The organism is Curvivirga sp. (genome assembly GCF_965219885.1).
Lineage (GTDB): Bacteria > Pseudomonadota > Alphaproteobacteria > UBA8366 > Aestuariispiraceae > Curvivirga.
Window position 1 is genome coordinate 2,503,357 of sequence record NZ_CBDCOT010000009.1, and the last position, 57,671, is coordinate 2,561,027.

A 57,671-nucleotide genomic window follows, 5' to 3' on the forward strand; every position below is an offset into this window, starting at 1 on the left:
AAGAATGGTGGCAATCCATCCCGGCAGATGTGCGTCCAAGTAAAGACCAGCCGTTCTACCATCTATTTGCGGTACAATCTGATAATAGCAATCCTTATATCGCCTATGTGTCGGAACAAAATTTGATTGCCGCTAATCCTGAAGACCCAATTGATCATCCGGGAATTGGTGAGTATTTCGCAGGCCAACAAGGGAATGGACAATATATACCTAATAATTCTGTTGTGAATTAAATCATTTATCCTTAGCCGTTTAGTTGGCTATAAAAATCCACAGATATTAAGAATACAGACAGAGGAGCAGTTCTTATGCTTTCCAAAGAAGATAATTATGATCTGCTTTATGATAAGTTTAACTGGGATATTCCAGAGTTTTATAATATCGGCGCGGATATCTGTGATCGTCAAAACCCGGAAGACACAGCCCTAATTTTTGATAAGGGCGAGGCGGGTATTGATTATTACAGCTTTGGTGATTTTAAAAAACTTTCAAATAAACTAGCTAATGCCTTGGCCGCACAAGGTATTGAAGCAGAGGATCGAATTGGCATTCTTTTGCCACAGCGCCCTGAAACGGTCGTTACGCATATTGCCACATATAAAAGTGGCTGTATTGCTGTGCCGTTATTTGTCTTATTTGGGCCTGAAGCAATTGAATATCGCGCTAAAGCTGGCGGGTTGAAAGTTATCGTTACTGATAAAGTTGGGTTAGGGAAACTCAATGAAATTCGTGAAAGCTTACCGGATCTTAAACTGGTGATCTCTGTGGATGGACCCGCAGAGGGGGCTGAGGACTGGAAGAGCTTTACTGAGAATGAAAGTGATAGTTTCACGCCTGTAAACACGAAAGCCGATGATCCAGCTTTGATCATCTTTACCTCTGGTACAACAGGTCAGCCCAAAGGTGCTTTGCATGCGCATCGTACATTATTGGGACATTTACCTTGCGTTGAATCCGCACATAGCTTCTTTCCCCAAGAAGGGGATGTGTCTTGGACCCCTGCAGATTGGGCATGGATTGGTGGTTTGTTAGATGTTTTGCTGCCAAGTCTTCATCATGGCGTGCCTGTAGTGGCATATCGGGCCAAAAAATTTGATCCGGAAGATACATTTGCTTTGTTAGCGCGTCACAAAATTCGCAATGTTTTCTTTCCACCAACAGCATTGAAATTGATGCGTAATGTGGAAGACCCTCAATCCCGCCATGATTATTCCGTGCGTTCCATCATCAGTGGTGGGGAATCTATGGGCGCTGAATTACTAAAATGGGGGCGTGATACATTTGGTCTGACAATCGCTGAGATTTATGGGCAAACGGAATGTAATCTTGTGGTCAGCGGAAATAGTCACGCATTACCTGTAAATCCGGGTTTTATTGGCAAGCCTGTACCTGGTCATCAAGTTGAAATCATTGATGATAATGGCAATGTTTTACCCCCTGAAACGGAAGGGAATATTGCGGTAAAGAGTCCTGATCCGGTCATGTTTCTTGGTTATTGGAATAATCCGGAGGCAACCAAAGGTAAGTTTATTGGTGAATGGCTGATTACCGGCGATACCGGATTTAAGGATAAGCAAGGATATGTGAAATTTATAGGACGTGATGATGATGTGATTACCACATCGGGTTATCGCGTTGGGCCGGGCGAAATTGAAGACTGTCTCTTGAAGCATCCATCTGTAAAAATGGCCGGTGTTGTTGGCATTCCAGATCCCATCCGAACAGAACGAATTAAAGCTTTTATTATTTTGCAAGATCAAGTCGATGGTAATGATGATCTTAAGGAAGAGATAAATCAATTTGTACGCCAACGATTAGCTACACATGAATCACCGCGCGAAATTGCTTTTGTGGAAGAATTACCAATGACGACAACGGGTAAAATTATGCGTCGAGAATTACGCGCGATAGGATAGGTAATCAGCGAAAGTAGATCTGCAAATATCCTCGTGAAAATAACTACGTCTTTTACGCTTTTCCTATCGAGGAAAATGGATATAGTTCCCCTATGCAGAATACGAAAAACTTACTTACAGATCAGGATGGTGCCGCGGTTCATTTAGTTAATGAGAAAGGCGCCGCATCTTTGATTATTACCTGTGATCATGCCAGTAATGATGTGCCTAAATCACTTGATAACCTAGGGTTAGATCAATCGATTTTGAATCAGCATATGGGATATGATATTGGTGCAGCACCGATTGCGAAAATCCTGTCGGAAGCTTTTGATGCGCCAGCGATTTTTTCAGGTTATTCCCGGTTGGTTATAGATATCAATCGACCCGTAGATGATTTTACAAGCATTCGCGCCATAAGTGATGGCGTCATTATTCCTAAAAATAGACGTGTCACTTGTGAAGATAAAACCGCGCGTCATGAAGAATTATATTGGCCGTATCACGATCGATTATCAGAGATTGTCGAAGCGAAAACCGCAAATGATCAAATGCCAATTATGATTTCAGTACATAGTTGTACAGATGAAATGCATGGGCAAAAACGTCCTTGGCATATAGGTGTTTTAACCAATCATGATCGTCGTGTTGGTGAAGCTTTAATCGCTGTGCTTGAAGAACAAAATCCGGATTTAATGATTGGTGATAATAAACCATATTCTGGCTGGGATCCTTATGGGTATACAGTCGAAAATCATGCGGTCCCTCGTGGGATGCCGAATGTATTACTAGAAGTGCGACAAGATTTGATTGCTGATGAGGTCGGGCAGACAAAATATGCGGAAATTCTGCGTAAAGCGTTTGCCGTCGTTTTAGAAGACAAAGATCTTTATACCGCTTTCTAGGGAAGGGGATGTGAAATGATTGAAGATACGTCACCAATTACATTAGGTATCGAAGAAGAATATCTTTTGGTTGATCCAGTCACCCGAAACTTGACCGAAGATGCCAAGGTACAAGAAGCGGTCATTGAGGAAGTTCAAGCGAATGTTTCTGATGATGTTGGCTTTGCGACACCTGAGTTTTTAAAAGCTCAAGTGGAAATCGGTACATCTGTTTGTCATTCTGCAGCAGAAGCACGCGAGAAACTTGTTGTGATGCGAAAGGCTGTGGCGCAGGCGGCCTCTAATCATGGACTTGCACCAATCGCCGCCTCTACACATCCGATGGCAAATTGGCAATCTGTGCAACATACGGATAAGGAAAGATACAAGGCGCTGGCAGCGGATTTGCAGTCTGTCGGCCAACGCTTGGTGATCTGTGGTATGCATGTCCATGTTGGTATCGAAAAAGATGAACATCGCATCGATTTGATGAATCAAATCAGTTATTTCTTACCTCACTTATTGGCGCTTAGTGGGTCTTCTCCGTTTTGGCGGGGGCGGAATACCGGGCTTTCCAGCTATCGTATTGCAGTTTTTGATGAATTACCGCGAACCGGGCTGCCGGAAAAGTTTGAAAGTTGGGCTGAATACCAAAATCATTTAAATGTGTTGATTGATGCGGGCGTCATTGAAGATGGCTCTAAACTTTGGTGGGATATTCGCCCTCATTGTCGTTTCCCAACGTTGGAAATGCGATTGGCTGATATTTGTACCCGCCTTGATGATGGTGTGGCGATTGCGGCACTTTATGCATCTCTTATTTCCATGTTGCAGCGTCTTCGCAAGAATAATCAGCGGTGGCGTATCTATAACAAAATGCTGGTGAACGAAAATAGATGGCGCGCACAAAGATATGGCCATGTAAAAGGACTTATTGATTTTGGCCGCGGAGAGATTATCTCTTACTCAGAACTTTTGGAAGAAATGATCGATCTGACAAAAGAAGATCAGGAGCGTCTTGGTTGTGTAGCGGAAGTTGCACATGCAAGAACCATCCTTGAACGTGGCACAAGTGCACAAAACCAAGTACGTGTTTATGACAAGGCAATTACATCTGGCGCTTCAGAAGAACAGGCGTTACATGCCGTTGTAGATTGGTTAATTAAAGAAACAGTGACAGATTTATAACTGTCCGATTTAAAAGAAAATGGATTTATAATTTTCTGACTTTTTATGGAGCAAGATTATGGATGAACAAACAAAATTGGAATTAGAAGCAGCAGCTTTCCGCCGCATGGTGGCACATTTTCAGGAACGTACTGATGTGCAAAATATCGATGTTATGAATTTAGCAGGATTTTGCCGTAACTGTTTATCCAAATGGTATTTGGCAGCTGCGGAAGATAAAGGCGTTGAGATGGATTATGATCAAGCCCGTGAAGTTGTTTATGGTATGCCATATGATGACTGGAAAGCTAAGTATCAAAAGAAGGCAACTCAAGAGCAGCTTGATAAGTTTAAAGAAAGTCACCCAGGTCACTAAGATGAAAGAGTATTCTCAGGCTGTTTAAACGGCCTGAGAATGTTTTCCTTTGCCTGTTTCCAAATATTCATCAAAGAGAGCGGCAACAACTCTGACAAAAGGCTTGCCTTCTTCTGTTACTTTGATTGTTTTCCCATTCCGGGAAATTAAACCATCAGCCTCAAATTCAGCCAATCGTGGCCCAAGTGTTTGTGAGAGAGTATCGACCTCTCCATATTGATCGGCAATGTCATCCAATTTAACTTCATAACGACACATCACATGTTGAATTGCAGTGCGTCTCATCCGATCATTACTTGTTGTTGCTATGCCTTTAGCTACTGGCAGTTTATTGTCGTCTATTGCACGTACATAGCTTCGCATATCAGGAAAATTCTGAATGTAACCCGCATCGCTCACACCAATTGAGGAAACGCCCATACCAATCAATGTTTCTGCTTCGTCGTCTGTATAGCCTTGAAAGTTGCGTGTAAGGCGATTTTCTTCAACTGCCAAAGACAGCGGATCATCAGGTAAGGCGAAATGATCAAGACCGATTGCCCGATAACCTGCTTCACATAAAAGTTCTGTGGCAAGTTGTTGTTGTTCCATGCGTTCTTCTGAAGAAGGAAGAGCATCTTCCGGGATCATCTTCATATGAGTTTTCATCCAGGGCACATGGGCATATCCAAATAAGGCTAATCTTGTTGGCTTCAAAGCTTTCACTGCGTCAACATTTGCGCGGATGCAGTCTAAATCTTGATGTGGTAATCCGTAGATCAAGTCGAAATTGATGTCGGTAATACCCTCAGATTTAAGCAATTCGACAACGGCTTTGGTTTCATCATAGGGTTGAATACGGTTAATAGCCTTTTGGACTTTCTCCGTCATATCCTGAATACCAAGGCTCGCACGGGTGACACCGGCATCAGCAAGTGCGCGAACAGCTTCCATTGTCATGCCACGTGGGTCAATCTCCACAGCAAATTCAGCATCTGACATAACAGCAAAATTTTCAAAGATATGATTTGCCAATTTTAAAATATCGGACGGTTCCAGAATCGTCGGGCTGCCCCCCCCCCAATGAATATGTTTCACTGGTTGCCTTTTATCACCGTGACTTTCCTTGAACTTTTGCGCCACAAGCTCAATCTCACGGAATAGATATTTCAGATATTTTTGTACCGGTTCATAACGACGCGTGATCTTTGTATGACAACCACAAAACCAGCATAATGTGTCACAAAATGGAATGTGGAAATAGAGTGATAATCCTTCATCGGAAGGAATAGTCGCGATCCAGTTTTCATACACCTCGCTTGTCACGTCATTGTTGAAATGAGGTGAGGTTGGGTAACTTGTATAGCGTGGTACCGGTGCAGAATATTTTTTGAGTAATTCGTTATTTGTTAGCATGAGAAGTATATTGATGACTTTTTTGATGAATTTCATTGATGTTGATCAATCAAAAACACAGTTTTTCAACTTTCTTCTTAAAAGCGTTGAAAGCTCCGTTGCATCCCATTATCTTGTGCGGCAGAATTTTTCTAAGAGTGATAAATAAGATTTCATTAAATTGAGAGAAGGAATTTTCATGTCTGATATGGATGATGAAATGGAAATGGATGCCGAAATGGAAGCAGAAGTATCTGAACCAGTAGCGGCGCCAATGCAAGGTATTCCGGCTGATACAGGTTCTGTAGATTATGCTGCGGCAATTTCAACGGAGCAAACACATCATGACCGCGGTCCAGGTGGTGCGACAGGCGCACGCTTGCGCAGCTTTATTGAGCGTATCGAACGCCTTGAAGAAGAGAAAAAAGGCATTATGGACGATATGAAAGAAGTTTTTGCGGAAGCTAAATCTGATGGTTTTGATGTGAAAATTATGCGCCAGATTTTGAAAATCCGCAAAATGGATGATGCGGATCGTGCTGAACAAGAAGCATTGCTTGAAACATACATGTCTGCGATTGGTATGTAAGCTGATTTAAAATTAATATAGCAAGTAAAAAGCCCGCCATTTCGGCGGGCTTTTGTTTTTATTCAGCTGCCATTGCAGGAGAAGGATTTTTGAACTGTGCTAGCAACACCTGTTTATTAGCCTCCACATCTGCCAAATGTTTGTCTTTGACATGGCCATATCCACGAATATGTTCAGGTAATGTGGCCAAAGCAACAGCGGTTGCGTGATTGTCTTTGTTTAGGTTATTTACAATCATATCAAGCATATCTTGATATTCTTTGATCAAGCGACGTTCGATTTTACGTTCTTCATTTCGACCAAATGGATCAAGTTTAGTGCCGCGTAAGCCTTTGAATAAAGGTAATACTTTCATTAAGTTTAGCATCCAAGGTCCATATTCGCTTTTTTTAGGCTTGCCTGTATTTGGGTCAACTTCTGCAGTTGAAGGTGGTGCCAAATGAACCTTAACTTTAAAGTCACCTTCGAATGCTTCGTTGAGCTGTTTCATGAAACGTCCATCTGTATATAAACGTGCGACTTCATATTCGTCTTTATAGGCCATTAACTTATATAGATATTTCGCAGAGGCCGCAGTTAGTTCTTCCGTAATATTGCCCATAACAGCTTTTTCGGCTTTTTGTATATTACGAACAAAGCCTTCATACATATTCGCGTATTTACTGTTTTGATATGCAGTTAGGTCTGTCATACGATGTGCGATAATTTCTTCAGCTGTTTGAGGGAAAGCTTTTTGTGTCGCTTTCGGGTCCGCTTTGCGTTCACCAATGATCTTCTTGATAGCATCAAGGTTATGTGCTGCGCGACGCCCCCATAAGAAGGCTTTCTGATTGGCTTTGATTGCAACACCATTTAGTTCGATTGCTCGCATAATGGCGTCTTCAGACACAGGAATAAAGCCATTTTGGAAGGCATAGCCCAACATAAACATGTTGCTGGCAATGGAATCCCCCATCAACGCAGTTGCGATTGCGGTTGCTTCCACAAAATGAGCATTCTTTTTACCAACACCATCACTGATGATATTTTTAATCTCGGAAGTCGGGATTGTGAAGTCAGCATTTTGGGTGAATTCCCCCGTCACAGATTCATGTGTATTGATGATTGCCTTTGTATGATCGCGTTCTGTTTTAGACATCGCGTCAAAATTGGACGCGGTAATCATATCACAGCCAAGAACCAGTTTGGCACCACCAGCTGCAATACGCACAGCATTAATGTCCTCTGGTGTATTGGCGATTTGAATATGACTGGTGACAGAACCACCTTTTTGTGCCAATCCCGCCATATCAAGTACGGAACAACCTTTACCTTCAAGATGTGCGGCCATGCCAAGAAGAGCACCGATTGTAACAACCCCAGTACCACCAACACCTGTGATTAAGATACCATATGGATCTTCGATAACCGGTATTTTGGGGGCAGGAAGAGTTTCGAAAATGTCACTCACACCTGCTTTGGCAACGGCACCATCGCTTGCGCCTTTGCCTTTGCGTGGCTTACCGCCATGTACGGTAACAAAGCTTGGGCAGAAGCCATCAACGCAAGAGAAATCCTTATTGCATCCAGATTGATCAATCACACGTTTACGACCAAAAGCTGTTTCTTTTGGGGTAACAGAGACACAGTTGGAAACTTCACCACAATCACCACAACCTTCACATACAGCTTCATTGATAAAGGCGCGTTTAGCAGGATCTGGATAGGTGCCACGTTTGCGACGACGGCGTTTTTCCGATGCACAGGTTTGATCATAAACCATAACAGTGACGCCTTCGATGTCACGTAACATTTTTTGTACATGATCCAAATCGTGACGGTGGAAAATTTCGGTACCTGCCGGGAAGAAGCCTGGGATTGTATATTTTTCAGGTTCATCTGTGACAACAACGACTTTTTTTGCACCCTCAGCCTTTACCTGATGGGCAATATCACCAGACGTAATAACACCGTCAATCGGTTGTCCACCTGTCATAGCTACAGCATCATTGTACAGGATTTTATAGGTTATATTCACGCCAGCCGCGATGGATTGACGTACGGCTAAAATGCCGGAGTGGAAATAGGTACCATCGCCAAGATTAGCAAAAACATGCTTGGTTTTCGAGAATTTTGCCTGTCCGATCCATGGCGTACCTTCACCGCCCATTTGAGTGAATGTATGTGTTTCACGGTCCATCCAGCTTGCCATATAGTGACATCCAATACCCGCTAGCGCACGAGAGCCTTCGGGTACTTTTGTCGATGTATTATGTGGGCAACCAGAACAGAAATATGGAATGCGTGTGACAGACGCTGTGCGTTTATTTAATTCTTTTTCTTTGTCATCTAGGAAAGCAAGACGGTTGCCGAAATGAGATTCCATTTCGGATGTTGTGCCACCTTTCATTTTGCGTAGGCGATCAACAATTACACGTGCGATGCGGGCAGGGGTCAAATCACTGGTTGATGGTAAAATCCATTCCTGATTTTCATCAAACTTTCCAACCACACGAGGACGCACATCTTCGTTCCAGTTATATAACTGCTCTTTGATTTGGTTTTCAAGAAGGGCACGTTTCTCTTCAATCACGATGATTTCTTCATGCCCTTCGGCAAATTCACGAATACCATCGCGCTCTAATGGCCAAACCATACCAACTTTATAGATAGAGATACCGATCTCTTTTGCGTATTCCTCAGAAATTTGCAGGTCTTCTAAAGCCTGACGAACATCTAAATATGTTTTGCCTGCGGTGATGATGCCAAGACGACGTTTCGGACTTTCAACCATAGTTTTGTTGAGTTTATTCGCCTTACAATAAGCTAATGCCGCATATAGTTTATATTTATGAAGCAAATGTTCCTGTTCCAGTGGTGTGTGCGGAATACGAATATTCAAGCCACCTTCAGGCATTTCGAAATCTGTTGGGATAATTGGCTTAATGCGGTCCGGGGATACATAAACACTGGCGGAAGTTTCGATGTTATCAGCCAAAACTTTGAAAGCTGTCCAACAACCTGAGAAGCGAGACATCTCGATACCGTGCACACCTAGATCCAAAAATTCCTGTACACCAGCAGGATAAAGGACAGGGATACATGCATCCATAAAGGCATATTCGGTTTGGTGAGGTAAAGTAGATGATTTACAATTATGATCGTCACCTGCAAGCACTAATACACCGCCATGTTTGGATGTGCCCGCTGCATTGGCATGTTTGAATACATCACCTGTACGGTCAACGCCAGGGCCTTTACCGTACCACATACCAAAAATACCGTCGACTTCACTGTCATTAAACAATTGAGACTGTTGTGATCCCCAAACAGTTGTTGCTGCCAGTTCTTCATTCACACCAGGTTGAAACTGAATTTGGTTTTCTTCCAGATATTTCCGTGCAGACCATAACTGCTGGTCTACTGCACCGAGTGGAGAACCACGATATCCGGAAATAAAACCGGCTGTGTTTAAGCCAGCAGCCAAATCACGTTGACGTTGCATGAGGGGTAAACGAATCAAAGCCTGGGTCCCAGTCATATAGACACGACCTTCTTGTAGCTCATATTTATCAGCAAGGGATACGGATTCTAATTTCATAACTTCTCTCCCGACCATAGGTCTATTGCCTGTTCTCAGCATTATTGAGGAAGATATGATTTTATTGATTTTCTTATATCTTCTGCCGAAAAAGGCGATCCTTAAACTTCTTTAGCTTCCATATAGGTTAGCATTACTGACCTAAATTGCAAGTAATTTTATTACTCATTTTGATTATTTTATTACTTGCGAAGAATCTAATTAAAAGGGACTTCTTGATCTTACAGGAAATTATACGCTATACCCTTGCGTAATTGGAAATATCTTTTTCGTGACCCTTCAAATCCACGATTTTAAATCAGGAATTTAGACATGACTGTATTGGTAACAGGCGCTGCAGGCTTCATTGGTATGCACACAAGTATGCGACTTATGGCTCGCGGTGAAAAGGTTGTAGGCATTGATAATCTGAATGATTATTATGATGTAAATCTTAAATATGCACGCCGTGACCGTCTCCAGGAAAATGAGAATTTTGAATTCTTTAAAGTGGATTTATCTGATCAGGAAGGTTTGAAGAAGGTTATTGAAGCACGCCCGGATATTGATCGTATTATACATTTGGCAGCGCAAGCAGGCGTTCGATATTCTTTGGAAAACCCGCATGCTTATATTCAAACCAATATTCTTGGCCATTTGAATGTGATGGAATTGGCCCGTCATAAAGAAGGCGGTATTAAGCATATGGTATATGCGTCCTCTTCAAGCGTGTATGGCGGTAACAAGAAAAAGCCATCTTCTACAGATGATTTAACTGAAACTCCTATTTCCTTATATGCAGCAACAAAAAAATCCGACGAATTAATGAGCCATACATATGCGCATTTATTCAGAATTCCGATGACGGGCTTGCGTTTCTTTACCGTATACGGCCCGTGGGGACGTCCAGATATGGCTGCTTGGATATTTACCAAGAAAATGTTCAATGGAGAGTCTATCCCAGTATTCAATAACGGTGAAATGAAACGTGATTTTACCTATGTGGATGATATTGTAACTGGTGTTATAAATTGTTTGGATAATCCACCCGAAGATAACGGGGAGCAAGCACCGGCACGTGTTTATAATATTGGTAACAATAAACCGGAACAGCTAATGGACATGATCGGTATATTAGAAGAATCTACAGGTCGAAAAGCAAATTGTGATTTCCAACCTATGCAACCGGGCGATGTGACTGAATCATTTGCAGATATTGATCCGATGCGCAATGATTTTGGATATGAACCAACCACACCAATTTCTGTTGGTATCCCGAATTTCGTAAATTGGTATAAAGAATTTTACGGTATCGAATAAACAAAACTTGATACCATATGAGTTAAAGAAAAGGCCGGAAGTTGTTTCCGGCCTTTTTTATTGATAATGCAATTAATGATATTATTTTATATCGCGTTTTAGGTGCTTATGGATGATTAAAAAGGGGGAAGTATGGCCTTATATAATATTCATGATGGAGAGCTAAAGGAAGTTGTGAATACAACTTTCAAGGCCGAAGGTATTATGGAACGAGCTGATTTACAGAAAATGTTTCTTAAAGATATTACTCCGTTGATACCTGAAGCAATGGTGATTGCTGAAGAGTATTCTAATTGGGAAGGAAGTAATCGAAGTATTGATTTATTATGTATTGATAAAAATGCACGATTGATTGTGGTAGAGCTCAAGCGTACCGAAGATGGAGGACATATGGATTTGCAAGCGATCCGGTATGCTGCGATGATTTCAACTATGACATTTAAGGCGGCAGTGCATGCGCATAATGAACTCTTAAATAAGTTAAATATAAATGAAGATGCGGAGGAGAGAATTCTCAACTTTCTAGATTGGCAGGAACCAAAGGAAACGTTTGGAGACGAAGTTTCAATCGTCCTAGTATCAAGTGATTTTTCTCAAGAAGTATTTACTTCTGCAATTTGGTTAAGTCAGCATGATATTGATATTCGTTGCATTGCACTGAAACCATACCTGCATCAAGGCGATTTACTAATAAATATTGAGCAACGCCTACCATTACCGGAGGCAAGCGATTTTCAATTCCGAAATTTAGAGAAGAAAAGAGAAGAGCGGCAAGTTCGTGAGCAAAATCGCGATTTGACACGTTATGATCTTAGGGTGGGAGAAAATCAGTTTTCAAATCTTCCTAAACGTCAATTTGTATATGAAGTCGTAAAGGAAGCAATTCGGAATGGAGCTAAACCTAAACAAGTCATAGACAATAGGAGAAGCTGGATTATCCTTGATGGAGAACATGATTCAGCTAACTTTTTAATAAATGAAAATCTTCGTGCTAAGGATAGTACTAATTCCGAAGTACGAAGGTTTTTTATCGATGAGGGTGAATTGTTCCATTGTGAAGGTAAGACGTATGCATTCACGAAGATGTGGGGTAAAAATTCAAAATCAACTGTAGATGAAATTATCGAGAGATTTGACTTACAATATATTACTTACAAGGCGTCGTGTTGATTTTTAGAGATTAATAAAAGGCCGGAAATTATTTCCGGCCTTTTTTATTTATTCTGCTTCGATAATTTTAATTTCTTTGGTGATATTGGCTACTTGTCCAAGCATCACACTGGCAGAGCAATATTTCTCACCAGAAAGTTTTACCGCACGATCCACTTTTGCAGGGTCCAGATTTTTACCAGTGACAATGTAAGTCATATGTATGTCGGTAAACACTTTGGGGTCGGTGTCAGCACGTGTGCCATCTACTTCGACCACACAATCTGTAACATTTTCACGACCGCGTTGAAGGATGTGCAATACATCAATACCGGAACAGCCACCAACACCCATCAAGATTAATTGCATAGGGCTTAGGGCAGTTTTGCCATGTACTGTGCTGTCATCAGATGCATCAATTACAATAGAATGACCACTATCTGCACTGCCGACGAAACGTTGTCCTTCAACCCATTTAACTCGTGTATTCATTTTTTCCTCGTTTAGTTACGCAAAAGAGCTTTGTGCGTTAAGAATAGAGTGCTTCCAATTCTTCACCGTAATTTTCAACAATGACATGTCGACGGATTTTCATGGAAGGTGTCATCATTGCGTTTTCAACGCTAAATGCCTCTTTAATTAATACGAATTTTCTGACCTTTTCGATCACGGAAAGTTCATTATTTGCTCTCGTGATTGCGGCTTTAATAGCATTATTGACCGCCTCATCATCATTCGTATCAATGCCTTTTTCTGATAAAGCTTCAAAGTCCGGAACGATAGCTGCTACCAAATGCGGACGGCGATCACCATATACCATACATTGTGCGATTTCATTTTCTAGACAAATGATTCCTTCGACACGTTGAGGGGAAAGATTATCGCCACCTGAATTAACAATAATATCCTTCTTACGATCTGTAATCATCAGATAGCCATCTTCATCCAGTTTTCCTATATCCCCTGTATGAACCCAGCCATCTTTCATTGCGCTGGCGGTTTTTTCTGGATTGTTCCAGTAGCCATTCATACAAAGTTCACCACCGATCAAGATTTCACCATCTTCAGCGATTTTAATATCAACATCGACCAAGGCTGGACCGACTGTGCGAAGTTTGTTTTTAACAGGACGGTTCACGCTAACCACAGGTGCGGTTTCAGTTTGTCCATATCCTTGTAAGACACGTAAACCAAGTGCGATAAAGAAAAGGCCTACATCGTAATTCAAAGGCGCACCACCGGATACAAAAGCTTTTAAACGACCACCGAAGCGTGCTTGCACTTTTTTGCGTACCAGTTTGTCCAGCAAGATATTAAATAATTTCTGGCCAAGGCTCATTGACTTCGGAGCTTCATAGTGACGCGCGCCAAGCTCCAAAGCATTCATTAATAACTTTTCTTTTAAGCCGCCTGTTTTCTCTGCATTTCGTAGAACCTTGCCACGGATATTCTCATATAAACGTGGTACAGCGGTCATAATTGTTGGTTGTACTTCCGCTAGGTTATTGAGCAGTTTATCAATACCTTCAGCATAGTAAATCTGCGCACCAGCCCCAATTGGGAAAAATTGACCCGCTGTATGTTCATATGAATGACTAAGGGGGAGGAAGCTTAAGAAAACTTCTTGTTCATTACCAAAGTTTGGAAGTTCTGCTAAGGCATCATGTGCCCCTTTACAGTTACAAATAATCGCCCCATGCGACAACATTACCCCAGCTGGCACGCCACCGGTGCCGGAGGTATAAATGATACAGCATGTGTCGGAACGTTTCAGATCTTTTGCGCGCTCACGGATATCAGACTCTATTTTCCGTCCTTCATTAAGCACAGCTTGCCAGTTTTTAACCTGTAAGCCTTGGGCAGGCTTTTTACTTGGTTTTTCAATGCTGATAATCGTATTGCATTCAGACGCAGCTGCAGCAGGTACGAATTTTTGCAATAAAGCATCAGTAGAAACGATAGCAACTTTGGCACCACTGTCATTAATCACATGTAAATGATTTTCCGTTGTATTCGTTGTGTAAGAGGGAACTGTAATTGCCCCAAGACACATGATAGCGATATCGGCAATTAACCATTCCGGACGGTTTTCTGATAAAAGTAAAACGCGATCACCCGCTTTAACACCCTGTGCTTCCAGACCTTTAGCAAGGTTTTGCACATCACGCGCAACTTGCGGCCAACTCATACTTTCCCAGATACGCTTTGCGATATTCTTTGACCAAAGGAAAGGCGTATCTGCCATTTCATCGGCTTTATCGAAGAATAAGGAAGGTAAGTTTAAGGCGTCGTCATATTGCTTGGCGGCGGTGAGGTCTTTCACGTTTGTAATCCCTATTGTGGTTCTTGATTTATTATCATGCTTTTGCGGCAGTATAGCGTTTTCGCAAGCTGCCTATCAATCCTAATAATTCCCTATTTTCAGCCCTTCATTTGGAAAAGAAGTTAGAAAAAGTCACTGGACGTTGATTTGTTGAATCACTACATATGGAAGGTAGAAAAAAATTTAAAGCCTGTCTGAAAGGAAAAATGTCAATGGCTGACGTTGCAATGGATTTGCCGAACTGGGATTTAACAGATTTATATCCGGCACCGGATTCAAATGTTTTTAAAGATGATATGGAAAAATCCCAGATTTTGGCTGAATCTTTTGCACAAGAATATCGTGGCAAAATTGCAGATCTGGATGGCGATGCTTTGGCGACAGCCATCGTGGCTTATGAAGAGTTGGATGAAAGACTGTCACGCCTTATGAGTTATGCATATTTGGTTTATGCAGGTGATATGGGAGACGCGGATGTGACCCGTTTCTTCCAAGATGCACAGGAACGTATTACGGCTATTTCCACGATTGTATTATTCTTTTCGCTGGAATTGAACTTGATAGAAGAAGCGGCCTTGGAAAAGTCTGTTAAAGACAGCGAAAAACTTTCCCATTATCAACCATGGCTTCGTGATGTACGTGCTTTTCGGGAACATCAATTACCAGAAGATCAAGAACGTATTTTGCATGAAAAATCCTTAACGGGCCGTTCCGCTTGGGTACGCCTTTTTGATGAAACATTGGCGAGTTTGAAATTTCCCTTTCAAGGTGAAGAAGTCACCAATGCGGAAATCCTACATAAGATGAGTGACCCGCGCGAAGAAGTTCGCAAAGAAGCCGCAGAGTCTTTAGGTACTGTATTTGGCAATAATATCAGTCTGTTTAGCCATATCACGAACACTTTGGCAAAAGACAAAGCAATGGAAGATGAATGGCGCGGATTTGAACGCCCTGTATCCAGTCGCAATTTGTCCAACTATGTAGAAGACGAAGTCGTAGATGCATTGGTGGCAGCTGTGAAAGAATCTTATCCATCTCTTTCTCATCGCTATTATAAGTTAAAAGCCAAATGGTTAGGTGTTGATAAACTAAACTTCTGGGACCGTATGGCACCATTGCCGGAAGAGGATGACCGTGAAATTCCTTGGATAGAGGCGCGTGATACAGTCCTTCAAGCCTATGGTCGTTTTTCAGATGATCTTGCGGATATTGGTCAGGTCTTCTTCGATAAAAACTGGATTGATGCAGAAGTACGTGCTGGTAAGGCGCCCGGCGCATTTGCCCATCCAACGGTGCCGTCCGCGCATCCATATCTTTTGGTTAATTATCAAGGTAAAACACGCGATGTTATGACCTTGGCTCATGAACTTGGTCATGGTGTACACCAAGTGTTAGCTGGTGGACAGGGACATCTAATGGCGGACACGCCTTTAACATTGGCGGAAACAGCATCTGTGTTTGGGGAAATGTTAACTTTTCAATCCATGCTTGCCAATGAAGATGATCCAAAGCTGAAAAAAGCCATGCTAGCGTCTAAAGTAGAAGACATGCTGAACACAGTGGTACGCCAAATTGCTTTCTTTGATTTTGAACAACGTGTTCATGATGCTCGGAAGAATGGCGAACTCTCCGCCGAAGAAATCTGTGATATCTGGATGGCTGTATCGGAAGAAAGCTTAGGAGACGCCTTTATCTTTGGTGAAGCCTATAGAAATTATTGGGCTTATATTCCACATTTCATCCATTCGCCATTTTATGTTTATGCCTATGCATTTGGGGATTGCCTAGTAAACAGTCTATATGCACTTTATGAGCAAGCAGAGAGCGGCTTTGCCGATAAATATCTGGACATGTTGCGTGCAGGTGGAAGTTTGCGTCACAAAGAACTCTTGGCACCATTTGGTCTGGATGCCTCTGATCCGGAATTCTGGAAAAAAGGTCTTTCCATGCTGAGTAACTTTATTGATCAGCTAGAAGCTATGGACTAGTAAAAATTTAATGGGGAGCGGCTAAATTAGCTGCTCTTTTACTTTAAGTTCTGAAAAGCTTTATTAATTTTGGTTTTGAAGGCTTTTAATTTTCCTTCATCCAGGTTTTCACTCTCATATAATGACAGAAATTGTAATCGACAGTTTTTTGTGCAGGCACCTAGTAGGCCATATTTAATTACTTTTTTAACAGGTTGGCGCATAATCAGACGGTCTACCCACCATGGGGAACCTAAAGTCGTAACAACGACGACTTCTTTTAAGTTTTTAAGTTTTGGGCTGATAGGGCCTAAGTCATTTGCATGATCATAGGCAATGCCTGGCCCCCAAACACGATCAAACCAACCTTTCAACATGGCAGGAAATGAAAACCACCATGTTGGAAAAACGAGAACTAGAAGCTCGGTTTCAAGTAATCTTTCGACTTCATCTAATACCGAAGAAGAGTCATAAGGATCATCATAAAAAGATCGCCTTTCATCTGCGGTAAGGGCGGGTTGGAAATTTTGCTCATACAAATCTTCGATGGTTACTTCATGCCCTTGGCTTTGAAGTGTATCTGCAACATGGGATGATAAATGTTTGCATAGACTATTCGTTAGAGGATGGATCGTAACCAACAGGCATTTCATCGTTTTTCTTTCTATCTGTTATACAATCATGTGAGCAGATGTATGTCAGTCACGTATATGTCATGATTCTTTGATTATATTTGGGGTGATTTTTCTTTTACATATTATGAGAAGACTTAAAAAAATTCGTTCAAATGAAAAATTAGAAAGACACGATATACATTGTTAGGCTACGATGTGTTTTGAATGATAAGAATAACTTAAGAAATAGTAGTTGAGTAAGGGAAGTAAGATGAAAATCGCCGTGTTGAAAGAACGGCGCGCTCATGAAAAGCGTGTCGCGGCTTCGCCTGAATCTGTCAAAAAACTTGTGCAGATGGGGGCAAATGTAATCATAGAAACTGGCGCTGGTGAAGGCGCAAAAATATCTGACCAAGTGTTTAAAGATGCAGGTGCAAACATTGCCAAAGATGCGTCAAGCACAACCAAAGGGGCAGATATCGTTTTAAAAGTCCAGGCTCCAATGATGGCGGACGAAGGCACAGATGAATTAAAGTTACTAAGCAAAGGGCAAAGCCTTATCTGTGTTCTAAACGCGTTAACTCGGTCAGATTTAATCCAAGCTCTAAGTAAACAAGGTGTTCAGGCCTTTGCCATGGAACTGGTTCCACGGATTAGCCGCGCCCAAAGTATGGATGTTTTATCTTCCCAAGCCAATATTGCAGGATATAAGGCCGTTCTGGATGCGCAGGAACATTATGGTCGTGCGATGCCGATGATGATGACTGCGGCGGGTACCGTGCCGCCGGCAAAAGTTTTTGTAATGGGCGTAGGCGTAGCTGGGCTTCAAGCTATCGCGACAGCACGTCGATTAGGCGCGGTGGTGAGTGCCACTGATGTGCGTCCAGCGACCGAAGAACAAGTTCATAGCCTTGGTGCTGAATTTGTTGCAGTAAAAGATGATGAATTCCTACAGGCCCAGACAGATGGTGGTTATGCCAAAGAAATGTCTGATGAATATAAGGCAAAGCAAGCTGCACTTGTGGCAGAAACAATTGCTAAACAGGATATCGTGATTACGACTGCACTTATCCCGGGTCGCCCAGCACCAGTTTTGGTTAATGAAGATATGGTCAAATCTATGAAGGCTGGATCGGTCATCGTCGACCTTGCCGTGGAGGCAGGTGGTAACTGTCCGCTGAGCGAGCTTGGAAAGGTCGTTGAGGCGCATGGTGTTTCTATTGTCGGACATGCCAATATGCCATCGCGTGTCGCGGAAAGTACCAGTCTTCTTTATGCTAAAAACTTATTGAATTTCTTAACACCGATGTTGAGCGCTGAAGAAGGAAAATTCACGGTAGATCGTGAAGATGAGATTATCAAAGGCACATTGGTTTGCAGCGGTGGTGAAATTCTTGAAAGTCGTATAGCTGCGGCATTGCCTAAGAAGGTATCAGCGAAAAAAGCGACGACGAAAAAGGCTGTAAAGAAAACTGCGACCAAGAAAGCTGCGTCTAAAAAGGCGAGTGCGAAAAAGAGTAGCGCTAAGAAATCTGCTGTGAAGAAGGCGTCTACGAAAAAGGCATCGGTTAAAAAAGTAGAAAGCAAGGAGGGTTAAGACGATGGATAAGCAACAAATTATCGATCAGGCAAATGAGTTAGCAGCGCAAGCTCAACAACTTGCTGACACTATTGGATCAAGTGCGGTTGAAGCTGCACCCGCTGTGGCATCAGTTGCAGAAGCCACAGGTACAACACCATTTGTCTTTTTGTTCACTGCATTCGTATTGGCCTGCTTCGTTGGCTATTACGTGGTTTGGTCTGTAACACCGGCTTTGCATTCGCCGTTGATGGGGGTCACGAATGCGATTTCTTCTGTGATCATTGTCGGGGCGCTTATCGCGGCGGGACCTAGTGATATGAACCTGTCCAAGATATTTGGCTTTATTGCGGTGGTGCTTGCCAGCATCAATATCTTTGGTGGCTTTGTCGTGACGAACAGGATGTTGTCCATGTTCAAGAAGAAACAGAAAAAAGCATAAATAGGGAAGGGAGATAAGATCATGGAAAATTTATCAGCTTTTGCCTATTTGATCGCGGCAGTTTGTTTCATTATGTCCTTACGTGGGCTTTCGTCACCTGACACGGCGCGTCGGGGGAATATGTTTGGTATTGCGGGTATGGTGATTGCGATTGTAACCACCTTGGCCATGCCGAATGTATTGTCTTATGAGCTCATCATTGCAGGTATCCTGATTGGTGGTGCCATCGGTACAGGGATTGCTTTAAAAATTCAAATGACGGCTTTGCCGCAATTGGTTGCTGCTTTTCATAGTTTAGTTGGTTTAGCCGCTGTCTTTGTGGCAGGTGCTGCATTCTATGCACCTGAAGCGTATGGCATTGGTGAGGCCGGCAATATTGGTGCTGCCAGCTTGGTTGAGATGAGTTTAGGTACGGCAATTGGTGCGATTACCTTTACGGGGTCGATTGTGGCCTTTGGTAAGTTACAAGGTATCTTCCGATCCGCACCTGTAACATTTGCCGGACAACATATGTTAAATGCGGCCCTTGGCGGGCTTTTGGTTCTGTTGGTGATCTGGATGTGTGTGGATCAGTCAGCGACCTTGTTCTGGGCGATTGTTCTTTTATCTTTGGCGATTGGTTTCTTGCTGATCATTCCAATCGGTGGGGCTGATATGCCTGTAGTCGTGTCCATGTTGAATTCCTATTCAGGTTGGGCGGCTTGCGGTATCGGTTTCACATTAGCCAATACAGCTTTGATCATCACTGGTGCGCTGGTTGGTGCATCCGGTGCGATCCTCAGTTATATTATGTGTAAGGGTATGAACCGTTCTATTATCAATGTCATTTTAGGTGGCTTTGGTGCGGATGCAGGCGCTGGTCCAGCGGCAGGTGCAGGTGGTGAAGATGACCGTCCTGTGAAGGCAGGTAGTGCAGATGATGCTGCCTTCTTGATGGAAAATGCCTCTTCTGTGATCATCGTGCCGGGCTATGGTATGGCTGTGGCCCAAGCTCAACATGCATTACGTGAAATGGGTGATTTATTGAAAGAAGCGGGCGTGAAGGTTCGTTACGCCATTCATCCTGTTGCGGGTCGTATGCCAGGTCATATGAATGTGTTATTGGCGGAAGCCAATGTGCCTTATGATGATGTCTTGGAATTGGAAGAAATCAACCGTGATTTCGCTCAAACCGATATTGCTTTTGTGATTGGGGCGAATGATGTCACCAATCCAGCCGCAAAAACAGACCCAGCCAGTCCAATCTTTGGTATGCCTATTCTTGATGTAGAAAAAGCGGGACAGGTATTGTTTATTAAACGATCCATGGCATCTGGTTATGCGGGGGTACAGAATGAACTATTCTTCCGTGATAATACAATGATGTTATTTGGCGATGCCAAACATGTAGTGGAAGATATCGTAAAATCTATGGAATAGGGTTTACAAAAGTTAGAAAAGAAAAGGCAGCAAACCAACTTGCTGCCTTTTTTAGTTTAGAGGGTATCTAATCCTAAATCCATATTGGGGGCAGAATGGGTCAGCCAGCCGATGGAGATCACATCAACACCTGATGCGGCAATTGATGGGGCAGTTTCTGCTGTAACGCCACCAGAAGCTTCGGCAACAGCTTTGCCATCAATCATCTTCACGGCCTTGGTCAGCATTTCCGGCGTCATGTTATCTAGCAAGATGACATCTGCACCTGCTTCAAGTGCTTCTGCCAATTGTTCAAGGGTATCTACTTCTACCTCAATTTTAACCATATGGCCTGTATGTGATTTTGCACGATTGATGGCTTGTTTAACGCCACCTATAACGGCGATATGATTGTCTTTAATCAAGATAGCGTCATCTAGTCCGAACCGATGATTAAAGCCGCCACCTGCACGAACGGCGTATTTCTCAATCGCACGCAATCCCGGGGTGGTTTTACGGGTGCAGGTGATCCGTGCCTTGGTGTCTTTGACACTATTGACGATTTCTCTGGTGACGGAGGCAATGCCGGACATTCGCCCCATGAAATTGAGGGCAACTCGCTCAGCCCCTAAAATTGCTCGTGCATTCCCTTCGATTGTCAGGATCGTATCACCAGCTTTGACCTCGCTACCGTCCGGTAGATGAACAGTGATTTTGGCATCATGGTCCAAGAAGGAGAAAGCAGCCACGGCAAAATCGGTTCCTGCAATGCAACCATCTATACGCGCTCTCAGTGCCACCTTGGTTCTCATATCTGCAGGGATAATACTATCACTTGTGATATCACCAGCCCGCCCGAAATCTTCAGCAATCGCTGCCTTTATCGCATCGTCGATTATATGTTGGGGAAGGGGAATTAAATCTGTCATGGCTACATCTTACTTATTCAATGGGACCGCAATCATACGTTCAACTGCTTGGCGTGCTTTCGCGGCAAGTGCAGGATCTATAGTGATTTCTGTGGTCATATCACGTAACGCAGTCGCAATGTTTTCCATAGTGATCTTTTGCATATGTGGGCATAAGTTACAGCTACGGATGAAATTGGTTTCAGGATGTTCCGCCACCAAATTTGCACTCATGGAACATTCGGTGATAAGGGCCACTTCCTTTGGTTTTTGTTCTTCCACGAAGCGGCTCATATCTGCTGTGGAACCCGCATAATCAGATTCATGCAAAACTTCTGGTGGGCATTCAGGATGGGCAAGAACGGTTGCTTCAGGATGCGCCTTTTTTAATGACTTGATTTGTTGTCCGGTAAAACGTTCATGTACTTCACAACGGCCTGGGAAAGTGATGATTTCCACATTTGTTTGTTCCGCAACATTTTGCGCTAAAAACTCATCCGGGAAGAGCATGACTTTATCAACGCCAAGAGATTCAACGATTTGTTTCGCATTGGCGGAGGTGCAACAAATATCGGATTCTGCTTTGACTTCGACAGTTGTGTTTACATAGGTAACTACAGGAACGCCGGGATGAAGCGCACGCATTTTCCGGATATCGTCGGCAGTGATGGACTCTGCCAAGCTACATCCTGCGGTCGGGTCAGAAATAAGAACCGTTTTTTGCGGGTTCATCAATTTGGCTGTTTCTGCCATGAAATGAACCCCCGCGACAACAATGATATCTGCATCCACATCCATGGCACGTTTTGCTAGCGCGAGAGAGTCACCTGTAATATCGGAAACACAATGAAAGATATCCGGGGTCATATAGTTATGACCAAGGATAATTGCATTCTTCTCTTTTTTAAGACGAAGAACATCTTCGATGTCTGATTTATAAAAATCCCATTCATCATCATTAATAACAGATTTAACACGTTCACGAATATTGTTGAGTTCCAGATCCAGTTCTGGGGTGCCTACCTGATCAAGCATGGTTTTATCCCTTTATTTGCTCAATTTGAGTATATTTTATACTCAGTAAGAGTATTAGTTTGTCAAAAAAATATGACGCTGTTGAAAATTTACTTAAACTACTTTTGAGTATAAGTCTAGTATTCTTAGAAATACATCCCAATAAAGGCTATTTCCATGAAGGAAAAACTAACTATTGGATAGGGATGGCAGTGTGATGTTTGGATCTTGGCGTTCGGCCATAATTTCGGCACGGAAACGGTATAATTGTGCGGGGCGACCGCCTGTTTGCTCTGAAACTTCGCCAGTTGGTTCCAGCATACCTGTGCGTTCAAGCAGACGTCTGAAGTTTTGCTTGTGTAGTTTTTTTCCAGATAGAGCTTCGACCAGATGCTGCAATTGAAGTAAAGTAAAGCTTGAAGGCATCAATTCAAATACAACGGGACGGTATTTAATCTTTGATCTTAAGCGACCGATACCTGTCGCTAGAATGCGACGATGGTCATATTCCATTGGGATACCTGTTGAGAAGGGAAGTTCCTGATTTTTGTCGCGTAAAGATTCGACAATTAAATCTGCTTCGTAGAGAAGCTCATAACGTTCTAATACTAATTCTTCATTCCAGTCTTTGGTTGTTTTGCCAAATAACTTGTGAATGCGTGCTCGCTTTGCTTGTTTATCATGGTCGTTCGTTGCTTTCGCGGCCCAATTTTCCAAAGCTTCATTAATTTGTGAAAGGATGACAGGTTGTCCTTCGCGCCAATCCTCCCAAGGAAAGAAAGCGTAAATATCTTTCCAGAGATTAGTTTCGGAAAAAGCGTTGGATTCTTCGATTGCTTTACCTAGCAGGAGAGCAAGATAACCAATGCTGATGAAACGCGGACCACCTTTTTCTTCTTGTGGATCTCGGCCTCGATTTCCAAATGTATAAAGCTGTTCGATATAGCCAAGTTCCAGTTTTGCTTGATCATCTACAAGCGCACGAACATTTTCTTCCAATGTGCGATAGGAAAGGGGTTGGAAGACATCAAAAGGAAGTTCGTTAATATTTTTATGTTTGTTTCGCACTAAAAAGCGTGGAACAGGATCATCCCATGCAATGATAACGGCATTTAGACCAACGACGACACTGTGGTTTTGAGGTTTATCAGGCATTAGAAAGCGTAGAATTTCCGTTTTAATAGTGAGATTTTAATGAATTTATTTTCTCGTTATAGAAGTAATCTGAGCGAAATGAGAGATCAATCAAAAAGATATGATGGTTTTATGGCAGTTTTATATTCGTGAAATTTAGTTGAAAATAATCGCTAATGATCTGGTATTGTTAATTAAAATTCATTATAACGTTGTTGTTATCGAAATTTGAGCAATATTTAGTTGAAATTTTATCTATTTATTCTTATATTAGTAATCTAAGTAGTGGCGAAGAAAGTCTAAGCTTATTTTAGAACTGAACCGCGAATTATATCGTAAAAGGAGATATTGGTCGCAAAGACTCAGAGTTTTGATAGAAGATTGGTTAGAAGACGTTTTGTCAAAACGATCTAAAATTTAGACCAAAAGGAAGAGCTTCTTCCAAGATTGGGCATTCATGTCGTCGCGCTGAATTGGGGCACTCTAACAAAGGAGGATGATATGAGATACCTAATCAATATGATCGCACCCACTTTGGTTGCTCTAGCCATAGGGCTTGGCAGTTTTTCTGCTTCCGCAGCAGGCGTGTGTGGTCCACATGAAAAAATCGTACAACAACTTGAAGATGGCTATAAAGAAATCCGGTCCGGCTATGGTTTAGCTGGTAATGGATCCTTGGTTGAGTTGTTTGTTTCCAAAAGCACAGGCAGTTGGACAGTGATGTTAACGCGTCCTGATGGCTGGACTTGTCTGATGGCAACTGGCGGTAACTGGGCAAACTTGCCCGCTATTGAGAAGGCAGCCGAAGAGCTGATGTAAAATGATCTATGAGTGTATCTGAGCCCGTCGGAGTTCTAGTAAAAAGAAAGCCGACGGGTTCCTTAGGATTTACTCATTGATTAATGTTAGAATTTTCTATGTTATGGATTGGGGCCTCAGGATGAAATGCATAGAAAGCAAAGGCAAATTCCACAAAATAGGGAATATCTTTCCCATTCTGACGTACAATAATGTTTCCTACATCTTTCCCATTTGGAATCCATTCCGTATCTAGAGCTGAAACCTGACCAGCCTCCCAAGTAATTTCAATATTTTCATCCGTTGTAATCTGACCATGTTCCTTTAGATAACTAAAGCTCCAAGCCTGTTTGCGATCTGAGAGCGAAACAACACGTTCTAGTGGTTTGATATTTTCTGGTAAATCGCCTTTGTATAAGAAAGGATATCCGCCGTCATATCGACTATATGGATTGCTTCCATAAGGGCGCATATTTTGGTCATTTGGAACAAGAAGCAACGCATTTTCATCAGTTCTTGCCAGAAACTTTTTAAAGCTTTCTAATCTGGAGGGGATGACGGTTAGTTCACTACCTGTGAGTTCACCGACAATTGCTTCCCCGGAAAATTGTTGCCACCAGCTTTCAGTCTGACGGTCCCACATAATGAGATCTGAATGACGTAGTTTTCCGGTTGTGCCAAAAGTATATATTTCATTATTTAAACGACGATCATAAACGATAGACGCATTACATAAGGGACAGAAAGTCACTGCAATTGGAAGGTCTCCGATTTCGTCATTCACGATTTCATGCCACATCATGATGCGCAAAGGATATGCCTTGGCGATATCGTTATGAATGATACTGATAACAGGTTCATTCGGTTCTATAACTTGGTTTTGTGAAGCTTGTATAAAGATTGGATTGTCGATAGGTGGGATGCCATCTTTGGTTGGACCTCCAGATAATATTTCAGAAAGATCTACATTATATTTACTGAAATCTGTATTGGGCCAACTATTGCGCCAGTCTTTTTCTGCGCCAACAACATCAAATGAAGCGATAACACCTAAACATATTAAGAATAAGGTAATGATACTTCGCATTGGCCTGCTCCTCTCTCATCATAATATGGCTGAGAGATCGAAAAAATACGAATAAAGCCTGTTAACATTTATGTGACTTAATAGGAAGAAATACGCAGATGGTCTGTAAGCCGGGTTCTGTCCTCTCCAGATATAAATATCTGCGGGGATGATCATTCATCTGGGATGTCTGTTACCAGACACCTCGGCGCAACCTACCCGAACAGTGATGCGAAAACTCACCTGCAAGCCGAACTTGCGACTGTTCCTATTCGGTTTTGCTCCCGGTGGGGTTTACCATGCCCGACTTGTTACCAAATCAGCGGTGCGCTCTTACCGCACCCTTTCACCCTTACCTAACCGTGATCAGGCGGTTTCTTTTCTGTGGCACTTTCCCTAAGGTCACCCTCGCCGGACGTTATCCGGCACCGTGTTTCCGTGGAGCCCGGACTTTCCTCAGTCAAGCTGGTTTCCCGTGCAAGACCGCGATCATCCGACCATCTGCGTGCGCTTTATCTAGTGGGTTTTGTTGAAAAAGGCAAATAGGAAAGAAAAATGGGAAGTTTAAAACTTCCCATCATTATAATCTTGAAAGGCTTGAAGGATTTCTGCCTTTGTATTCATAACAAATGGACCACCACGAGCAACGGGTTCATTTAAAGGTTTCCCTGCCAATAACAGGAACCGCGCATCTTGTCCCATCGCCTTAACGGAGATTGTATCACCGTCTTTTAAAATGGCGAGTTGATCTTCTTTCACCAAGGTTTCTTTGGTACCGACAAATAAATCACCTTCAATGATATAAAGGGCTGTATTGTGACCTTTTGGAATTGATTGGGTAAAGTGATCGCCTGCTTTAAGATTAATATCAAAATATATCGGCGCAGTTGCTTCTGCCTCAATCGGCCCCTTTGTATTTTGATCAGTTTCACCCGCGATTACTTTGATATGACTTCCAGCTTCATTGGTCTCGATAGGTAAATCCTCAGAAACATATTCTTGATAACGTGGGTCGGACATTTTTTGAACAGCGGGTAAATTAATCCATAATTGAAAACCTTTTAATAAGCCTTGTTCTTGTTCAGGCATCTCGGAATGGATAATGCCACGACCTGCCGACATCCATTGCACATCACCTTCTTCGATAACACCTTCATGGCCTGCATTGTCCTTGTGACGCATACGTCCATTTAAAATATAGGTGACGGTTTCAAAACCTCGATGCGGATGAGCAGGAAAGCCCCCCAAGTAATCTTGTGGGCTATCTGATCCAAAAGCATCCAACATTAAAAATGGGTCTAACATATCAAGCTTTGGTGTGCCGATCACACGTGTTAATTTTACACCGTCGCCATCTGATGCGGGAAGACCTTGAATGATTTCTTTGACTTCTCTCATATCTTCGATCCTTTTTAATTTTAAGGTCTATTATATAAGGTTTTTTGTGGGGAAATATAATCGACCCAATTGATAACTTATTGTGTCCAATATTGACCTAATTAATAATGAAAAAATTAACCATTTGTTAATTTTTTCATTTACAGTTCAAAACCTTATCGACTATCATCCCGGATATGGATTGGTGAGTTTTGGTTAGGAATTTGAAGGGGCATATTACTATTTTACTGATGTTTCTTTTTGCTTGTCGACATATAGGGAAAGGGGTGTTGTCAGCAAATGAAACAACGTAGATATGTTCTATGTGATGCCTTGAAATATGATGACTAGTTTTGTTCTGCGTCGAGAACAACACCGATCATGCAAAGGCGGTTATTCCGTAAGTTTCTTTCCAGACTATAAGTGAAGTAATAATAAATAAATTACTGTTATAAAACAGTAATATAGCTACTCTATAGTTGTTCGGGGAGATAAATGGCGACAGGTTTGGAAGAAATGGGTAAAGATGCCATAGTAGAGCCGCTTGAAGTTGCATCACAACTATCACAAGCAGCGACGATTGATATTTTTCAGTGGTGGTTACAAAACCGGGATGCACAAAGTGATTGCCCGGTACCTTATTGGAAAAGTTTCGATGTTATTGAATTCGCTACTTATTCCAACCGTATGTCCGTTTCGGAACGCCAACAAGACGGAAGTTTTAAATACAAACTTCAAGGGGAACATGTTTTAGATGTTCTTGGGCGTGATCGCTTAAAGCATATGGATGTTCGCGGGGATCATGAACAGGTTTATGAGCGCGATTTATTTCATTATTATGATATGATCTGCACAGACCTTACGCCGCATGTTTTTAAAGGCACCTTACCAACAATTGATAAGGGGCATGTTCAGATTGAAAGTGTTGATTTGCCGTTTAAAGATGAAAACGGTGATGTGAATAAGATTCTTTCCATCTTGCAGGATTTCAAATAAAACATCGCAACTTGTTTAATATGGAATTCTCTTATGCGTGCTTATTCGCCTCCAGCCCATGAAGGGTTATCTATTCTTTATAAAGATGAAAGCTATTTGGTTTTAGATAAACCGAGCGGATTGCTCTCTGTACCTGGGCGTGCAGAAGAAAATAAAGATAGCTTGGCGACACGTGTTCAAGCTGAGTATCCTAACGCAACAATTGTACATCGCCTTGATATGGACACGTCTGGCATTATGGTTATGGCTTTAACCAAAGAAGCCCATCGTGATATTTCTCGGCAATTTGAACATAAAGAAACGGATAAATCCTATACAGCGGTTGTGTGGGGATTAATTGAGGGCGAAGATGGAAGTGTCGATCTTCCTATGCGTTGTGACTGGCCAAATCGTCCAAAGCAGATTGTGGATCATGAACAAGGGAAAGCTGCTTTAACTCATTGGAAATGTCTTGCTCATGATGAGGTGAAGAATACATCTCGTATAGCTTTGTTTCCAGTTACTGGAAGAAGTCATCAATTGCGCGTTCATATGCAAGCACTTGGACATCCCATAATTGGGGATCCATTTTATGCCGAAGGTGATGCATTTGAAGCGTCTTCTCGTTTATTATTGCATGCAACTGAATTAAGCTTCACCCATCATAAAAGTGACGATAGAATAAAAATCAAATCTAACGTTCCTTTTTAAGTTCGGTGAAGAAATGGCTGCGAAACCACCTGAAATTGTTCAATATTATAGAGAGGTTTTTGAAAATCTCGGACCTATAGAGTCTAAGCGGTTTTTCGGTGGATGGGACTTTCGCCATATGAATGTGCAATTTGCAGTTTATTTATTAAATGAGCTTTACTTCGTGGTAGATGATGATTTAAGAGAGAAGCTTATTGAAATTGGAAGCCATCCCTTTAGTTATCCCAAAAAGGGAAAAGTGGTTAGTGTAGAACGTTGGTATAGTGTACCGGACGAACTTCTTGAAAATCCGGATGAATTACTGCCATATGCTGCACAAGCTTTTCGTGTCGCCCCTCGCAAGTAAATTGAATACCATTTCCAATGAAGATTATTACAAAACCAGCTATCGCAGAAACCGAGGAAAAAGCATCCCGGTTTTTATGTGAAATTGTCCCTTATGATCAGTTTGAAGGACGTTTGGAAGAGCTGCGTATTTTACACCCCAAAGCAAACCATCATGTTACAGCGATCCGTTATCTGGATGAAGGACAAATCATTGAACGTGGTCGTGATGATGGTGAACCATCTGGTACATCTGGAATGCCGTCTTTACGTGCTTTACAAGGTGCTGATTTAATCAATGTTGGAGCGATCATCACACGTTACTTTGGAGGTACAAAGCTCGGAACTGGCGGATTGGCCCGCGCGTATGCAGCTGCCGTAAATGCGGCTATAGCAGTGGCTGAAATAGATCTTTATGTGGAACATGAAGATTTCGAAATTCAGATGTCTTTTTCACGTTCAGAAAAGATTGAGCGTTTTTTGTCCTTACATCCAGAGATCACAGTTGAGCGTGCTTATACAGAAGGGGGCGTCCTGTTTTCACTGAACGCCCCGAAGCCCGTTATCGCAACTCTTAAGGAAGAGTTGGATTATCAAGATTGATTTAGATAGATGCTTTGCCTTGTTCACGCACTTCGCTCAAACTTTGAACGGGGGTGAGAGCTTCTGGATCAACACGAAGTTCCAGAAGTGCCGCTTTGCCTGATTGTTCTGCACGTTCAAAAGCAGTTGCAAAATCTTCAGTTTTCGTAACCAATTCACTATGACAACCATAAGCTTGACCCAATTGTACAAAATCTGGGTTATGCAGATCAGTTGCCATCACACGTTCTGGATAAGTACGTTCCTGATGCATACGAATAGTGCCCAGGAAACCATTATTTACCACGATGAAAATGACGGGTAGATCAAATTGGATGGCTGTTGCCAGTTCTTGGCCCAGCATCATAAAGCAGCCATCACCACTAAAGCTGACAACTGTTTTCTTGGGATCGGCTGCTTTGGCCCCTAATGCACCGGGAACGGAATATCCCATGGCGCCATTTGTTGGGGCAACTTGTGTGCGGAATTTTTTATGTTGGAAGAAACGATGCACCCAAACCGCATAGTTACCGGCACCTGCTGTGATAATAGCATCTGCAGGTAAAGTTTCGCTGAGATGGCGCACTACTTTTGACATGTTGAGGTTACCTGCAACCTCAGTCGGTTGAATACGGTCAAGATAATCCTGATGAGCAGAAGCACACCATTCAGCACGGGATTCATCACCTGTTGCAGAAATCGACTGTATTGCTTTCGCAAAAGATGGCATATCACAGTTAAAGCCAAGATCAGGACGATAAACGCGCCCTAACTCTTCCGCGCCTGTTTGCACATGAACTAATGTTTGTGCGGTTTCAGGGATGGTTACTAGGTCATATCCTTGTGTGGTCATTTCACCTAAACGTGGTCCCGCAACGATAAGCAGGTCACTTTCTTTTACACGTTTGGATAATTTCGGATTTACAGCAATTGCCACATCCCCCGCATAGCAGCGATGTGTATTGTCGAAACAATCTTGGGAACGTAGAGAGGCGCCTGTAGGAATGTTATGTTTTTCTGCAAATGCCACGATATTATTTACTGCATCTTGTGTCCAAGTTGGTCCGCCAACAAGCATGAATGGTTTTTTTGCCTTTTGTAAGAGACCTTCTAGCTCACTCAAATCTTCTATAGCAGGAACAGATTGGGCAACGCGGGCAGGGGCCTTTAGATCGGTAGCTGCGGTATAGTCGGTTAACATATCTTCCGGTAATGCAAGAACAACAGGACCCGGGCGACCTGACATGGCCACATGGAAAGCGCGGTTAATATATTCTGGAATACGATCAGCGCTATCAATTTGGGCAACCCACTTCGCCATTTGACCAAACATATGGCTGTAATCGATTTCCTGAAAAGCTTCTCGGTCTTTCATATCGCGACCGACCTGACCGATAAAAAGGATCATGGGGGTGGAATCTTGATAAGCAGTATGAAGGCCGCATGATGCATTGGTTGCACCCGGGCCTCGTGTCACCATACAAATGCCGGGGCGCCCAGTGACTTTGCCATAAGCTTCCGCCATATTAGAGGCACCGCCTTCGTGGCGTGTGTTGATTACACGAATATTGTCTTCATGATTTACCAAGCCATCAAGAAGTGCCAAGTAACTTTCACCTGGAACACAGAAAACTGTATCTACACCTTGAATAGCTAATTGATCAGCAAGAATATGCCCGCCCAAACGTTCGTTGGATTGGCGTGCATTGGAAGAAGAAGACATATTGGAATACCCCGTTTGGATTATCATTTGGGAAATTTATAAACCCATTGATGATAAGTTTCCATATGCAAAAGGAACGGAAGAGCAGTTATTCCAGATTGTTTAAAATTGCCTGATAAAATTGTCAGATCAGATATTTAAGGGTAATTTGTTCAAGATATGCTGGAATCTCTTTGATATTGTCCAGATGAGTGAAACGATAACCGGAAGCAACACGATCAGTGCGTTCAAAAGCAGCTGTGGTTACATAAGGAATATGCACGCCATAGCCACCAATATCCAAAACAGGTAACACATCAGATGGTAATGAATTGCCAATCATCATGACACGTTCGGCAGGGTAATCGCCCCATTTCGTGAATAGATTTTCATAGGTCGCAGTATCTTTCTCACTCACCACTTCCAGAAAATCAAAATAAGGGGCAAGACCGGATTGTTCGATCTTGTTATTTTGATCAAGCAAATCACCTTTGGTTACGATTGCCAGCTTATATTTCCCATGAAGTTCTTTTAATACATCTTCCACGTTAGGCATAATACGAAGCGGATGTTCCAGCATGGCTTTTCCAAGCTGGATAATTTCATGGATATGTTCAGCTGAAATCTTACCTTCTGATAACTCAATAGCTGTTTCTACCATGGACAAGGTAAAACCTTTAATCCCATAGCCGAAAAGTTTCACATTTTCTTTTTCGGTTGCTGCCATCCGCTCATGCAAATGTGCGGTCTCACAATAGTTTGTGAGAATTTCTTCCAGTTTGTTTTGAGTGCTGACAAAAATATCTTCGGTATGCCAAAGGGTATCATCCGCATCAAAAGCAACAACTTCAATCATATTTTATTAACCTAACTTTGCCAGAAGCTTGGCTTTGGTTTCATCATCACAGAAGGCATCTTCAATTGCCATTTTGGTAATGCCGCGAAGTTCGTCTTCTGTCAAACCCCAAAGTTGCGTCGCATTTTCATATTCCATTCCCATTGTTGTCATGAAATAGGGCGGATCGTCTGAGTTCAAACTCATTCGACATCCTGCTTCTTTTAATTTTAAAATAGGATGATCTTCTGGTTTGTCATAGAAACCAAGGGACAGATTGCTTCCGGGACAAAGTTCCAGAGCAATTTCTTTTTGAACGATTTCTTTAACGAGATCTGGATCTTCGATACTGCGAACACCATGGCCGATACGTTTGATAGGCAAGTATTCTAGACAGTCTTTCACACTTTGTGGACCTGCAGCTTCGCCTGCATGGGCTGTGGTTGGATAGCCAGCTTGATGTACAAGGTCAAAAGCATCTGCGAAATCTTTTGGATGATGTGCATTTTCATCACCTGCCATACCAAATCCGACGACTGCTGGATGTGGATGATCGATCATCGCTTGGGCCGCAGGCAGGGCACGTTCATGCCCATAATGACGGACACAGGTCATAATACAACGACAGATGATACCAAAATCAGCTTCGGCACGTTCAATACCTTTTGCCATACCAGCTACCATATCAGGATAACTGATACCGCAAGCTTCCCCGTGATCTTTTGATCCGAAAAACTCTACATAGATTACATTTTCCGCAGCGCAACGCTCTAGATAATCATACACGAGATCTTCGTAATCCTGTGGCGTGCGAATACAATCCGCAACCATGTCATATTGATTTAAAAAATCCAAAAAGTCTGTGAAAGTGTAATGATCCTCATATTGCAGAACCGACGGATCAAGCTTCACACCATTTCGTGCCGCAAGTTTTTTGGCAAGAGACGGTGTAATTGTACCTTCAATATGAACGTGCAGTTCGATTTTCGGAATGTTTTGGGTTTGCATATTTATGCATCCAACCAGTTGACTAATGGTAAATTCGCACCCCGTTTCAACCAGTTGTGATCAGGATAGTCACAAGCTGCATCAATTGCATGTAAGGTGAAAGCATGACGGGACTTTGTTGAACGATTTGGGGCAGAATAATGCGGCAAATGCCCATGAAGCAGGATCACAGTTCCCTTTTTTACTTCTAAAGGAACAGCATCTTCCATTTTCCATTCACATGGATTAACGGTGTTTAGAACCAAATTACCATCTGCATCATATTCAAACTTATCTTTTAATGGTTCTTTATGACGCTTTGGGATCCCCCAAAGGCATCCATTTTCAAGAGTGGCATCTTCTAAGGCAAACCAGAAGCCTACGACTGACTCTGGATCCGTATAAAGGAAGGTACTGTCTTGATGCATGTTAACTTCACCGCCAATTTTTGGCTGCTTGAAGATATACATGCTTTGTAACAGTTGTGGTTGTTTCCAATCCAAACTTCCAGCTAGCTTTTTAAGTTTATCAGTATAAGCAAATTCTTTGAAAACTGGATCAAGATCATGCATCGCATGTCCCATCTTGTTGATTGATTTAGACTTTTCCTGTTTCAACTCACCATTTTCATCAAAAGCTTCTGCTTCAAAAAAGAAGCGCACTTTATCACCAGATGACTTAAAGTAATCATCTTTTGCATGGGAACGTTCATTGGTAGAAAAGATTGTAGAAACACCAGATGGATCAAACTCTTCAACCAGTTTATCAGCATGATCTCGAACGGAGTCACAGATATCTGGGTCAACAAAATTTTCTAAAACGATATAGCCATCCCGTTCGTAAGCTACCTTCATTTCGTCAGTTAAATGTCCATCTTCAGTTGATTGAAAACGTAAAGCTTCTTTAGTCATATTATTTTATCCTAGAAACAGGCTGTTCCGTGGGTGAGGGGATCGATACCAAAATGTTTGGCAATGGTTTGGCCCATATCGGCAAAGGTTGCGCGACGCCCCAGATTATTTTCTTCCATGTCTTTTTTATAGAAAATCACCGGTACATATTCACGTGTATGATCGGTACCTTCCCAAGTTGGGTCACATCCATGATCTGCTGAAATCAAAACCAGATCATCATCTTCTAGTTTTTCGAAAAGTTCTGGAAGGCGTTTGTCGAAATCTTCCAGTGCCTTGGCATAACCAGCTACATTACGTCGATGACCATATTCTGCATCAAAATCCACAAAATTAGTGAAAATCAAACTGCCATCACCCTTTTCGTCAGCCAGACGTAAAGTTTCATCGAACAGAGCCATATTACCTGTGGCTTTTACTTTTTCTGAAATACCGCGATGGGCAAAGATATCGGAGATTTTGCCAACAGATACGACGGTCTTATCTGCTTTTACAAGCTTATCTAACAAGGTGTCTTCATGTGGTTCTGTTGTGTAATCACGACGATTGCCTGTACGCTTAAAGCTTTTTGCATCTTCGCCAATAAAGGGGCGTGCAATCACACGGCCCACATTATATTCGTCGCATAATTCTTTGGCGATTTTACATAATTCATAAAGCTTATCCAAGCCAAAATGTTCTTCATGCGCCGCAATTTGAAACACACTATCAGCAGATGTGTAACAGATGGGCATACCGGTTTTAACATGCTCCTCACCAAGTTCTTCAATGATTACGGTGCCAGATGCATGTTTATCGCCAAGAATACCCTTTAATTCTGCTTTTTCAATTAAACGATCTGTCAGAGATTTCGGGAAACTTGGAATAGTTGTTGGGAAGAAGCCCCAATCAAAATCTACGGGCAGGCCCGCAATCTCCCAATGCCCAGACGGTGTATCCTTGCCTTTAGATACTTCCTGTGCAAAGCCATAAGCACCTTTGATCGCGGTTTCAGTTGTTAGGGAATTTAATGATTTACCAGTCCCCTCTGACCAGGCTTTTCCTAAACCAAGTGATAAGAGGTTGGGTATTTCAAGTGCGCCTGAACGACCTTGTTCATCTGCTTTGCCTTGTTCACAGGCTTTGGCGATATGGCCTAATGTATCCGCACCCGTATCACCAAAACTGTCCGCATCTTCGGCGGAACCAATCCCGAATGAATCCATGATCAATATAAATGTACGTGCCACGGTTTTTCTTTCTTTTCTTAAATTCTGAAGCTTATACCAACTAATATGCTCTTAGCTTGTGATACGTTCCATCACGATATTATTGATAGTAGGTGATGTTTCACCAACTGTAACTGCAGATTTTACAGCTGCTTCTGCTGCATTGGCTTGATCGTCATTACGTGCATGAATGCGACAGAACGGCGTATTGCTATCCACATTATCACCAAGAGCACGAATGCAACTTAAACCAACAGCATGATCAATATCATCGGTCGGCGATTTACGACCACCACCCAATGTTACCACAGAAAGGCCAATTTCACGTGTATTCAATTCGGTAATCATGCCTGTATCATCCAAATATACATCACGGGTCACTTCGGCCAATGGCATATGGCTTTCTTTTTTCTCGATCAAATCAGCAGGGCCGCCAAGTTCAACAACCATTTGCGCAAATTTTTCTGCGGCACGTCCGCTCTCTAAAGCGTCCTCAGCTTTTTCACGGGCCTCTTCTATAGTATCTGCAAGCTTACCCAATAAGACCATCTCAGCCGCTAACGCCATAGTGATTTCATGTTGACGAGGTTCTCGTGCTTCTTTGATGGTCAAATAATCAATGACCTCGATGGTTTCAACGGAATTACCTGCCGTATTGCCCAGAACTTGGTTCATATCAGTGATTAACGCATTGGTTGCTGTATCAGCGCCATTGGCAACAGCAACAATACTTTCAGATAGCTCCTTGGCCATTTCAAAGGTATCGCAGAAAGCACCATTACCGCATTTGATATCCATAACCAAAGCATCAAGACCTGCAGCCAATTTTTTGGAGAGAATAGAGGCTGTGATTAATGGCACGGATTCAACGGTGGCTGTCACATCACGGATACCATAAAGGCGTTTATCTGCAGGTGCCAATTCACCAGTTTGACCGATAATAGCAAAACCTAATTTCTTAACGATAGCACGGAACTGTTCGTCTGATGGCGCGGTGTTGTAACCCGGAATAGCTTCCAATTTATCAACGGTTCCGCCTGTATGACCAAGCCCACGGCCAGCAATCATCGGAACATACGCCCCGCAAGCAGCCACGATTGGTGCAAGCATCAAACTAATTTTATCGCCCACACCGCCAGAAGAATGTTTATCAACAACAGGACCGTTAAGACCCAAATTATCCCAGCTTAAAACATCACCTGAATTCATCATACCACGGGTGAGGGCAACGCGTTCATCCATATCCATACCTTGGAAGAAAACCGCCATTGCAAAAGCGCCAACTTGTGCTTCAGACAAGGTGTTTTTTGTAATCCCGTCGACTACAAATTGGATTTCTTCTGCAGATAGTTTGTTTCCATCGCGTTTTTTGCGAATAATTTCCTGTGGAAGCATCTGATACTTCTCCTATTTATCTAAATTTTAATCGCGCCATATCCCAAAAACGGGAAATTATTAATAGGCTGCGTTATTCTCTGTTTCTGATGTGCCGTCTAGAACAGCAAGTAAGTTGGTTAGAACGCCACTGGCACCAAAGCGGAAATGGTCTGCATTGATCCAATCTTCGCCCATCACGTCAGCTGCTATTTGAAGATATTGAGCAGCTGTTTCCGTATCGCGAATACCACCTGACGCTTTGAAGGCGCCAGAACCATGCGCTTTGATAGCTTCAAGCATAGTCTTTGCTGCTTCAGGTGTTGCCGATATCGGGGACTTACCAGTAGAAGTCTTGATAAAATCTGCACCTGCTTTTAGTGAGATTTCAGAAGCACCGCGAATAGCAGCTTCAGTTGCAAGTTCACCGGATTCAATAATGACTTTTAGCTTCACATGATCACCGCAAGCTGCTTTGGTCGCGGAAACCAATTGCGTTGCAATGTCACCATCACCACGTAAGTATGCGCGATAGGGGAATACAACGTCTACTTCATGTGCGCCAGCTTCAACAATTTGCTTAGTTGTACTAACGGCTTGATCCACATCTGAACCGCCATCTGGGAAGTTAGCAACAGCTGCAACTTTAATATCGGTATCTTTTAATAGATCCACCGCCAAGGCTGCAAACCGTGGCCATACGCATACAGCGGCTGTATTGCCATGCGTTGTTTGTGCTTTCGCGCAAAGTGCTTTGACGTCGTCTTCTGTATCACCATCATTGAGGGAGGTTAAATCGAGACAAGCAATTGATTTTTTCGCAGCTTCTGTCAGATTCATCTTATAATGCTCCTTCAGATAGATATGTCTTTAGGATAGCAGCAATTTTTTGTGCGCCTTTACCCGCCATCGCCATAGTATGTTCATGGCTGAGTTTTTCATCAGAAAGGCCTGCACCTAAATTGGTGATATTGGAAAGACCTGCGACCTTCAAACCATAGAAACGGGCCAAGATAACTTCAGGTACAGTGGACATGCCCACGGCACTTGCGCCCAACATTTTTGCCATACGGATTTCTGCTGGTGTTTCAAAATGCGGTCCTGTGAACCACATATAAACGCCTTCAGAAACATCAATTTCTTCCTGCTTTGCAATGTTATGAAGACGTTCACGGATCGCAGGATCATATGCATCCACCATTCCGACAAAACGTTCATTACCTTCTTTCCCAATAAGTGGGGAGGTTGCTGCATAGTTAATATGATCATTGATAATCATGACACTGCCCGGTTCATAATCCGTGTTCAGGCCACCAGCTGCATTGGTTACCACAAGCGTATGACATCCAAGCGTATGAAAGGCTTCAATCACAGGATCCATAACTGACGCATCACCATGTTCATAGAAATGTGCACGTCCCTGAGCTACAATAACATTTGTCTTGCCAATGTTACCGCAAACCAATTGCCCAGCATGTCCAGCCACACCAGCTGATGGAAAACCTTCCAGATCATTATAGGAAATCTTTGTGGCGTTTTCGACCAAATCGGCAAATTCACCAAGGCCGGAACCTAGAATGATAGCCACTTCTGGTTTGAAGTCAGGCAGAATGGATTGGATATGTTCTGAAGCTTTGCTCATTACAGTAATAAACTCTTAATTATAAATATTATTTTAGATTTTCTGGACCAAAAGAGTCCGGCAGTAATTCGTCTAAGGTATAGCTTTTACGTAAACCTTCTTCTCCATAGACATGCACTGGAGTGTCAGGTTTTCCAAATTCGCGGATACGTTGACGACATCCCCCACATGGCGTGACCAAAGCATCACCTTTGCCGATGACAGCAATTTCACGAATTGCCGTCTGGCCATCCATTACCATTGCGGCAATTGCGCTGGCTTCGGCACAGTTGCCTTGTGGGTAAGCTGCGTTTTCGACGTTACAACCAGAATAAATTTTGCCGTTTTCGGCTAAAATTGCTGACCCTACCTGAAAATTGGAATAGGGGGCATAGGCTTTTTCCATTGCTTCTGCTGCAGCTTTTTGAAGATCGTCTTTAGACATCTTAGCGTTCCTTCACATAAGGGATACCGATTGCTTTTGGCGGAATGGCTTTGCCAATAAAGCCGGCCAAAAGAATAACGGTTAAGATATAAGGTAATGCTTGAATGAGAGTTACAGGGACTTCTGTTTCCGTTCCCGGGATAACGACACCCTGTAGACGGATCGCAATGGCATCCAATAGACCAAACATTAAACAAGCAAGCATGGCTGTTTTTGGACGCCACTTACCAAAGATTAGCGCAGCCAAAGCGATATAACCTTGTCCTGCGGACATTTCACGCACGAATGCCGCGTTCTGGGCCGTAGATAGGTATGCACCTGCGATACCACATAAAACGCCATTCACCGCCAAGGCTTTATAACGCATCGCACGTACACCAATACCTGCAGTATCAACGGCTTTTGGGTTTTCACCAACGGCACGAAGGCGCAGGCCAAAACGTGTTTTAAATACAATCCAACTTGTAACTGGAACCAATAAGAAAGCTAGATAAACCAGTATATTATGACCACTGATTACTTGGGCATATAATTGTCCAATGACTGGGATAGAATCCAAAGCTTCTGCAAAAGGAAGTTCAATCGGCGTGAAACGCGCATCTTTTGGTAACGTTGGTGTTTGCCCACCTTGACGGAAGAAGGCAATGCCTAGAACAACTGTTAAACCAGATGCCAGAATATTAATCGCAACACCGCTCACCACTTGGTTACCGTTATGTGTTACGCAAGCAAAACCGTGTAACATTGACAGGCTGAAAGAAAGCGCAATTGCAGCAACCAAACCAACCCAAGGACTACCAGTCACATAAGTAACAGCGGCAGCTGCAAAAGCGGAAAATAGTAGCTTCCCTTCAAGGGAGATATCTACTGTACCTGATCTCTCAGAGAAGAGCCCTGCCATAGCACATAAGACGAGCGGGGTAGAGACACGTAATGTGCCATCTAAAACTGAAAGGAGAATAACGATAGACTGTTCCATAATTAAGCCTCCTTACCGTTTTTCGATAACGTGATCGCGTAATAAATATTCGCCACAAATGGTTTGGTCATATAGGCCAAGGCTCCGCAGAAGAGGATGATCAGGCCTTGAATTGTTACAACCATTTCACGTGTAAATTCAGAATATTCAAAGGCAAGTTCTGCCCCACCTTGATAAAGAATACCGAATAACAAGCTCGCGAGGATAATACCAACAGGATGGTTACGTCCCATAAGAGATACCGCGATACCAGTGAACCCGTAACCAGATACAAAGTTCAACAAGATTTTATGATGTACGCCCATGATTTCGTTCATACCAACAAAACCAGCCAGACCGCCGGAAATCAACATTGCCATCATGACAATACGACGTGGGTTCACACCCGCATAAACGGCAGCGGGTTCATTTGCACCAACACTACGTAATTCATAACCCCAGCGTGTGCGCCAGATAAATAACCATAGGAACACACAGCAGGTTAACGCCCAGAAGAAGGTTACGTTCAAAGGGGTGGAGGCCAGATCAAAACCAAAATTCGCCATAAATTCATGCATGAATGGTAGATGACCAGCTTCGGCAAATTCACGTGACTCTGGTGACATTTGACCTTTGCCACGCATCACATCTACCAGAAGATATGTCATCAAGGCAGAGGCGATAAAGTTGAACATAATTGTGGTAATAACAATATGACTACCGCGATAGGCTTGTAAGTATGCAGGTACGGACGCCCAAGCAGCCCCAAAAGCAGCACTTGCCATAATCGCCAATGGCAATATCATCCAAAATGGCAAATATTGATCAACGGCAAGGATTAATAAACCGACGCCTAAACCACCGATATATGCTTGTCCTTCACCACCAATATTGAACAAATTCGCATGAAAAGCGATCGCAACAGCAAGGCCTGTAAAGATAAAGTTTGTCGTATAGTATAGGGTATAACCCAACTCGTAAGACCCACCTAAGGAGCCAATAATCAACCATTCCAAGGCTTCAAACGGGTTAATACCGATCAACCAGATAATAATACCTGAAATGAATAAGGCGAATAAAATATTCACCAAAGGCAAGACACCATAATCCATCCAAGCTGGAAGAGGAGGTTTCGCCATGCCGATTTTCTTTTTTGGTTTTTCTTCTGTCATGGTTGTATCACTCATGCTGTGATCTCCCCATCTGGAGATGTCTTATGGGCATTTGCCATCATTAGACCTAAAATCTTCTCATCCGCTTTGTCAGCTTCGATTTCGCCAACAACGCGACCTTCAAACATTACCAAGATACGATCTGCCAGGGACATGATCTCTTCAAGTTCTACAGAGACGAGCAAAACAGCACATCCGGCATCCCGCATAGCAATGATTTGTTGATGAATGAATTCAATCGCCCCGATATCCACACCACGGGTTGGTTGCCCAACAAGCAGAATAGGGGGATTGCGGTCCATTTCGCGGGCTAAGATGAGTTTTTGCTGATTACCACCAGAGAAATTGGCAGATTTCAAACTTGGGTCCTGTGGACGTACATCAAAATCGTTCATAATACGTGCACAATAATTTACGATATTACCAACCTTGGAAAGGATTGGGCCGTTAAATTCTTTATCACGATGATAACCAAGGATAGAGGATTCATGGGCGGAAAAAGAAGGAACCAAACCTAAATGCAAACGATCTTCTGGAACATGTGCAAGGCCAAGGTCGCGCATTTCCTTTGCATTTTTTGGATTATCCGCATCAATGGTGATGTCGCCAAGTGTAAAGGATCCTTTGGAAACGGCCTCAATACCGGATAAAGCTTCTAATAATTCGCTTTGTCCGTTGCCAGATACACCTGCAATACCCACAATTTCACCAGCACGAAGATCAAGAGAAACGTTATCGACACGTGCAACATTAAACTGATCAAAGACGGATAGGTTTTCGACCTTTAACTTTGTTTCTTTTGGTTGTGCTTTTTGTTTATCGGCTTTTGTACGAACTTTACGTCCCACCATAAGCTCAGCCAATTCTTCACGATCTGTCTCAGACGTCTTGCGATGGGCAACCATTGTGCCGTGACGCATGACGGAAACATTATCAGTGATTGCCATGATTTCGCGAAGCTTATGCGTGATTAAAATAACAGTTACGCCCTGATCCCGAAGGGCTTCAAGAATTTTAAATAACTGATCTGTTTCCTGAGGTGTTAAAACGCCAGTTGGTTCGTCCAAAATCAGGATTTCAGCACCGCGATAAAGTGCTTTCAGAATCTCCACACGTTGTTGCTGACCAACTGGAAGGTCCTCAATCAAACTATGCATTGGCACATGAAGGCCATATTCTTTTTCAAGACGTGTGAGTTCCGTTTCAGCCTTCTCAATACTGTCTTTTAAGACTTCCCCGGATTCTGCACCTAACATTACATTTTCAAGAACGGAAAAAGTATCAACCAACATGAAATGCTGATGAACCATGCCAATGCCGGTTGCAATTGCATCATTGGAATTACGAATGTTGACTTTTTTCTCATTCACAAAAACTTCGCCGCTATCAGCTTCATAAAAGCCATAAAGGATACTCATCAATGTGGATTTACCTGCACCATTTTCACCGATAATTCCGTGGATGGTGCCTTTGGGAACAGACAGGTTCACATCGCTATTGGCTTGCACGGGCCCAAAAGCCTTGCTGATACCATTTAATTCGATAGCTGTACCCACTGTAGAAGGGGAAGATTGATTTGTCATAAGTATTATGATCCGACCAATATTTTCGTTTGATTTGACGTAAATATGAAATCTTGACCAACTGGTCAGGATTGTCAAATGTTCAATTAAGGACAGGTTAGAAAAAAATAGAGGGGTAGTAAATTGCCTTTTCCCACTATTTTATGTGAAACTCTAACAAAATAACGGGGGCGAATGCCCCCGTTACACATGTCCGCCATCTAAATGGCTAGAAACACAGACTTAGTATGTGCAAGTACTATCAGACATATAGTCATGTACATTGATTGCACCAGCAATGATATCCGCTTCTGCCAAGTCAGCCGCTTCTTTCATTTCTGCTGTGATTAGATCTTTGTTATGTTCGTCCAAAGACCAGCCTACACCACCTTCAGCCAAACCATATACGTTAAAGCCAGGCTCAAATGTACCTTCTTTAGCGGATTTGAAAACTTGGTAAGCTGCAACATCAACGCGTTTCAACATAGATGTTAATACAGAACCAGGGTGTAAATGGTTTTGGTTGGAATCAACGCCGATGGAATATTTGCCTTCATCAGCAGCTGTTTGAAGAACACCAACACCTGTACCACCAGCTGCCGCGAATACCACGTCAACGCCTTGGTCAAATTGTGCGCGTGTCAATTCAGAACCTTTACCCGGATCGTTCCAAGCAGCAGGTGTTGTACCTGTCATGTTTTGGATCACTTCGATATTTGGGTTTGCGAATTTTGCACCTTGTTCAAAACCACAAGCAAAACGACGGATCAATGGAATATCCATACCACCGATGAAACCAACTTTACCTGTTTCAGACTTCATTGCAGCCAATAGACCAACAAGGAAAGAGCCTTCATGTTCTTTAAATACAACAGATTGTACGTTTGGTTGATCAACAACCATGTCAATGATGGCAAAATCTGTATCAGGATATTCAGCCGCAACTTTGGAAATCGCATCAGCTTGCGCGAAACCAATACCTAGAACTGGGTTGGATCCACGTTGTGCCATTTTACGGATTGCTTGCTCACGTTGTGTTTCGTTTGTTACTTCAAACTCACGATATTTCTCGCCTGTTTCAGTTTTGAAACGTTCCACACCGTTATAAACGCCTTCGTTGAAGGATTTATCAAACTTACCACCCATGTCGAATACGACAGCTGGTTTAAACTCTTCAGCATTTGCTGTTTGAATACCGAATACCAAAGCTGCAACACTGACAGCACGGAAGAAGGTTTTCATTACATTCCCCTTATCAGAATATTTATTGTTAACTCTTAATTTATAAACTGGGCGAGCTGTATAAAGCATAGATTTCTATGTTTCCAGCCCTTATTCCAAAAACTTCTATAGCATGAATAGCGAGACAGCCAAATAGATTCCGCAATAAAGTTTTTGCTTTTCAATGAAATCCTTTCTGGCGTATAGAGAGGATGAGTGGGGCAATTGAACTATATTTATAATGGATTGGCATCTGTTTTTATGACCGTTGAAATTTCTAAAACCCGCGGACAATTTGTGTTTTCTGGTTTCTTTATCGCCCATTTTGCCTGCTTTGGGATCGTTTTACCCTTTCTACCTTTATGGATGAAAAGCCATGGAATTAGCGACGGCGACGTCGGTCTGATTTTAAGTTCTGCTTTCATCAGTAAAGTTGTATTTGGGCTTGCCGTAGGTACATTGGCGGATGCAACAGGTCATCGAAAATATTGGATTTTGTTCCTTGCGATTACCAACCTTATCGGTTTTTGGATTTTTGCCCAGACCGATAGTTTTTGGCCGATGTTGATTGTTTGGTTCATTGTCGGGCCACTACAAACCAGCATGATTCCCATGATAGATGGATTGGCTATTACCGCAGCGAGACGTGGTTTCTTAAATTATGGCCCTGCCAGATTATTCGGATCGATTGCCTTTATCGTCGTATCCAGTATTGCCGGCGTATATTTAGCTGGTAAATCCATTGATCATATCCCGACCTTGCTTATGATTTTTGGTGGGATTGTTGTCATTGCAGTTTTGCCTTTACCGGATTTACGTCCTCGTCAAAAAGCGGGACGGCGTATTGCTTTATTCGATGTGGTTAAAATCCCGGGTCTGATGGGGTTTGTGATGGCTGCGGCCCTTTTACAATCTAGTCATGGTGCGCTTTATGCGATTGCGACTCAGCATTGGGCAAATGCAGGTTTATCAAGTGATATGATTGGTTTTCTTTGGGCGGAAGGGGTGACTGCAGAAGTGATTCTTTTTGCTTTTGGTGCCATCTTATTAAAAAAGGTTGGTTTGCGTGGTTTGTTGTGGTTGGCGGTTATAGGTGGAACTATTCGTTGGTTTACGCTAGGGGCAACAACTGACACTGTGGTTTTGATTATTGTACAAGTCCTGCATGCCTTTACATTTGCGGCTACCCATCTCTCAATCACAAACTATATTTCTCGTCATGTACCAGATGAGTTAACGGCTTCGGCTCAAACTTTTTATGACGGTTTGGCGATGGGTATTCTTATTGGGCTATTTATGACAGTGTCGAGTTGGTTGTATGATACAGCGGTCGCAGGGCATGTTTTCTGGATTATGATGGGGATTTCACTCACAGCTGGCGTTGTACTTGTCTTTACCGGAAAAAAAGCAAGAGAGTTAGGTATTTAAGCCGTAAAATCTGGCCCTGAAATTACCTTAAACTGGACCTAAAATCTTCGTAATTCCTCTTTTAAAATAGAAGCCTGTTTTGAGGGAGTGAAGATTTATGAAAGTTTCCATTTTAACATTTGATGGATTTAACGAACTGGATTCGTTTATTGCGCTGGGTATCCTCAACCGTATGAAAGGTGAGGGATGGCAGGTAAATATAACTGCACCTAGCACTCATATTACTTCTATGAATGGTGTGACCATAGAAGCTCAACAACAATTAGAATATGCAAATGAAGCTGATATCGTTTTGTTTGGTAGCGGTATCTATACGCGTGATATTGCCCAAGATCCTGATGTGATGAACAGACTTTCCTTGAACCCCGAAACACAACTAATTGGGGCGCAATGTTCTGGCACATTAATGTTGGCAAAGCTCGGTTTATTGACGAATGTACCAGCCTGTACAGATTTAACCACCAAGCCATGGGTAATTGAAGCTGGTGTTGAAGTTTTAAATCAACCCTTTTTTGCAAAAGACAATGTGGCGACTTCTGGTGGTTGTGTGGCGTCGCAATATTTAGCGACTTGGGCTTTATGCAAAAGAGCTGGTGAAAAGGCTGCAAGTGAAGCTATTCACTATGTCGCACCAGTCGGTGAAAAAGAAGAAACAGTGGAACGTAGCTTAAAAGCCGTTTTAGCCTATATTTAGGACATTGCTTCTTCTAATTCCTCAGATAACTCCAACCATTCCATTTCCTTCGTCTCAATTTCTGACTGAAGGGCTGCAGATTTTTGTGACAGAGCCAACATATCTGCTGTTGATCCATCATAGGCATTTGGATCTGCTAGTTTTTCATGAATTTCTGCAAGGTCTTTTCGTAAATGATCAAGACGTGTGTCGATTTGTTTAATCTTCTTGCGTAATTCTGCTGTTGCTGCGCGTGCTTCCGCACGTGCCTTGCGATCATCTTTTTTATTGGCTAGAGGTTTGTCTTCTGCAGCTTCAGCACGTTTTGTGGCCTTTTGTGCACGACGTTCTTCGCGACGTTGTTCCAGAAGAAGTTGTTCATATTCTGCAAGATCGCCCTCAAAACGTTTGCAGGTACCGTCGGCAACCAGCCACAAACGATCTGCACAAGCGTTGACCAGATAGCTATCATGGCTAACAAGAATGACCGCGCCTTTATAGGCTGCAATAGCCTGAATAAGGGCTGCGCGGCTATCCATATCCAAATGGTTGGTCGGTTCATCAAGCAGTAAAATATGTGGTTGCGACAAACAAATCACGGAAAGCGCCAGTCTTGCTTTTTCACCACCTGATAAGTCTGCAATACGCGTTTTGACTTTATCTTCGCCAAATCCAAAACCACCTAAATGTGTACGAATCTGTTGATCATTCCATTGAGGGCGATTGTTTTGGATGAGTGTTATAGGCGTTATGCTGCCATCCATCTCATCCAATTGATTTTGGGCGAAATAGCCAACTTCCAGTTTGTTCGATTTACGATATTCACCACCCAATGTTTCAAGGCGATTACCAAGGAAACGCAACAAGGTTGTTTTACCATTACCATTGGCACCTAGTAGTGCCACACGATCATCCATATCAAGGCGCATGTTCAAATTGCGCAGAATAACTTTTTCACCGTAGCCAATTTCTACATTTTCCAATGCAAGAACCGGAGGCGGAAGTTCCTCTGGTTGTGGGAGTGTAAAGGTCACCGCACGATCTTCATTAATCTGTGCAATAGGCTCCATTTTCTCCAGCATTTTTAAACGGCTTTGAGCCTGACGCGCTTTAGACGCTTTATATCGGAAACGGTCAACGAAAGCCTGCATATGGGCGCGCTGTTCCGCTTGTTTTGCTGCAGCTGCCTTTTGCAACTCCATGGCTTCACGACGTGCATTTTCAAACTGATCATAATTCCCTGTGTAAAGGGTCATACGTGTGTTGTCCAAATGCAGGATATGTTGTGGAACCTTATTTAGAAAATCCCGGTCATGGGAAACAATAAGTAAGGTCTTTGGATAACCCATTAGATAATTTTCAAGCCAAAGCGCTGCTTCCAAATCCAAATGGTTGGTGGGCTCATCAAGTAATAGAATATCTGGCGAGGAAAAAAGAATAGCGGCTAATGCTACACGCATCCGCCATCCACCGGAGAAAGTATCAAGGCTACGTTGTTGATCTTCTTCTGAAAAACCAAGGCCAGCGAGAATCGAAGCTGCGCGGGCAGGGGCTGTATGCGCATCGATATCCGCTAGGCGTTCATGAATCTCGGCAATACGCTGTGGATCTGTCGCTGTTTCCGATTCTGTCAAAAGGGCGGTTCGTTCCTTATCTGCAGACAAAACTATCTCGACAAGTGTATCATCACCTTCTGGTTCTTCTTGGGCAAGTAGGCCTATCGTTTGATGATTCCCAACGGAGATATCACCCGAATCCAACTGTATTTGGCCCGAAATCAGTTTTAACAGGGTAGATTTTCCCGTTCCGTTACGTCCAACAAGTGCGACACGGTGACCATCAGGGATTTGGACTGACGCATCTTCAATTAAGATACGTCCGCCGATACGATAAGTAAGATCAGAAATAGTAAGCATGTCGGGGCTTTACCATGTGATTTCAGGAATGCAAAGAGGGATCAATATGCTTTCAACTATTTAGAGGATAGAAGATGTAGAATGTGACAGTTTGATCACAATTTCTTGTTGCGATGCGAAAGGACTTGCGTGAAACACATATCCTATGTATAAGGCCGTCCGACGCGCTTACAGTATCTTGCAAGCGCGTTTCGAATTTTTGGACCGCGCGTCAGGTGGCGCGTCTCGGATTTTTAAAAGAGACAGAGGCTTTATAAAATGGCTTTGCAACGTACATTTTCTATCATTAAACCAGATGCAACTCGTCGTAACTTGACAGGCGCGATCACAGCGAAATTGGAAGAAGCTGGTCTTCGTGTTGTTGCGTCCAAACGCATCCACATGACACAAGCAATGGCTGAAACATTCTACGGTGTTCACAAAGAGCGCGCATTCTTCGGCGACTTGGTTGCATTCATGACATCTGGTCCAGTTGTTGTTCAAGTTCTTGAAGGTGAAGATGCTATCGCGAAAAACCGCGAAGTAATGGGTGCAACAAACCCAGCAAATGCTGACGAAGGCACAATCCGTAAGATGTATGCTGAATCTATCGAAGCAAACTCTGTTCACGGTTCTGATGCACCAGAAACAGCTGCTGAAGAAATCGCATTCTTCTTCTCCGGTTCTGAAATCGTAGGTTAATTCCTGCTTGGATTTGAATTTGGAAGAATAGGGAAAACCCTATTCTAGAATTTTGGGAATAAGGCATATCCAGAAATGGATATGCCTTTTTTCTTTTTCACGAATTGAATTTGCTGATACAACTTTCGCATAAGAAAATACATATATGGCGGGAAGTTTTAATGAGCGACTTTAAATTATCACAAGAGCAAATCGAAACCTTTCAAAAAGAAGGTGTTCTGGGCTTGAAAGGCGCATTTAAGGATTGGGTAGACGTTCTACGTGAAGGCGTGGCTCAAAATCTTGATGCACCTGGAGAATTTGCAACGGATAGCATCCGTGAAGGTGAGGGGGGCCGATTCTTTGATGATTATTGTAACTGGGAACGTATCCAGCCTTATCAAGACTTTATCCAAAATTCTGATTGTGCGGAAATCGCTGCGAAAGCAATGAAGTCTAAAACAGCACAACTTTTTCATGAACATGCAGTAATTAAAGAAGCAGGAACCGCGAAAGCAACTCCGTGGCATCATGATATGCCTTATTACTGTGTTGATGGTCCTCAAACCGTTAGTGTCTGGATTGCATTAGACCCAGTGCCATTAGAAGCGACCGTACAGTTTGTGGCAGGGTCCCATAGCTGGGGTAAATTGTTTTACCCTCGTAAATTCTTGGATGGCGCTGCTTATGTTCAAGATGCATCTGAACTAGAACATATCCCTGATATTGATGGAAATAGAGATCAATATGAAATCCGTGAATGGGCGTGTGAGCCGGGGGATGCGGTCCTGTTTGATTTCAGAACCTTGCATGGCACAACAGCAGCCATGTTAAAAGGTCGCCGTCGCGCGATTGCCTTCCGCTGGCTTGGTGCTGGGGCTTATTATATGGATCGCCAAGGGGAGACATCTCCACCCTATCCAGAATTAGAAGGTAAATTAAAGTCTGGTGATGCTTTACCGGCATCCACATTCCCGGTGATTTGGGAAGAAAAGGCGGCCTGATAAGTTATGTTGAACTTCCTTTCTCGCCCCGCTTATCTTTTTGCAATTGCGCAAACTTTTTTATGGGCGGGATCAATTTATTTGTTTCCAGCCCTGTTGCTGGAATGGGAAAGGAAGTTTGATTGGGCCCGTACAGATGTTGTGGCAGGTTTGACATTGGCGTTAGTTGCCTCTGCTGTGCTGGCACCAATTGCAGGCAAGATCATTGATAAAGGCCATGGACGAAAACTTCTGATTAGTTCAGCTATGACAATGGGATGTCTTGTAGCTGGGTTAAGCTTAATTCAGGATATCTATCAGTTTTATCTGGTTTGGTTTTTAATCGGAATCACCATGGCAGGCTGTCTTTATGAAGCCTGTTTTGCGTTTTTAAACGCATTTTTAGGGGCAGAATCGAAAAAGACAATTACGGTTATCACCTTGATATCTGGCCTTGCAGGGACGATTGCATTTTCTACGATTTCCGCATTGGTTAGCATTGGTGGATGGCAATTTGCCTGTTATTGTTTTGCGACGCTTATCTTACTGATATCAGTGCCATGTTTATGGTTAGCAACGTCTTCTATTATGAGGGATTATAGAATCCACGCCCATCATGGCGAAGATATATCTGATCCACCAAAAGTGAAACAGATATTGGCCAATCCGCTTTTTTGGGTGATTGCCCTTACTTTTGCGATTGTCGCGTTAAATCATGGTATGATTGTGAATCATCTATTACCTATTTTGGATGAACGTAATATTAATCACGATACGGCTGTTTTAACCATTTCGATGCTTGGCCCGTTGCAGGTAGCAGGTCGTATAGCAATGATGGCTGCAGATAAGAAACTTTCTGCATTACAAATAACGATATTCGCGTTTTTTGGTATTTTTATGGCCTCTTTCATTCTGTTAGGGGCTGAAAGCGTACCATCCATGTTGGTTTTCTTTGTAGTCTTGCAGGGAGGCTGCTATGGCGTCATGAGTATCGTACGGCCAATGGTGATTGGAGATATCTTGGGACGTAAAAATTTCGGTGCAATTTCAGGTCTTGCTGCGATGCCTTATTTGACTACGGTTGCGTTTTCCCCATTCTTTGGTGCCTGGATTTGGCGTGTTAGTAGCTACAACGTAATGCTTACTTTTACAGGGATAATGGCGTTGGTTGGTTTTTTGAGTTTTCTTTGGCTCAGAAAGCAACAGGTTAAGAGCTCATAAATAAAAAACGGCATCTAAAATTAGATGCCGTTCAAAACTGTATTTTTGGGGTATATCTTAAACCAAAGTCAAACCCATAACAGCCAAAGCAAGTGCGATAGCAACAGAACCCCAAACAAATAGTTTTGTTAGGTTATTCCATGTTTCAACATGATCACGTGATGCTTCTAGATGTTCCATTTGATCCATAATCTTCATCCCTAGCAGAGTTTAGAATTTTTATAACTACACATTTTTTAAGAGATTTTATGTGCTTCGTCCAGCAAAATTGGACCTTTAATCTCATTTACATAAGCATCACCATCTTTGATGCTAACTTTACCTTCTGCAATCCAGCGTAATGCAAGAGGATAAATTTGATGTTCCTTCACTAAAACACGTGCTGCCAATTCAGAAGCGGTATCGTTCTCAAGGATTTTTTCTGAACATTGCAGGATAAGAGGCCCAGTATCTAATTCTGCGCGCACATAGTGAACCGTGGCACCATGATGACTTTCACCTGCTTCGATTGCACGTGCATGTGTGTCCAGACCACGAAATTTTGGTAACATGGATGGATGAATATTAATCATCTTATCATGCCATTTATTGATGAACTCATCTGTTAAAATTCGCATAAAGCCCGCAAGCACAACGAATTCTGCACCAGAACCTAGTATTGCCTGATGTAAGTCTGCATCAAAGCTTTCACGGTCAGGATAATCCTTATGTGAAATAACTTTTGTTGCAATATCTGCCTGTTTTGCACGTTCTAGTCCATAAGCATCAGCTTTATTTGAAATTACAGCTGTAATTTCAACTGGATAATCCGGATTTGAACAAGCATCAATAATTGCTTGAAGGTTGGAGCCGCCACCAGAAATTGCGACGGCGACTTTCAGCTTGGTCATTAGTTCAACCCATCAATGATCACAGCTGGACCGTCGCCACGTTGGATAACTTCACCCATGCGGATCGGCGTTTCACCTTCAGATTTCAGCGCAGTTTCCACTGCATCGACTTTATCCGCAGCTACAAACAGGATCATGCCAATACCGCAGTTGAAGGTTAAATGCATTTCTTCTGCAGTAATATTGCCAGCTTCAGCCAGCCAATCAAACACCTTTGGTGCATCCCACGCGGTACGATCTACGCGTGCAGCCAATTCATCACCATAAACACGAGGTAGGTTTTCATAGAAACCACCACCTGTAACGTGACAAAGTGCATTTACACCGCCCGCTTTAATAGCTGCCAAGCATGCCTTCACATAAATACGAGTTGGTTCTAATAAAGCCTCGCCGATAGATTTATCAGCATCAAACGGACAAGGATCTTTAAAATCTAGACCATTCACTTCCAGGATTTTGCGCACCAAAGAGAAGCCATTGGAATGCACACCAGAAGAAGGAAGACCGATTAAAACATCGCCAGCAGCCAGTTTGCTGCCATCAATCACCTCATCGCGTTCAACGGCACCCACTGAAAAACCAGCGAGATCATAATCACCAGACTTATACATACCCGGCATTTCAGCTGTCTCGCCACCAATCAAAGCTGCACCCGCTTGTAGGCAACCATCGGCAATACCTTTTACAACATCTGCTGCAACATCTACATCTAAGGCTCCACATGCAAAGTAATCCAAGAATGTAAGAGGTTCTGCACCTTGCACAACAAGATCGTTTACGCACATGGCGACAAGATCGATACCGACAGTGTCATGTTTACCTGTTTCTAAAGCAATTTTTAGTTTTGTGCCAACACCGTCTGTTGCTGCTACCATCAAAGGGTCTTTATAACCAGCTGCTTTTGGGTCAAAGAAACCACCAAAACCACCGAGGGAAGAATCAGCGCCGCTACGACGGGTGGATTTTGCATAAGGCTTGATGCGATCAACAAGAGAGTTACCTGCATCAATGTCAACACCTGCATCTTTGTAGGTGAGGCCATTTTTTCCTTCAGCGTTATCAGCGTTACTCACGGGCGTATCCTTTATTTTCAATTCGATAGAATGCAAAAGTTCAATTTGGAAAAACGTCAATAAAATGCCATATATCTCTTATAGCCTTTTGACGAATCAGTCAGAACCTGCATTAATACCTTAATGGTAATTAAGTGAAACAATTCTTAGCCGGGAAAATACAGAAAATGCCGCAAATTTCAATGCTACATTTGCCTAAGCAGCAATTGAAACGGAAATTAAAATATGCAGCTCTATCCGGGAGTATGTTGGTATCCGCTTTTCTTGGTTATTCTAGCCAACATCAAGTTCTTGCTGATGATGCATTATTTCTTGTGCCAACCCTGACTATTCAGGAACAAGGTGATAGTGAAGTAGCCGCTAAAAAGTCAGCGCTCATAAAAGCAAAACGTCAGGCTTTTCAAGAGCTTGTTCAGATGTTGGTGCCTGTACGTCAACAAGGAAAAATGCCAGCTCTTAGTGATAAAGAATTGGAAAATCTGGTTTACACAACAGACATTCCAAGTGAGCGTATGTCGCAAGGTGCGGGACTTTACGTGGCAGATATACAAATTGGTTTTCGTCCAGATTTAATGAGAAATTTTTTCAAACAAAGAGGTATTGCTTTTTCTGAGACACGCAGCCGTCCGCTTTTAGTGCTGCCTGTTATGACGCAAGGTAGTAATAATCAACTTTGGGAAGATAGCAATGAATGGCGTTTAGCCTGGGCTAATAGCAATCTGTCCCCTGGTTTAGTTCCCCTTGAACAACCCTTGGGCGATATTTCTGATATCAGTGAAATCACATCTGATGATGCATTAGCTTTGGACCAAGATAAGCTGATGTCTATTGCGGCAAAGTATGGGGCCACAGGTGTTGTTTTAACTATTGCGGATATTGCTGATGTTACAAACGGACAACCACCTGTCATGTCTGTAAGTAATATTATTATTGCTGAAGGATGGTCAGACGATATCACGATCTATGATTTTGCAGAGACGATAGAGCGAATTTCGGAAACTGGATCTATGGACAATGCTTCTTCTGAAGTTACTAATCCTTATGCGAAACTTTACGACGAAGCAATTGATGTGGTTTATTCCTCTCTGCAGGAAAGGTGGAAAGAAACAAACCTGATCGATCCAAATGTTCAGGGAAATAGTTTGTTGATGAATATTCCTTTGGCGAATTTGAATGAATGGTTGAGAATTCGTTCAATGCTGGATGGCATGACCATGGTACAACGATATAAAATCGTAAATATCAATGTAGATGAGGCAAATGTATCGATTGAATATAGTGGTCGAACAGATTCATTGCAGTCCGCGTTGAAGCAAATGAATTATAATTTAGCCTTTAACGATGATGTCCAGGGCTGGAGCCTTATAAAACGTTAAGTTTTGATAAGATAGGAAATCACCAGATGACCACAACGCAAAAATCCTTTTTTTGGGTAGGCAGTCTTGCCGTATTTGTTTTCTTACTCATGATACTTGGGTCGGTTTTAGTTCCATTCGTCGCGGGCATGGCAATTGCCTACTTTTTAGATCCGGTATGTGATTGGTTGGAAGCACATGGTTTTTCACGAACCATATCCACGACTATTGTTACCATTTTTTTTACTGTTATTTTGGCTATCTTTTTTGCAATCGGTACACCTTTATTGGTAAGTGAATTACAAACTTTCCTTCAAAGATTACCGGGATATGTTGATACAATTTGGGAAAAAGCAGTACCTTTGATCGCCTATGGCCGTGACACATTAGGTATTGAAACCATTGAAGATCTCTCTCGCAAGACGTTAGGAGCATCCGGCAATCTGATGAAAACAGTTGGCGGTATTATTACGCGTTTTATCGGCGGCATTAACGTTGTTACAGATATTATTTCATTCTTGGTGTTAACACCGATCGTTGCCTTTTATTTCTTGCGCGACTGGGATCGTATGGTGGCGAAAATTGATAGTTGGTTGCCACGTAAACAACAGACCATTATTCGCAAACAATTCAGTGATATGGACACTATTATTGGTGGCTTTGTTCGTGGACAAAGCATGGTCTGCATATCCCTTGGTATTTTCTATGCGGTTGGTTTGGCATTGCTAGGTTTGGATTTTGGATTATTGGTTGGTTTTTTTACTGGTCTGGTATCCTTTATTCCTTATTTTGGAATGTTGATCGGATTCGCATTAGGTATGGGAATCGCATTAGCACAGTTTGATACCATGGCGATGGTTGGTTTTGTTGCCATAGTATTTGCAATAGGTCAGGTGATTGAAGGGTATATTCTAACACCACGTCTTATCGGTAATCGTGTGGGATTACACCCTGTATGGATTATTTTTGCGTTGATGGCAGGGGGGGCGCTATTTGGATTCCTTGGGATTTTGATTGCTGTACCCGTAACTGCGGTGATAGGAGTACTTGCAAGATTTGCTATTCAGCAATATATGGCTAGTCCTCTTTATCAAGATATGGATGCACATATTACACATCCAGATGACATATCGACTAACGAAGAAGAACAAGAAAAATAGGCTGCATTTCAAATGACTGCATCTCGTCAAATTCCCATAGAATTCCCCGTACGTACTGCGTTGGGAGTCGACGATTTTATGGTGGCTGAATGTAATGAAGAATCAATTGCATGGTTGGATAAATGGCCTGATTGGCCAATGCCAGCCTTATGCCTTTATGGGCCCGGTGGAAGTGGCAAAACCCACTTGCTTCATATTTGGTGTGAAACTTCTAAAGCTGATAATATAGATGGACGAGAATTAACAACAGATATTGTCCCTGTTTTATTGGAAAATGGTAATGGGTTAGCTGTTGATAATGCAGAAAACTGCCCTGAAGATAGCTTGTTCCATCTTTATAACTTAGCAAAAGAAACAAACCAAAAATTATTGTTAGCATCAAAACAAGCACCTGCGCATTGGAATATTGAGTTGAAGGATTTAGCATCTCGTTTACGTGCTTGTCCTTCTGTTGGCTTACGTTATCCAGACGAGGATATGTTGGCTGCTTTGATGATGAAGCAATTTCAAGATCGTAATTTGACGCTTTCACCTGAAATTCTGACTTATGTTTTACCCCGGATGGAGCGTAGTTTCGAAGCTGTTCGTAAATTCGTAACATTGATGGATTTAGAATCGTTAGCAGAGAGAAGAAAGCTTACCGTTCCATTTGCCGCCAGAATTATGGATCGTATGGAAGAACAGCAATAATGGGAATTGAAATTGAGTTGAAACTGGATTTTACGCCTGAGAATCTTAGAAGATTTCGCAAGTGGTCCGGTTTAAGGGATATTTCAATTCAAAAGCCCAAACGCGCCTGTCTACGTGCTTGCTATTATGACACTAGCGATTGGGAACTTGTTAAGCAAAAGTCATCTTTACGTATTCGTCGTGAATACGGGAAATGGGTACAGACAGCGAAACTAGCCTTACCCTCATCTAATATGAGTAAACGAGTGGAGATTAATTGGGATATATCTTCACCAAATCTTGATTTAGGTTTAGAGACTGAGAATCAAGATATTCGGCAAGCTCTTAAGAGTTTACATGATAAAAAGATTGTCGAAGTGTTTCGGACGCGTATTTGGCGTACCGCACGTATACTTAGATATAAAAATTCAGAAATCGAATTAGCAATTGATTCCGGTCATATATTTGCAGGCGAAAAAAGTGTAGTCGTGAGTGAAGCAGAGCTTGAATTAATGTCGGGAAATGCCGAGGATTTAATGGATCTAGCAAAAGAATGGCAGCAAATTTTTAAGTTTACGATTGATGGTGCGTCCAAGGCAGAGCGCGGATATAAGCTAGCTGCCTAGACTTTACGTCATAATATTGTAATTTGTGTTCTGATGGTCGCAACTCTATAAAATTGCAGAGTTGGATTTACGCGCATTTCCTGAATAACAGGAAAAACTATTGGGATTAAGGAAAGTCAGATGGCGACAGTTTCTAATCATACTGGATCAACTTCTATGCAAGATGAGGAAAGTAATGATAACATTCATTTGGATGAAGTACTGGATTTGTCTGAGATAAACGCAACCAGTAAGACACGATTTATCAATCGTGAATTATCATGGCTCGCTTTTAACTTCCGTGTGTTGGAAGAAGCATCCAATACGCGCCATCCTTTATTTGAACGTCTTCGTTTTATTTCGATCTCAGCCAGTAACCTTGATGAGTTTTTCATGGTACGTGTCGCCGGTCTAAAAGGGCAGGTTGCGGCAGGGGTAACGACACAAAGCTCTGACGGTCGAACACCGCTTGAACAGTTAAATGCTATTTCCGCAAAAGCTGGACGATTGATGCAAGAACAGCAAGTTGTTTTGCATGACATACTTGGTCTCTTGCGTGAAGAGAATATCAGTCTTCTAGCAGATGATGAAGTCACTGACGAGGATATGAAATTCCTTGATAAATGGTTTTCAGAACATGTTTATCCGACGTTAACGCCTATTGCTGTGGATCCTGCTCATCCATTTCCATTTGTCCCGAATAGAGGGCTTGTGATGGCCATTCAACTTCGTCGACCAAGTGATGGTTGGGAGCTGAAGAGCCTGATCCCGATGCCACATAACCAAAAACGCTTTATCAAGCTTCCGGGACGTAATCCACGCTTTATTCGTTTGGAACAACTAATTGGTTTATTCCTCGATCGTCTCTTCCCTGATTTTGACGTGGTCGGAAATGGTATGTTCCGTATTCTTCGAGATTCCGATGTGGAAATTGATGAGGAAGCGGAAGATTTAGTGCTGACCTTCGAATCCATGTTGAGACAGCGTCGTCGGGGGCATGTGATCCGTTTGAATATTGAGGCAGACATGCCGGAGGAACTCAAAGAATTTGTTGTTTCTGAACTTGGTGTTCGGGATGAAGATGTATTCTTGCTTGGTGGGGTACTCGGTCTTTCCGATTTTAGTCAGATGATCGTTAAAGAACGGAATGAGTTATTATTTGAACCATATAAACCACGCCATCCTGAACGTATCGCTGATTTTGGCGGGGATTGTTTTGCAGCCATTCGTGCAAAAGATTTCATTGTGCATCATCCGTATGAAAGTTTCGATGTGGTTCTGCGTTTCATTCGTCAAGCGGCAGCTGACCCAAATGTATTATCTATTAAGCAAACCCTATATCGTACATCGAATGATTCTCCAATTGTTCGGGCATTGATTGAAGCTGCGGATGCAGGTAAGCAAGTTACGGCCTTGGTGGAATTAAAAGCCCGTTTTGATGAGGCTGCGAATATTAAATGGGCCCGTGATTTAGAACGCGCAGGCGTGCATGTTGTTTATGGTTTCGTAGATCTCAA

At 42.6% G+C, this 57,671-nt stretch carries 53 protein-coding genes, 1 other RNA gene and 1 pseudogene (2 of these 55 only partly in view); 27 read left to right on the forward strand and 28 right to left on the reverse strand.

Going from position 1 to position 57,671, the window contains the following annotated elements; all coding sequences use genetic code 11:
* The 5 genes from hspQ to ACOQOA_RS17315 form a co-directional block, all read left to right on the forward strand.
* Nucleotides 1-233, forward strand: the 3' portion of a protein-coding gene (gene hspQ, locus ACOQOA_RS17295; protein ID WP_420549846.1) for a heat shock protein HspQ. It extends 106 nt beyond the left edge of the window; the window shows 233 of its 339 coding nt (coding positions 107-339); its start codon lies beyond the left edge, outside the window; the stop codon is at nucleotides 231-233.
* A 75-nt stretch (nucleotides 234-308) separates the two neighbouring features.
* Nucleotides 309-1,916, forward strand: coding sequence for an acyl-CoA synthetase (locus ACOQOA_RS17300; RefSeq protein WP_420549847.1), 1,608 nt, complete (start codon nucleotides 309-311; stop codon nucleotides 1,914-1,916).
* 92 nt (nucleotides 1,917-2,008) lie between these two features.
* A complete protein-coding gene (locus ACOQOA_RS17305) occupies nucleotides 2,009-2,800 on the forward strand; it encodes an N-formylglutamate amidohydrolase (protein WP_420549848.1) in 792 nt (263 codons plus the stop codon).
* 15 nt (nucleotides 2,801-2,815) lie between these two features.
* Nucleotides 2,816-3,967, forward strand: a complete 1,152-nt coding sequence (locus tag ACOQOA_RS17310) for a carboxylate-amine ligase (protein ID WP_420549849.1) — start codon at nucleotides 2,816-2,818, stop codon at nucleotides 3,965-3,967.
* A gap of 58 nt (nucleotides 3,968-4,025) precedes the next feature.
* Nucleotides 4,026-4,322, forward strand: coding sequence for a DUF1244 domain-containing protein (locus ACOQOA_RS17315; RefSeq protein WP_420549850.1), 297 nt, complete (start codon nucleotides 4,026-4,028; stop codon nucleotides 4,320-4,322).
* A gap of 24 nt (nucleotides 4,323-4,346) precedes the next feature.
* On the opposite strand, the gene hemN is transcribed toward ACOQOA_RS17315, so the two are convergent.
* A complete protein-coding gene (hemN, locus tag ACOQOA_RS17320) occupies nucleotides 4,347-5,753 on the reverse strand; it encodes an oxygen-independent coproporphyrinogen III oxidase (RefSeq protein WP_420549851.1) in 1,407 nt (468 codons plus the stop codon).
* A 142-nt stretch (nucleotides 5,754-5,895) separates the two neighbouring features.
* On the opposite strand from hemN, the gene ACOQOA_RS17325 reads away from it, so the two are divergent.
* Nucleotides 5,896-6,285: a DUF2312 domain-containing protein gene (locus ACOQOA_RS17325; RefSeq protein WP_420549852.1), complete on the forward strand. Its 390-nt coding sequence runs from the start codon at nucleotides 5,896-5,898 to the stop codon at nucleotides 6,283-6,285.
* A 58-nt stretch (nucleotides 6,286-6,343) separates the two neighbouring features.
* Here the strand turns inward: ACOQOA_RS17325 and ACOQOA_RS17330 are convergent, their stop codons facing one another.
* Nucleotides 6,344-9,907 (reverse strand): indolepyruvate ferredoxin oxidoreductase family protein, encoded by a 3,564-nt coding sequence (locus ACOQOA_RS17330; protein ID WP_420549853.1) that lies wholly within the window; start codon nucleotides 9,905-9,907, stop codon nucleotides 6,344-6,346.
* A gap of 270 nt (nucleotides 9,908-10,177) precedes the next feature.
* Between ACOQOA_RS17330 and ACOQOA_RS17335 the strand changes: the two genes are divergently transcribed.
* Together ACOQOA_RS17335 and ACOQOA_RS17340 are read left to right on the forward strand one after the other, a co-directional pair.
* A complete protein-coding gene (locus ACOQOA_RS17335; RefSeq protein WP_420549854.1) occupies nucleotides 10,178-11,164 on the forward strand; it encodes an SDR family NAD(P)-dependent oxidoreductase in 987 nt (328 codons plus the stop codon).
* 132 nt (nucleotides 11,165-11,296) lie between these two features.
* The gene (locus tag ACOQOA_RS17340; protein WP_420549855.1) at nucleotides 11,297-12,334 is read left to right on the forward strand and encodes a hypothetical protein; all 1,038 of its coding nucleotides are present in this window, start codon (nucleotides 11,297-11,299) and stop codon (nucleotides 12,332-12,334) included.
* Nucleotides 12,335-12,382: 48 nt separating this feature from the next.
* Here the strand turns inward: ACOQOA_RS17340 and ACOQOA_RS17345 are convergent, their stop codons facing one another.
* Both ACOQOA_RS17345 and ACOQOA_RS17350 read right to left on the reverse strand, forming a co-directional pair.
* Nucleotides 12,383-12,805 (reverse strand): OsmC family protein, encoded by a 423-nt coding sequence (locus ACOQOA_RS17345; protein ID WP_420549856.1) that lies wholly within the window; start codon nucleotides 12,803-12,805, stop codon nucleotides 12,383-12,385.
* 37 nt (nucleotides 12,806-12,842) lie between these two features.
* Nucleotides 12,843-14,636 (reverse strand): AMP-dependent synthetase/ligase, encoded by a 1,794-nt coding sequence (locus tag ACOQOA_RS17350; RefSeq protein WP_420549857.1) that lies wholly within the window; start codon nucleotides 14,634-14,636, stop codon nucleotides 12,843-12,845.
* Nucleotides 14,637-14,848: 212 nt separating this feature from the next.
* Here ACOQOA_RS17350 and ACOQOA_RS17355 point away from each other — a divergent pair, with 212 nt between their 5' ends.
* Nucleotides 14,849-16,624 carry a M3 family oligoendopeptidase gene (locus ACOQOA_RS17355; RefSeq protein ID WP_420549858.1) on the forward strand — a complete coding sequence of 592 codons (1,776 nt, stop codon included), beginning with the start codon at nucleotides 14,849-14,851 and terminating at the stop codon, nucleotides 16,622-16,624.
* 38 nt (nucleotides 16,625-16,662) lie between these two features.
* On the opposite strand, the gene ACOQOA_RS17360 is transcribed toward ACOQOA_RS17355, so the two are convergent.
* Nucleotides 16,663-17,256 (reverse strand): NAD(P)H-dependent oxidoreductase, encoded by a 594-nt coding sequence (locus tag ACOQOA_RS17360; protein WP_420549859.1) that lies wholly within the window; start codon nucleotides 17,254-17,256, stop codon nucleotides 16,663-16,665.
* A gap of 232 nt (nucleotides 17,257-17,488) precedes the next feature.
* Here ACOQOA_RS17360 and ACOQOA_RS17365 point away from each other — a divergent pair.
* From ACOQOA_RS17365 to ACOQOA_RS17375, 3 genes and pseudogenes are all read left to right on the forward strand, one after another.
* Nucleotides 17,489-18,715: pseudogene (locus tag ACOQOA_RS17365) on the forward strand (Re/Si-specific NAD(P)(+) transhydrogenase subunit alpha); the annotation flags it as partial.
* Nucleotides 18,716-18,818: 103 nt separating this feature from the next.
* Entirely contained in the window at nucleotides 18,819-19,238 is a 420-nt protein-coding gene (locus ACOQOA_RS17370; protein ID WP_420549860.1) for an NAD(P) transhydrogenase subunit alpha, read from the forward strand.
* Nucleotides 19,239-19,259: 21 nt separating this feature from the next.
* Nucleotides 19,260-20,657, forward strand: coding sequence for an NAD(P)(+) transhydrogenase (Re/Si-specific) subunit beta (locus ACOQOA_RS17375; RefSeq protein ID WP_420549861.1), 1,398 nt, complete (start codon nucleotides 19,260-19,262; stop codon nucleotides 20,655-20,657).
* Between the two features lie 56 nt (nucleotides 20,658-20,713).
* Here the strand turns inward: ACOQOA_RS17375 and nadC are convergent, their stop codons facing one another.
* The 3 genes from nadC to ACOQOA_RS17390 all read right to left on the reverse strand — a co-directional run bounded on the left by nadC (nucleotide 20,714) and on the right by ACOQOA_RS17390 (nucleotide 23,713).
* A complete protein-coding gene (gene nadC / locus ACOQOA_RS17380) occupies nucleotides 20,714-21,565 on the reverse strand; it encodes a carboxylating nicotinate-nucleotide diphosphorylase (protein WP_420549862.1) in 852 nt (283 codons plus the stop codon).
* A 9-nt stretch (nucleotides 21,566-21,574) separates the two neighbouring features.
* Nucleotides 21,575-22,579 (reverse strand): quinolinate synthase NadA, encoded by a 1,005-nt coding sequence (gene nadA, locus ACOQOA_RS17385; protein WP_420549863.1) that lies wholly within the window; start codon nucleotides 22,577-22,579, stop codon nucleotides 21,575-21,577.
* A 168-nt stretch (nucleotides 22,580-22,747) separates the two neighbouring features.
* Nucleotides 22,748-23,713: an NUDIX hydrolase gene (locus ACOQOA_RS17390; RefSeq protein WP_420549864.1), complete on the reverse strand. Its 966-nt coding sequence runs from the start codon at nucleotides 23,711-23,713 to the stop codon at nucleotides 22,748-22,750.
* 480 nt (nucleotides 23,714-24,193) lie between these two features.
* On the opposite strand from ACOQOA_RS17390, the gene ACOQOA_RS17395 reads away from it, so the two are divergent.
* The gene (locus tag ACOQOA_RS17395) at nucleotides 24,194-24,511 is read left to right on the forward strand and encodes a hypothetical protein (RefSeq protein ID WP_420549865.1); all 318 of its coding nucleotides are present in this window, start codon (nucleotides 24,194-24,196) and stop codon (nucleotides 24,509-24,511) included.
* Nucleotides 24,512-24,584: 73 nt separating this feature from the next.
* Here ACOQOA_RS17395 and ACOQOA_RS17400 read toward each other — a convergent pair whose 3' ends face one another.
* The 3 genes from ACOQOA_RS17400 to ACOQOA_RS17410 form a co-directional block, all read right to left on the reverse strand.
* Nucleotides 24,585-25,577 (reverse strand): DUF3179 domain-containing protein, encoded by a 993-nt coding sequence (locus ACOQOA_RS17400; RefSeq protein WP_420549866.1) that lies wholly within the window; start codon nucleotides 25,575-25,577, stop codon nucleotides 24,585-24,587.
* Between the two features lie 90 nt (nucleotides 25,578-25,667).
* An RNA gene (gene rnpB / locus ACOQOA_RS17405) (RNase P RNA component class A) lies at nucleotides 25,668-26,061 on the reverse strand.
* 59 nt (nucleotides 26,062-26,120) lie between these two features.
* A complete protein-coding gene (locus ACOQOA_RS17410) occupies nucleotides 26,121-26,954 on the reverse strand; it encodes a pirin family protein (protein WP_420549867.1) in 834 nt (277 codons plus the stop codon).
* 474 nt (nucleotides 26,955-27,428) lie between these two features.
* Between ACOQOA_RS17410 and ACOQOA_RS17415 the strand changes: the two genes are divergently transcribed.
* Genes ACOQOA_RS17415 through ACOQOA_RS17430 form a run of 4 tightly spaced genes read left to right on the forward strand, consistent with a single transcriptional unit; the run spans nucleotide 27,429 to nucleotide 29,546 of the window.
* Nucleotides 27,429-27,929, forward strand: a complete 501-nt coding sequence (locus ACOQOA_RS17415) for a PAS domain-containing protein (RefSeq protein WP_420549868.1) — start codon at nucleotides 27,429-27,431, stop codon at nucleotides 27,927-27,929.
* Nucleotides 27,930-27,962: 33 nt separating this feature from the next.
* Nucleotides 27,963-28,619, forward strand: coding sequence for an RluA family pseudouridine synthase (locus tag ACOQOA_RS17420; RefSeq protein ID WP_420549869.1), 657 nt, complete (start codon nucleotides 27,963-27,965; stop codon nucleotides 28,617-28,619).
* A gap of 13 nt (nucleotides 28,620-28,632) precedes the next feature.
* Nucleotides 28,633-28,965, forward strand: coding sequence for a TfoX/Sxy family protein (locus ACOQOA_RS17425; protein ID WP_420549870.1), 333 nt, complete (start codon nucleotides 28,633-28,635; stop codon nucleotides 28,963-28,965).
* A gap of 17 nt (nucleotides 28,966-28,982) precedes the next feature.
* Nucleotides 28,983-29,546 carry a YigZ family protein gene (locus tag ACOQOA_RS17430; RefSeq protein WP_420549871.1) on the forward strand — a complete coding sequence of 188 codons (564 nt, stop codon included), beginning with the start codon at nucleotides 28,983-28,985 and terminating at the stop codon, nucleotides 29,544-29,546.
* Between the two features lies 1 nt (nucleotide 29,547).
* Here the strand turns inward: ACOQOA_RS17430 and ACOQOA_RS17435 are convergent, their stop codons facing one another.
* The 13 genes from ACOQOA_RS17435 to ACOQOA_RS17495 form a co-directional block, all read right to left on the reverse strand.
* Nucleotides 29,548-31,248 (reverse strand): thiamine pyrophosphate-binding protein, encoded by a 1,701-nt coding sequence (locus ACOQOA_RS17435; RefSeq protein ID WP_420549872.1) that lies wholly within the window; start codon nucleotides 31,246-31,248, stop codon nucleotides 29,548-29,550.
* 124 nt (nucleotides 31,249-31,372) lie between these two features.
* Complete coding sequence (locus ACOQOA_RS17440) at nucleotides 31,373-32,083, reverse strand: HAD family hydrolase (protein WP_420549873.1); 711 nt, start codon at nucleotides 32,081-32,083, stop codon at nucleotides 31,373-31,375.
* A gap of 6 nt (nucleotides 32,084-32,089) precedes the next feature.
* On the reverse strand, nucleotides 32,090-33,070 hold the full coding sequence (gene add / locus ACOQOA_RS17445; protein WP_420549874.1) for an adenosine deaminase: 981 nt from the start codon (nucleotides 33,068-33,070) through the stop codon (nucleotides 32,090-32,092).
* Nucleotides 33,071-33,072: 2 nt separating this feature from the next.
* Complete coding sequence (locus ACOQOA_RS17450) at nucleotides 33,073-33,960, reverse strand: phytanoyl-CoA dioxygenase family protein (RefSeq protein ID WP_420549875.1); 888 nt, start codon at nucleotides 33,958-33,960, stop codon at nucleotides 33,073-33,075.
* Nucleotides 33,961-33,971: 11 nt separating this feature from the next.
* On the reverse strand, nucleotides 33,972-35,189 hold the full coding sequence (locus tag ACOQOA_RS17455) for a phosphopentomutase (RefSeq protein ID WP_420549876.1): 1,218 nt from the start codon (nucleotides 35,187-35,189) through the stop codon (nucleotides 33,972-33,974).
* Between the two features lie 51 nt (nucleotides 35,190-35,240).
* A complete protein-coding gene (deoA, locus tag ACOQOA_RS17460) occupies nucleotides 35,241-36,563 on the reverse strand; it encodes a thymidine phosphorylase (protein ID WP_420549877.1) in 1,323 nt (440 codons plus the stop codon).
* A 60-nt stretch (nucleotides 36,564-36,623) separates the two neighbouring features.
* Nucleotides 36,624-37,382 (reverse strand): deoxyribose-phosphate aldolase, encoded by a 759-nt coding sequence (gene deoC, locus ACOQOA_RS17465; protein WP_420549878.1) that lies wholly within the window; start codon nucleotides 37,380-37,382, stop codon nucleotides 36,624-36,626.
* Nucleotide 37,383: 1 nt separating this feature from the next.
* A complete protein-coding gene (locus tag ACOQOA_RS17470; RefSeq protein WP_420549879.1) occupies nucleotides 37,384-38,184 on the reverse strand; it encodes a purine-nucleoside phosphorylase in 801 nt (266 codons plus the stop codon).
* Nucleotides 38,185-38,212: 28 nt separating this feature from the next.
* Nucleotides 38,213-38,608, reverse strand: coding sequence for a cytidine deaminase (locus ACOQOA_RS17475; protein WP_155155556.1), 396 nt, complete (start codon nucleotides 38,606-38,608; stop codon nucleotides 38,213-38,215).
* 1 nt (nucleotide 38,609) lies between these two features.
* A complete protein-coding gene (locus ACOQOA_RS17480; protein WP_420549880.1) occupies nucleotides 38,610-39,587 on the reverse strand; it encodes an ABC transporter permease in 978 nt (325 codons plus the stop codon).
* A gap of 2 nt (nucleotides 39,588-39,589) precedes the next feature.
* Nucleotides 39,590-40,753: an ABC transporter permease gene (locus tag ACOQOA_RS17485; RefSeq protein ID WP_420549881.1), complete on the reverse strand. Its 1,164-nt coding sequence runs from the start codon at nucleotides 40,751-40,753 to the stop codon at nucleotides 39,590-39,592.
* Complete coding sequence (locus ACOQOA_RS17490; RefSeq protein ID WP_420549882.1) at nucleotides 40,750-42,321, reverse strand: ABC transporter ATP-binding protein; 1,572 nt, start codon at nucleotides 42,319-42,321, stop codon at nucleotides 40,750-40,752. Before ACOQOA_RS17490 ends, ACOQOA_RS17485 begins: the two co-directional genes overlap by 4 nt.
* Nucleotides 42,322-42,543: 222 nt before the next feature.
* Nucleotides 42,544-43,542 carry a BMP family lipoprotein gene (locus ACOQOA_RS17495; protein ID WP_420549883.1) on the reverse strand — a complete coding sequence of 333 codons (999 nt, stop codon included), beginning with the start codon at nucleotides 43,540-43,542 and terminating at the stop codon, nucleotides 42,544-42,546.
* A 204-nt stretch (nucleotides 43,543-43,746) separates the two neighbouring features.
* Here ACOQOA_RS17495 and ACOQOA_RS17500 point away from each other — a divergent pair, with 204 nt between their 5' ends.
* Complete coding sequence (locus ACOQOA_RS17500) at nucleotides 43,747-44,949, forward strand: MFS transporter (RefSeq protein WP_420549884.1); 1,203 nt, start codon at nucleotides 43,747-43,749, stop codon at nucleotides 44,947-44,949.
* A gap of 97 nt (nucleotides 44,950-45,046) precedes the next feature.
* Nucleotides 45,047-45,643 (forward strand): DJ-1/PfpI family protein, encoded by a 597-nt coding sequence (locus tag ACOQOA_RS17505; protein ID WP_420549885.1) that lies wholly within the window; start codon nucleotides 45,047-45,049, stop codon nucleotides 45,641-45,643.
* Here the strand turns inward: ACOQOA_RS17505 and ACOQOA_RS17510 are convergent.
* Complete coding sequence (locus ACOQOA_RS17510; protein WP_420549886.1) at nucleotides 45,640-47,538, reverse strand: ABC-F family ATP-binding cassette domain-containing protein; 1,899 nt, start codon at nucleotides 47,536-47,538, stop codon at nucleotides 45,640-45,642. The genes ACOQOA_RS17505 and ACOQOA_RS17510 overlap by 4 nt on opposite strands.
* A 258-nt stretch (nucleotides 47,539-47,796) precedes the next feature.
* Between ACOQOA_RS17510 and ndk the strand changes: the two genes are divergently transcribed.
* The 3 genes from ndk (at nucleotide 47,797) to ACOQOA_RS17525 (ending at nucleotide 50,402) form a co-directional block, all read left to right on the forward strand.
* Complete coding sequence (gene ndk / locus ACOQOA_RS17515; RefSeq protein WP_155155542.1) at nucleotides 47,797-48,219, forward strand: nucleoside-diphosphate kinase; 423 nt, start codon at nucleotides 47,797-47,799, stop codon at nucleotides 48,217-48,219.
* 161 nt (nucleotides 48,220-48,380) lie between these two features.
* Nucleotides 48,381-49,202 (forward strand): phytanoyl-CoA dioxygenase family protein, encoded by an 822-nt coding sequence (locus ACOQOA_RS17520; RefSeq protein ID WP_420549887.1) that lies wholly within the window; start codon nucleotides 48,381-48,383, stop codon nucleotides 49,200-49,202.
* Nucleotides 49,203-49,208: 6 nt separating this feature from the next.
* On the forward strand, nucleotides 49,209-50,402 hold the full coding sequence (locus ACOQOA_RS17525) for an MFS transporter (RefSeq protein WP_420549888.1): 1,194 nt from the start codon (nucleotides 49,209-49,211) through the stop codon (nucleotides 50,400-50,402).
* Between the two features lie 57 nt (nucleotides 50,403-50,459).
* Here the strand turns inward: ACOQOA_RS17525 and ACOQOA_RS17530 are convergent, their stop codons facing one another.
* Genes ACOQOA_RS17530 through purM form a run of 3 tightly spaced genes read right to left on the reverse strand, consistent with a single transcriptional unit; the run spans nucleotide 50,460 to nucleotide 52,365 of the window.
* Nucleotides 50,460-50,591: a hypothetical protein gene (locus ACOQOA_RS17530; RefSeq protein WP_420549889.1), complete on the reverse strand. Its 132-nt coding sequence runs from the start codon at nucleotides 50,589-50,591 to the stop codon at nucleotides 50,460-50,462.
* Nucleotides 50,592-50,638: 47 nt separating this feature from the next.
* Nucleotides 50,639-51,292: a phosphoribosylglycinamide formyltransferase gene (gene purN, locus ACOQOA_RS17535; RefSeq protein WP_420549890.1), complete on the reverse strand. Its 654-nt coding sequence runs from the start codon at nucleotides 51,290-51,292 to the stop codon at nucleotides 50,639-50,641.
* The gene (gene purM, locus ACOQOA_RS17540; protein ID WP_420549891.1) at nucleotides 51,292-52,365 is read right to left on the reverse strand and encodes a phosphoribosylformylglycinamidine cyclo-ligase; all 1,074 of its coding nucleotides are present in this window, start codon (nucleotides 52,363-52,365) and stop codon (nucleotides 51,292-51,294) included. Before purM ends, purN begins: the two co-directional genes overlap by 1 nt.
* 167 nt (nucleotides 52,366-52,532) lie before the next feature.
* Between purM and ACOQOA_RS17545 the strand changes: the two genes are divergently transcribed.
* The 5 genes from ACOQOA_RS17545 to ACOQOA_RS17565 all read left to right on the forward strand — a co-directional run.
* Nucleotides 52,533-53,741 (forward strand): DUF2066 domain-containing protein, encoded by a 1,209-nt coding sequence (locus tag ACOQOA_RS17545; protein ID WP_420549892.1) that lies wholly within the window; start codon nucleotides 52,533-52,535, stop codon nucleotides 53,739-53,741.
* A 26-nt stretch (nucleotides 53,742-53,767) separates the two neighbouring features.
* Complete coding sequence (locus tag ACOQOA_RS17550; protein ID WP_420549893.1) at nucleotides 53,768-54,880, forward strand: AI-2E family transporter; 1,113 nt, start codon at nucleotides 53,768-53,770, stop codon at nucleotides 54,878-54,880.
* Between the two features lie 12 nt (nucleotides 54,881-54,892).
* Nucleotides 54,893-55,570, forward strand: coding sequence for an HdaA/DnaA family protein (locus tag ACOQOA_RS17555; RefSeq protein WP_420549894.1), 678 nt, complete (start codon nucleotides 54,893-54,895; stop codon nucleotides 55,568-55,570).
* On the forward strand, nucleotides 55,570-56,175 hold the full coding sequence (locus ACOQOA_RS17560; RefSeq protein WP_420549895.1) for an inorganic triphosphatase: 606 nt from the start codon (nucleotides 55,570-55,572) through the stop codon (nucleotides 56,173-56,175). The genes ACOQOA_RS17555 and ACOQOA_RS17560 overlap by 1 nt, the downstream gene beginning before the upstream one ends.
* Nucleotides 56,176-56,331: 156 nt before the next feature.
* Nucleotides 56,332-57,671, forward strand: partial view of an RNA degradosome polyphosphate kinase gene (locus tag ACOQOA_RS17565; RefSeq protein WP_420550121.1) — the 5' portion only. 832 nt of this gene lie beyond the right edge of the window; the window shows 1,340 of its 2,172 coding nt (coding positions 1-1,340); it begins with the start codon at nucleotides 56,332-56,334; the stop codon falls past the right edge of the window.

Coding starts and splice junctions, on each gene's coding strand:
- ACOQOA_RS17510 (WP_420549886.1), bottom strand. CDS start 47,538: ATGCTTACTATTTCTGATCTTACTTATCGTATCGGCGGACGTATCTTA.
- ACOQOA_RS17315 (WP_420549850.1), top strand. CDS start 4,026: ATGGATGAACAAACAAAATTGGAATTAGAAGCAGCAGCTTTCCGCCGC.
- ACOQOA_RS17425 (WP_420549870.1), top strand. CDS start 28,633: ATGGCTGCGAAACCACCTGAAATTGTTCAATATTATAGAGAGGTTTTT.
- ACOQOA_RS17520 (WP_420549887.1), top strand. CDS start 48,381: ATGAGCGACTTTAAATTATCACAAGAGCAAATCGAAACCTTTCAAAAA.
- ACOQOA_RS17355 (WP_420549858.1), top strand. CDS start 14,849: ATGGCTGACGTTGCAATGGATTTGCCGAACTGGGATTTAACAGATTTA.
- ACOQOA_RS17505 (WP_420549885.1), top strand. CDS start 45,047: ATGAAAGTTTCCATTTTAACATTTGATGGATTTAACGAACTGGATTCG.
- ACOQOA_RS17440 (WP_420549873.1), bottom strand. CDS start 32,083: ATGATTGAAGTTGTTGCTTTTGATGCGGATGATACCCTTTGGCATACC.
- ACOQOA_RS17450 (WP_420549875.1), bottom strand. CDS start 33,960: ATGACTAAAGAAGCTTTACGTTTTCAATCAACTGAAGATGGACATTTA.
- ACOQOA_RS17530 (WP_420549889.1), bottom strand. CDS start 50,591: ATGGATCAAATGGAACATCTAGAAGCATCACGTGATCATGTTGAAACA.
- purN (WP_420549890.1), bottom strand. CDS start 51,292: ATGACCAAGCTGAAAGTCGCCGTCGCAATTTCTGGTGGCGGCTCCAAC.
- ACOQOA_RS17390 (WP_420549864.1), bottom strand. CDS start 23,713: ATGCCTGATAAACCTCAAAACCACAGTGTCGTCGTTGGTCTAAATGCC.
- ACOQOA_RS17545 (WP_420549892.1), top strand. CDS start 52,533: ATGCCGCAAATTTCAATGCTACATTTGCCTAAGCAGCAATTGAAACGG.
- ACOQOA_RS17480 (WP_420549880.1), bottom strand. CDS start 39,587: ATGGAACAGTCTATCGTTATTCTCCTTTCAGTTTTAGATGGCACATTA.
- ndk (WP_155155542.1), top strand. CDS start 47,797: ATGGCTTTGCAACGTACATTTTCTATCATTAAACCAGATGCAACTCGT.
- ACOQOA_RS17415 (WP_420549868.1), top strand. CDS start 27,429: ATGGCGACAGGTTTGGAAGAAATGGGTAAAGATGCCATAGTAGAGCCG.
- ACOQOA_RS17340 (WP_420549855.1), top strand. CDS start 11,297: ATGGCCTTATATAATATTCATGATGGAGAGCTAAAGGAAGTTGTGAAT.
- ACOQOA_RS17495 (WP_420549883.1), bottom strand. CDS start 43,542: ATGAAAACCTTCTTCCGTGCTGTCAGTGTTGCAGCTTTGGTATTCGGT.
- ACOQOA_RS17525 (WP_420549888.1), top strand. CDS start 49,209: ATGTTGAACTTCCTTTCTCGCCCCGCTTATCTTTTTGCAATTGCGCAA.
- deoA (WP_420549877.1), bottom strand. CDS start 36,563: ATGCTTCCACAGGAAATTATTCGCAAAAAACGCGATGGAAACAAACTA.
- ACOQOA_RS17395 (WP_420549865.1), top strand. CDS start 24,194: ATGAGATACCTAATCAATATGATCGCACCCACTTTGGTTGCTCTAGCC.
- ACOQOA_RS17420 (WP_420549869.1), top strand. CDS start 27,963: ATGCGTGCTTATTCGCCTCCAGCCCATGAAGGGTTATCTATTCTTTAT.
- ACOQOA_RS17335 (WP_420549854.1), top strand. CDS start 10,178: ATGACTGTATTGGTAACAGGCGCTGCAGGCTTCATTGGTATGCACACA.
- nadA (WP_420549863.1), bottom strand. CDS start 22,579: ATGCTTGATCAGGTAGGCACCCCAGAACTGGATCTGGAACTCAACAAT.
- ACOQOA_RS17435 (WP_420549872.1), bottom strand. CDS start 31,248: ATGTCTTCTTCTTCCAATGCACGCCAATCCAACGAACGTTTGGGCGGG.
- ACOQOA_RS17490 (WP_420549882.1), bottom strand. CDS start 42,321: ATGACAAATCAATCTTCCCCTTCTACAGTGGGTACAGCTATCGAATTA.
- ACOQOA_RS17550 (WP_420549893.1), top strand. CDS start 53,768: ATGACCACAACGCAAAAATCCTTTTTTTGGGTAGGCAGTCTTGCCGTA.
- ACOQOA_RS17375 (WP_420549861.1), top strand. CDS start 19,260: ATGGAAAATTTATCAGCTTTTGCCTATTTGATCGCGGCAGTTTGTTTC.
- ACOQOA_RS17560 (WP_420549895.1), top strand. CDS start 55,570: ATGGGAATTGAAATTGAGTTGAAACTGGATTTTACGCCTGAGAATCTT.
- ACOQOA_RS17485 (WP_420549881.1), bottom strand. CDS start 40,753: ATGAGTGATACAACCATGACAGAAGAAAAACCAAAAAAGAAAATCGGC.
- ACOQOA_RS17360 (WP_420549859.1), bottom strand. CDS start 17,256: ATGAAATGCCTGTTGGTTACGATCCATCCTCTAACGAATAGTCTATGC.
- ACOQOA_RS17430 (WP_420549871.1), top strand. CDS start 28,983: ATGAAGATTATTACAAAACCAGCTATCGCAGAAACCGAGGAAAAAGCA.
- ACOQOA_RS17310 (WP_420549849.1), top strand. CDS start 2,816: ATGATTGAAGATACGTCACCAATTACATTAGGTATCGAAGAAGAATAT.
- ACOQOA_RS17470 (WP_420549879.1), bottom strand. CDS start 38,184: ATGAGCAAAGCTTCAGAACATATCCAATCCATTCTGCCTGACTTCAAA.
- ACOQOA_RS17410 (WP_420549867.1), bottom strand. CDS start 26,954: ATGAGAGAAGTCAAAGAAATCATTCAAGGTCTTCCCGCATCAGATGGC.
- ACOQOA_RS17305 (WP_420549848.1), top strand. CDS start 2,009: ATGCAGAATACGAAAAACTTACTTACAGATCAGGATGGTGCCGCGGTT.
- ACOQOA_RS17300 (WP_420549847.1), top strand. CDS start 309: ATGCTTTCCAAAGAAGATAATTATGATCTGCTTTATGATAAGTTTAAC.
- hemN (WP_420549851.1), bottom strand. CDS start 5,753: ATGAAATTCATCAAAAAAGTCATCAATATACTTCTCATGCTAACAAAT.
- ACOQOA_RS17325 (WP_420549852.1), top strand. CDS start 5,896: ATGTCTGATATGGATGATGAAATGGAAATGGATGCCGAAATGGAAGCA.
- ACOQOA_RS17330 (WP_420549853.1), bottom strand. CDS start 9,907: ATGCTGAGAACAGGCAATAGACCTATGGTCGGGAGAGAAGTTATGAAA.
- ACOQOA_RS17555 (WP_420549894.1), top strand. CDS start 54,893: ATGACTGCATCTCGTCAAATTCCCATAGAATTCCCCGTACGTACTGCG.
- nadC (WP_420549862.1), bottom strand. CDS start 21,565: ATGACAGATTTAATTCCCCTTCCCCAACATATAATCGACGATGCGATA.
- ACOQOA_RS17370 (WP_420549860.1), top strand. CDS start 18,819: ATGGATAAGCAACAAATTATCGATCAGGCAAATGAGTTAGCAGCGCAA.
- deoC (WP_420549878.1), bottom strand. CDS start 37,382: ATGAATCTGACAGAAGCTGCGAAAAAATCAATTGCTTGTCTCGATTTA.
- ACOQOA_RS17400 (WP_420549866.1), bottom strand. CDS start 25,577: ATGCGAAGTATCATTACCTTATTCTTAATATGTTTAGGTGTTATCGCT.
- add (WP_420549874.1), bottom strand. CDS start 33,070: ATGCAAACCCAAAACATTCCGAAAATCGAACTGCACGTTCATATTGAA.
- ACOQOA_RS17345 (WP_420549856.1), bottom strand. CDS start 12,805: ATGAATACACGAGTTAAATGGGTTGAAGGACAACGTTTCGTCGGCAGT.
- ACOQOA_RS17475 (WP_155155556.1), bottom strand. CDS start 38,608: ATGTCTAAAGACGATCTTCAAAAAGCTGCAGCAGAAGCAATGGAAAAA.